Genomic DNA, 57,671 nt, shown 5'->3' with positions numbered 1-57,671 from the left:
TGATGGCGCTGCCGAACGAGGGATGGTCGACGTACGCATCGCCCGACACGTACACGAAATCGACCGCGTCCCATCCGCGATCGAGCATATCGCGGTGGCTTACCGGTAAAAACCCGTGATCCATACGACTCCTCGCTGCCGCCTTCGCACCCGCATCTGCATCTGCATGCGTCAGCGAGTATACCATGCGCGCAGAGCGGCCCGGCACGGCTCGATTCGCCCGATGGAAAGAGAATTGGACAAGATTCCAACGATATTTGCCGGGAGGGCGCAAGCGCGTCTGGAATAATAGGGGCAGCACGAAACAGCGAGAAAGGACCGCACGCATGGTAGGCGAGAAGCTCATGAAGCTGCGCAGGAAAAGCGGGATGAGCCAGCAGGATGTGGCGAACGCGCTTTCGGTTTCGCGGCAAACCATCTCGAACTGGGAAAGCGGGTCGAGCGCACCCGACATAGGCAAGGCGATAGAGCTCGCAGCCCTCTACCGCATCAGCCTCGACGATCTGGTCGACGACGAAATCGACGTGACGGTCGCCGCGGGCAGCAAAGACGATGGCGGGATCGACACCCACGTGCTGAAATCGCTCGAGGGCTCGCAGTGCCGAATAGCGCTCACCTCCGGCTTGCTGATGGCGAGCGCCGGCTTCGACGGCGTCGTGCGGGTGCTCGAAGCGGATACCGATTGGGTGCGCGTCGAGTACGAGCGCCCCCGCAAGGGCCGCGCAGTCGAGCTCGTCGACATGGGTTCGGTTGCCGGATTCCAAATCGTTGTGCCCCCGAGCGCCGAAGAGCCCCAAAAGCAGAAAGGAGGTGCGTTCGATGGATGCGAGTAGTTGGACGAATCTCTGGCTTTTCCTGATCGTTGTCGCGCTGTTCTGCATGTACGGAAAGATCCGGAGCCTCGCCCGCAGCGTCGGCTCGCCGAAGAGCACCTCCACCGACAGCCTGCGCGACGCGGTGGGCTCCTGCGTCAAGATGACGTTCACCACGGGCAGCAAGGACACGGTTCGCATCCTCGACATCGACGACTACTGCGTGCTGGCCGAAAGCGTGTACGCCTCGTTCACTGTGCCGGAAGGCACGCGCTGGGTGCTCCCGATCAAAAACATCGTCTCGATCGAGCCCCTGCGGTAGCCGCCGAACCGCTTTCGGCGCATCGCAACCCGTACCGCGATGCGCTTTGCGGCGCCGCGAGGAAACGGCGGGCGCAACGGATCGACGCGTCGCCAAAAAGAACAAACGACCTGCATACCAACGTGCATCATATCCCGTATAATTTGCCAAGAACATCATCGGATACGAGAAGGAGCACGAATGGACCCGAACAAGCGTCCCGACGACATGGAACGAATCGCCACCCCTGAGCAGGCGCAGGCATTCATCGACGAGCAGGTTGCAGCGATCCAGGATCAGGTAGGCGATAAGAAAGTGCTTCTGGCCCTCTCGGGCGGCGTGGATTCGTCGGTCGTGGCTGCGCTCCTCATCAAGGCCATCGGCAAGCAGCTCATCTGCGTGCACGTGAACCACGGCCTTATGCGTGCCGGCGAGAGCGAGCAGGTCGTCGACGTGTTCCAAAACCAGCTCGATGCGAACCTCGTGTACGTGGACGCCGTCGACCGCTTCCTCGGACTGCTCGAAGGCGTGGCCGAGCCCGAGGCCAAGCGCAAGATCATCGGCGCCGAGTTCATCCGCGTGTTCGAAGAAGAGGCACGCAAAGTGGGTGACGAGGTGAGCTTTCTCGCCCAGGGCACTATCTATCCCGACATCATCGAATCCGACGGCGTGAAGGCCCACCACAACGTAGGCGGCCTGCCCGACGATCTGCAGTTCGAGCTGTGCGAGCCGGTCAAGCTTTTGTACAAGGACGAAGTCCGCGTGGTCGGCAAAGAACTCGGCCTTCCCGACGAGATGGTGTACCGCCAGCCCTTCCCCGGCCCCGGCCTCGGCGTGCGCTGCCTTGGCGCCATCACCCGCGACCGCCTTGAGGCGCTGCGCGAAGCCGACGCCATCCTGCGCGAAGAGTTCGACAACGCCGGCCTCACCCAGAGCGTCTGGCAGTTCTTCACCGTCGTCCCCGACTTCCGCGCCACCGGCGTACGCGACGGTAAGCGCGCCTTCGACTGGCCCGTCATCATCCGCGCGGTCAACACCGTCGACGCCATGACCGCCGAGGTCCCCGAGATCGACTGGGCCGTGCTCAAGAAGATCACCGATCGCATCCTGGCCGAGGTCCCCGGCGTTTGCCGCGTGTGCTACGACCTCACGCCTAAGCCGATCGGGACGATCGAGTGGGAATAAATAGCTACCTTTTCGTGCTTTTAACTGCAATTCCTTAAACAACTCGAGAGGCCTGCTGGATTCAAACCCCGAACTCTTGAGAAAAGAGATATCAAAACCCCTTCCAGGCAATCCTAGAAGGGGTTTTGCGCTCTTAGCCCATCGACAAAAAGGGCGGCACTCTATCCTTCCGTACCCGCAAAACCCCCTGCGTCTTTGCGCGCTTCGGCAGACAACCTGGCGCGCTTGTCCTTTTCGTAGCGATAGAGGCGCATGATCACGTATGCTGCAAATACGATCGAATACAGCGCCACGTTCACGATCGCCTGCTCGCTGCCGAGAAGGGCTGCGGGTGCGATCATCAGCATCAGGTGAACGTACGTCAGAAGGAAGAACGGGTAGGCGAACCATTGGATGCGCTTCCAGCTAACGCCTTTCATCCGCCTCTTCATGGCATTGCCCGACGTAACCCCCAACACGATCAGCAGCACGAACAAAACCAGAGCGATGCAGATGGACGCCCCCGTCTGCAGATCAAGCGATCCCGCAATCGCACGCGATACGTACGCGACAAGGTACTGGCATACGTGGCCCACGCAGAGGATGCATGCGACGATAGAAAGCTCGGATCGAATCGAGCGGAGCCGAACGCCGAGCCACGACTCTCTCGACAACGCCCCGGTGAACATAACGATCGTGAAGAGCGAGAGCGCCAGCATGCAACGCTTCACCAGCAGAATGAGCGGCTTCCACCAACCGCCGTCGATATATCCTTCCACCCCGGCGAACAGCACCACGACCGCCACGATAGAGAGACCGTAGAACAACCACGGCACCCCCTTTATGAAACCCGCAAGCGCAACGACGACAACGGATGTGACAACAAAGATCAGGGCAAAGCTCACGTCTCTGCCACCCCCTTACAACAAAAAACCAGATGAAAGCCTACGCGCTTCGCATCGGAGCGAAAAGCTCGAGCACCTGCCCGAGAAACAAAGCCATCGCCTTATAAAACGGACATCTTGCCTGCTCGAAAACCTGATCGGAGAACCAACGCGCATAGGGGGAAACATGTTCGCAAACGAACGTCTCGCAGTCGCCTTCTTCGATGACAACGCCCTGTGGAGCCTGGATCGCCTTCGCGTTCGCCAAACAAAGGTACTTCATGAATTCGAAAACCGTACCGATATGGTCCACGGGGTCGTTGACCTGGCCGGCTTCGAGGTTTTTCGCAACGCCGCGATCGCGCATGAAGTGCTCGATCTCAACCGACTCCTTGCTCACGAAAAGCAAGCCCTTCTGCCCGCGTTCTTGCGCAGCCCACACGCCGACGAAAGGAGTGACCCGCGGCTCCCGCTCCCCCACGAACAGGTAGGTGTATTCCGTGCGCAAAGCATGGAAAACCTCTTCGGCATCTTTACCGTCATAATCCCCCAGAAAGGATGCAATATCGCCCACCGCGGGCGAATCGCACCCAAACGCCTCCAAAACCTCTTCGCACGCGTCCGCAAACTCGCCCGCAACCAACGCTTCCGCGGTATTTTTCGTGGGCAGCAGAAAAGCAAGGGACAGCAACTCGAACGCCGTCGCCCCGCACATCCACTCCTCAGGTGCTTTGCCTTCCCCCATCCTGATTCCCTCCCTCATCTTCCTCGACGGGATCGGAAACGCATCGCCCCGATCCCGTCGCACGTCATATGCGCTCGAAGCGCAAGCCTTCTACCGCAGGAAATACACGTTGGGGCCGGTACCCTGGTCGGTCAAAAGCTGATCGTACTCGCGCTGCTGCAAGACCTTCGAGATCTCCGATTCGGGATCGTCGAGATCTCCGAAGTACCGGGCAACGGCAGGGCACAGATCGATGCACAAAGGCCTCTCACCGCTGTCTATCCTCTCAACGCAGAAGGTGCATTTTTCCATAGTGTTCGGTTTATGCTCCTGAGCCCGGTAATCGCCGATCTGGAAATCGAGGGGATAGGTCGGCTCGGACGACAGCAGGGTGCGTACGCCCTCGTACGGGCATGCGGCGACGCAGCTCTTGCATCCGATGCACTTCTCGTTGTCGATGAGCACGATGCCGTCCTCTTCGCGTTTATACGCCGCGCCCGTGGGACACACCTCGACGCACGAGGGATTGTCGCAATGCTGACACGCCATCGTGTAGAACGTCATCGTCAGATCGTTCGGATACGTTCCCGTCGGCACGCGGAAGTACTCGCTCCCGTCGGTGACTGCTTTGCTGTAAAGCACGTCGTTCGGTAGGTTATGGTCAACCCTGCAAGACATCGAACACATATTGCAGCCCGTGCAGCGGTTCGTGTCGATAGCCATTCCATACTTAGTCATAATCGATGCCCCCTTATACCTTCTCGACCTGACAGATCCAGTCATTGAAATTATTGTTGCTCGTTACATCGTCGGGGCACCAACGCGTGAGCGATTGGGCGTAGCCTTCCTCGAACTCGTCCCACGTAAAGCCGTGCGGCAGCCAGAGTGAATCGTTGCGGATTCCCTCGGTGACAAGGGCGTTCAAGACGCACGAACCATGATCGTTGAACACGCGCACCTTATCGCCCGTCTTGATGCCGCGCGCTTCTGCCACCTCGGGATGCATGCGGCAGAACGGCTTCCCCTCGATGGTTCTGAAGGTGTTGAGCCATTCGTTATGGACCCAGAGCGTTTGGCCGTGGTAGAGGTCGTGGTTGCTGAAGCCGTAGAGCGGATACTTCTCGCGATCCGGATTATCCGCGTACGCCTCGATGGACGGCTTATAGAACGGCAAGCGGTCCTGAAGGCCGAACACCTGCCCCCAAGCGTCGCGCGGCATCAGGTACTCCATGTAGAACTGGGTGCGGCCATAGGGGTTGTACTCCGGCACAACGGTAGCCGGCATCGAATAATCGCCCACCACGACACCGTTTTCGTACAGCGCATCGAAGCCGACGCCTGCCTCGATGTTCTCCGGCGTATCGAGATACGAGCGTAAAAAGTCGAGCCCTTCGCCCTCGATCAGATCGTCGTAGCCCATTTTCACCGCAACGGATTTGATGATATCGAAATCCGACTTCGCATCGCCAGCCGGCTCGATGGCCTTCTGCTCGAAGATGCCCCCGTCTATGTACTCGTAGGTCTCCCAGGGCATGCAGGTAGGAAGAACCAGGTCGGAGTAATGGGCCGTGGTGGTCATGATGCTGTCTATGGTGATGATGTAATCGATCTTGTCGTACGCCTTCAAAAGAGCGGACGACCCGGAGAAGTTGTCGAGCGGATTGGCACACATGTTGACGAGCGTGCCCATATGGAAATCCTTGCCCGCCCACTGGCCGGTCTCCGCAATCTGGACGATCCAGTCGCCCGTGAAATGGTTGCCGGGAACCGCGTCCTCGACGACGAAGCCGTCCGCGTTGAACGTTTTCGGCTGCTTGATCGTGGTGGCGGATTCGTGGCCGAGGCCGATGCTGCCCACGTGAGACCCGCCGGGGATGCCCACGCTGTGGGTCAGGGAGGCAAGCAGCCCGATAAGGAAGTAGATGCGCCACGATTCGTACGTATGCTCAAGTCCGTAGTTGATATAGAAGCTCGTCGGGCCCTCGGTAGCGCAGGTACGGGCGAGATTCTCTATCTGCTCGACGGAGATGCCGCATTCCTCGGCGGCGAATTCAACCGTGAAGGGCGCGATGTTCTCCATGGCGGCGTCGAACACCGTACGAACGCTTGTTCCCTCGGCATCGAAGGTGCCGCGAATCGCAGGATTGACGGCTTCCGTATGCGCCACGAATTCCCCGGCGTCTTCGTCCCATACAACTGGAACGTCATCGTCTGCACCGGCTTCGGCCTTACCGAAGTTCGAGAGCCGCAGATAGGCCCCCGTCTCGTCGATGAGGAACGGAGCGACGGAGCCGTTCTTGACGTAATCCCAGTCAGCGAGGTCGTTGTCCACGATGTAGTGGATCATGCCGCACATGAGCGCCGCATCCGTACCGGTGCGAACGGGAAGCCATTCGTCGGAATGGGCCGCAGTCGACGTGAACAGCGGGTCGATGGTAATGAGCTTCGCACCGTTCTCCCTGCCTTTGCAGACCCAGTTCCATGCAGCGCGGCAGAAGGAGGCCTCGGCGGGGTTGGCACCCCAAGAAACGATGGTCTTGGCGTTTGCGAGGTCCTCTACCGCACTCCGCGGCTGGGTCAGATGCACGAAGGCGAACACGATGCCGGCCATGTCGTGGCCAACCGACAGCACGGTGCCACCGGTCTTTTGGATAAGGCGCGAGTTAGCATAGCCCTTGCTGAAGCCATCGAGCGGCTTGATTTCGCCAGTCGGCAACAGGGCGCTGTTGATGATGCCCGTCGGCGTACCGTTGAGAACGCCGTTCATGTTGCCGGCACCGCCCTGCCACATGTTAGCCTCGCCGCCATAGGTTTCCATGGTGGTCTTCAGCTGATTGGCGAACAGCTCGATAGCCTCGTCCCAAGAAATCTGCTCCCACTCCCCGCTACCGCGTTCGCCGGCGCGCTTCATGGGATACAGAAGGCGCGAAGGGCCGTAGATGCGCAGCGGATTGGACACGCCTTTGACGCACCCGACACGCAGGCCTTCGTTCTCTTTCGTGTAATCCATCGGCAGCGTGCTGACGACCTTGCCGTCACGTACCGTCGCCTTCAAAGCGCATCGCCCACCGCAGTTGCCATGGCACGTGCCGACGAAGTACGATTCTTCCGGAGCAGCCGTATCGGTTTCGGCGCTCGTGGCACCGGCTCCCGATTCGTCCACGCTGCTGCAGCCAGCTGCCGTTGCCGTCGCTAGCGCGCCGGCAGCCAAAGCTGTAGTAGCCAAAAACGACCTTCTAGTTAGTTTTTTACTGGATTTGTCCATATATCCTCCCCCTACCGAACGGAGGACACCACATAGTTTTGCGGCAGACTGTGCAGCGAAACAATCGGCGTCCTTTATCCCACGCAAAAATAAAGCGTTTACACGTCTTCTTGCTTGTTTCTGAAAACCGATCGATTTTCTCAAATCATAGCATGCTAATCCTAGGATTGCTATACTAATCTTAGGATTGCTCGCTTCTTCTTTGAGGATAATTCTTCTGGAACGCTTCCCTATTTCAACTTCTTCGCGATCGTTTTCTTCGCCTCATCGGGCAATACATCGCCGAACCCCTCGCTGAAGCTGCTGGGGACCACCAACGTGCTACCAGCTTCACGCACGCTTTCGTTCAGCAAGTGCATCGAGCGCAGTTTCAGGGCAGCGTCTTCCCCACCGTAAACCTCGCTTACCGCGCTTACCATGGTGGCTATGTCCTCCTCGGCCTCCATGAGGATCACGCGAGCTTTGCGGCGCTGCTCCGCTTGGGCTTCCATGCTCATTACGCCCTGCAGCTCGAAGGGGAGCAGAATATCGCGAACCTTTACCGAAAGCACCGAAAGGCCCCATTGCTCGGCTTCCGCCTCCAAAGCCTCCTTGATGTCGATGTCCAACTGCTCTCTCCGGATAGCCACTTCTGCGGCGGTTAAGCGTCCGATGGCATCGCGCAGGGCGGCTTGCGCGCTCAGCTCGACCGTGCGGCTGAAATCGCTGCACTCGGTACAGGCCGCCTTGGCGTCGTAGACCATCCACAGCAAGACCGCGTTCACATCCAAAGGAACCAGATCGGCCGTAAGCGTCTCCTTTGCATCGAGCGTGGTAGCGCGTACGCGGCAGTCAACGCGCATGGCGTTCTGCTCGAAGAACGGAATGGTCCAAAACAAGCCCGGGCCCGATACGCGGTTAAATCCGCCCAGACGGAGAACCACCACGCGTTCCCATTGCTGAGCGATGTGTATCGACATCGACGCGAGCACGGCGGCTGCAAACGAGAGCAGCGCCACAAGCGGCAACGCAAGACCGAGAAGCACGTAGCAAAGCGCGAACACCGCTACGAAAACGACGCAGAATACGAACATCGAAAACAAGATGATGCCCGCGCCCGTCGTGCGTTCTCCTTGGGGCTGGGCGTTGTCTTTGGGAACGAATTGGTAGGCACCGAGCCTTTCGGTTCGCCCCGTTTCTTCCTTCGGAAACCGCATCGGCGAACCGCTTTTGTCTTTGGCCATGTGTCTTACGCCTCCCTCTTCGTTGACGCATCCGGCGCCTTGAGCTCGATCACGTTGCTCCCCGGCTCAATGTGCGCTTGAGCCTCCCGCATCTTCAACCGACGGACGTAGAGCGTCATTTGCGCTACCGTCTCGTCATAGCTCAGTCCAAGGTTTTTGCAGGCCTGGAGGCAGTCGTCCAGCAAGGCTTCCAGTTCTCCTTGCTCCGCTTCGTCAACCGACTTTGCCACGTTGCAGACGAAAACGCCCTTCCCTCGGATCGATTCCACGTAGCCGTCGGAAGACAAACTCAAGTACGACTTATTCACCGTATTGAAGTTTATCGACAAAGCCGCCGCCAGCTCGCGGATCTTGGGAAGCTGGTCGCCCGGCTTCAAATAGCCGGAGCTTATCAAGAACACGATGCGTTTTCGCAGCTGGACCCACAGAGGGGAGGTCGAATCCGAATCGGCTTCGAAAGGGAAGCCGTCGGCCGAAACAGTCGCCATACGATCACGCTCCTAAAAGACTCGCGACAGGATGCTCCCCTGCCATCACCATGCAAAACCTCAATGCGAAAGCACCCGCGAACACGCATACCCCCGGTACCAAAGAATAGCAGGGACGACCGGGCAGAATCTGTCCGGCCCGCATAACGGTCGCATCGACAACGAATGCGGCAACGAGGCCGAGCGCCACCGATACCGACCAGAAAACCCACGCGTATTCCCCGAAGAGAAGAGCGGACGCCGAAGCGCTCGCCGCAGCGGAAGCGGAGTCGGAGCCCCCCGCGAACAGCGAACCCAGAACGAGACCGAGCAGGCAAACGGCCTCGAGAACGATGACGGCGGCATCGATGGCCGCCATCCGTGCAAAGTATTGCCCGAACTGCAGGGATACACCGCTCATGTGCCCCACTATCAAGGCGGCAACCAGACCGCAAGAAACCGACGAGAGCAGAAACAGCGCCGGCAGCCAGAGCGTATTCCAAAACGGAACCGCCTGCATGCTCGCCAGAAAGAGCCCGGTATACAAGGCAACCGCAAGGCCGACCAACGCGGCGGCGATCTGCAATGCCCTGAAAGTCCTCACCCTGCGTACGGACGATCGTACGGCCCAAAGATAAGCGAAGACCGCGCTGAGCGCCACACCGCCCACGAGCAGGTAAGACCCCACCGAAAGATAGGTGATTCGCCCCGAAAAGAACAGGTAGGCAAGGGCCCCATGGTTTCCAGAGTCGACAAGCAGGCACAGGGCGGCGGCGATAAGCGAGCAAGCCGAGACGGCATACCCGTACCGGAAGAAGCTGCGATACGGCGCGGTTATCCTCCGGCCAAGCTCTTCGCGCGGAACGGTGAGCCCCACGAGAGAAAGAACCAAACACAATCCCCCGCCAAGCCCGCCCAAGAACAGGTAGCACACGATCAAAACACCGAACATGATCGACCTCCTGCTCCCTCATCCGAAAAACGCATCGCTTCAATCCTAGGATAGAATGATAGCCCATTCAGGTACTGCGGAACAATAGCTTGTCGTGATCGGAGACTGGCACTTCTTGAAATCGCCTAACCACGCGTATGCCACAATAGAGCTCAACACCCATCGTCTCTTTTTACGGTATGCTGTCCAAGGTGATGCAACATGAAACTCGATCGAATGCTCGGCATACTGACCATACTCCTGCAGAAGGATCGCGTGACCGCGCCCGAACTGGCTGAGAAGTTCGAGGTCAGCCGCCGTACAATCGGACGCGACATCGATGCGATGTGCAGGGCGGGAATCCCCCTCGTAACCCAGCAAGGAAGCGGAGGCGGCATCTCGATCATCGAGGGGTTCAAGCTGGACAAGAGCGTCTTGACCGCAGACGAGCTGTCGAGCATCATCGCTGCGCTGAAGGGGATCGGCAGCGTATCCGGGCAGCCGAATGTCGAGTGCGTCCTCGACAAGCTCCACGCGCATGCCGATGCGGTCGTCTCGATGCGCGAGCCCGTCGTCATCGACCTCGCCTCCCATGACGGAAAGCATCTTGCAGAGAAAATCGAGCTGATCAAGCGCGCCGTGCTGGAGAACCGGATCATCGAGTTCGACTACGTCTACGAGAGGGGCGAATCCCATCGTCGCGTCGAACCGCACTTCGTTATCTTCCAATGGGAAGCATGGTACGTGTTCGGATTCTGCTTGGATCGATCGGATTTTCGGCTGTTCAAACTCCAACGCCTGTGGAACCTGCATCTGTGCGACGAGACGTTTTCGCCACGGGACGTTCCCCTGGAAAAGCGAGATTTCGAGGCATGGGCTGCCAAAGACGGGGAGCATGCGCTTATCGCCTTGTTCGACCCATCCGTAAAGCATCGGCTGATCGACGCCTACGGGCCCCACTGCTACCAAGAGACCGGCGAGGGGCTGCGGTTTGAAACCTCGTTCACGAAACGCGACTACATCCTCACCTGGCTGCTCGGCTTCGGCGACAAGGTGACCGTCGTAGAGCCGCGCTTCATTGCAGATGATCTGAAAACCGTTGCCGGAAATATTTTGTCACGATATTCCTAAACAGGACATACTGCTGTCGTGTTCCTCTTGTTAGTATGGCTGCAACGTCAATCGTCCTATCCGCTTTCCATGATCGGCGCGGATCGGAAACCAAGGGAACAGAGGAAATCAATGCACACGATCTATGTCTACGTCCTCGATACGCTGGCCGACTGGGAGCTGGGATATGCTCTGGCGGAACTCAATTCGAAGCGATTCTTCAAGAGGGACGCACCCCAGCTAGCGATCAAGACGGTCAGCTATTCCAAGGAGTCGATCAGCACCATGGGCGGAGTGGCGATAACGCCCGATTGCCTAGTCGACGATGTCGTTGCGAGCAAGACAAGCATGCTACTGCTACCGGGCGCCAACACCTGGAACGACCCGCACCATGCCGCCATTATCGAAAAGGCGGGCGAGCTCCTCTCTGCGGGCGCCACGGTATGCGCAATCTGCGGAGCCACGGCCGCCCTTGCGGATTTCGGCCTTCTGGATGCGCGCCCGCACACCAGCAACGGACCGGGCTTTCTCGCAATGGTTTCCCCTGGCTATAAGGGTAGCGCGCTGTACCGAGACGAGCCGTCGGTATCGGATGGCGGGCTCATCACCGCAAGCTCCACTGGTGCCCTGCTGTGGACGAAGCACATCATCGAGAGCCTCGGTGTGTTTCAGGCAGATACGCTGGAGTCGTGGTACGAGTACTTCAGAACGGGCGAGTCGGAGCACTTCTTCGCCCTCATGCAAACGCTGCCGTCGGGCGATGGGTGCTGATCGGCCCTCGCCGCAAAAGGGCCAGGTGCGCAAGAGCATCGCATGCAAAAAGGACATCGATGACGCGCGAGCTCGCTCATGCGAGAATCGAGCTTCAAAGGGTATAATGCGGGTGCGATAGCAACCTACAGATGAGGACCCCGGCATGCATACCTTCACCGAATCCCTGATAAGCGAAACCCGAAGCGACGAGCTGCCCGAGGAATACGATTACTTCGGACGGCTCGTCGGCAGCTGGGACTTCGACTACATCGATCACAACATGTCACGCTCGCTCAAAGGAGAATGGTACTTCGCGCGGGTTCTCGAAGGCATGGCCATCCAGGATGTGATCATCCTTCCCTCGCGCGACACGCGAACCGACATCCCCCACCCCGACGAGGAGTACGGAACGACGCTTCGCATCTACAATCCCAGCACGCACGCCTGGGACATCGCCTACTGCTACACGGGCAGGATCATGCGGCTCGAAGCGAGGAAGCAGGACGGCATGATAGTGCTCACAAACATCGCCGACGAGCGACAGAAGTGGGTTTTCGCCACCATAGAAGACGATACCTTCCATTGGCAGAACGTCACGGTCGCCGACGACGGCACGTGGCACATCAACGTAGACCTCTACGCCACCCGGGCATAGCCTCGTCAATGCATGCCGNTGCGCGCCAGATTCCCAGGTTCGTGGCAGAAAAGCGGAGATATTCGTCGTCTGAACCCCTTGAGGATGGCAAGGCACGCAGCCAGCGCATAAAGCCGTCCTATCGCGCCTGATCAGGGACGGTCGGGGAGCCGACACCGAGGGGGAGGTATCCTACGGAGACGAATAACTCCGCTTTTCTGCCACGAGTTCGCCTTTTTGCCGTCGCGCTGCAATCGACGCCCCGCGCAGGCCGCCCGGCGCCCATCTGACGCTTTGGGGTTCCGGGCATAGCCTCGTCAATGAGGGCTTGCCAGCGGAGGGGAAGCTAGACGCCAAAACCAATGGGTTCGCTGTATTCAACTATACGACAATCATCATATTGACTTAAATTAGATATCCATCTAATTTAAGCTCAACAAGCACTCGCCCGCCCGAAAAAGGAGCAGCCCATGCTCAAGCTCTTCCGAAACCACAAAGCCCTCTTCGCCGTCGTCATGGTCATAAGCACCGCAAGCGCCGCGCTCACCATTGCTGCGGCCGTTATCCTGGAAAACATCCTCAATGCTGTCACCAGCGGAAACTGGGAGCTCTTCACCACCATGATAGGAGTCGTCGCAGCCTACATCGTCGTGCTCCTCGTCGTCGCCGTATGCGGCGCCCTTGTCGAGAAGAAGCTCATCGTCAATACCATCCGAGATCTGCGGACCGATGTCCAGAGCGGCATCATCTCCCGCGACACCGAGAACTACCGAAAAACCAACACCGCCGACTACCTTTCGGCGCTCACCAACGACATGACGATAGTCGAAGAGAATGCCGTCGTGCCGTTTCTCAACACGATTCAATACGCCATCATCTTCGTCATGGCAGCCGTCACCCTGTTCGTCTACAGCCCTCTCATCGGCGGGATCATGCTCGTCAGCCTCGTCCTCATGTACCTTCTGCCGGCGAGTCTCGGCAAGCCTATCGGCAAGCGCCAAGAGGCCTATTCGACGGGGCTCTCCCTGTTCACCATGAAGCTGAAAGACCAGTTCTCAGGCTACGACGTCATCCGCTCGTACCGCCTTACCAACCGTGTCAAAAAAGACTTTTCCAGCCAAAACGACGAGCTCGCACGCAAGAAGTTCGCCGTCTCCAAGCTGTTGTCGTTCAGCGAGGGCATCGCCGCCGTGGTGGGCGCGGCATCTCAGATCGGCACCATGCTGGTCGCCGGCTTCCTCGTGTTGAACGGGCAGATGACCGCCGGTGCGCTCCTGGCCATTCTTCAGCTCGCAGGCGCATTCGTGCAGCCGGTTGCGGTCATCATGCAATGCGTTCCCCAGATCCAGGGGGCAATGCCCGTACTCGAAAGGCTCAAAGACCTGAGCCGCCCCGCGCCATCCGCCTTCACCGGCACAGACGAGCCGAAATTCGAGAAGGACATCCGGTTCGAGAACCTTACCTTCGCCTATTCAGAGGATCAGCCGGTAATATCCCAGCTCGATCTGACCCTGGAAAAGGGCGGGAAGTACGCGCTCGTAGGCGAAAGCGGCTGCGGAAAAAGCACACTCATGAGCCTGCTCGGGGGCGAGCACAGCGCTTACAGCGGCGCGATTCGCATCGATGGAACCGAGCTTCGCGAACTCGCCATCGACCAGCTTCTCGGCAAAATGTCCACCATCCATCAGGGCGTGTACCTGTTCGACGACACCATCGAGTACAACATCGGCCTCGGCAGGACCTACCGCGAAGAGCAATGGCAAGCAGCCCTCAAGACGAGCGGCGTCGCGAAGTTTCTCGATCAGACCGACAGCGGGCTTGCCACACGCGCCGGGGAAATGGGCTCCAAGCTCTCCGGGGGCCAACGGCAGCGAATCGCCGTCGCCCGCGCCCTTATCGAGCAGAAGCCTCTGCTCATCCTCGACGAGGGAACAAGCGCAGTGGACGTCCAAACCGCCTACGACATCGAGAGCGCCCTTCTGGAGCTCGACGATCTGACCATGGTGACCATCACGCATAACCTGAGGCCCGATCTCTTGAGCCGCTACGATGCTATACTCTTCATGCGAGAGGGACGCATTCAAGAGATCGGAACCTTCGATTCGCTCGTCGAACAACAAGGTGCCTTCGCTTCGTTCCAGCGCTTAGAAAACAGCAGTCAGGCTCCAGAACAGGTTGAGGTCCAACAGCATGAAATACCAACTGAATCCCGCCATTGAGACGTTTCTTCTGCTGACCCTCCCCCGCTGGGGCAAGAAGCAGAAAAAGGAAGCGATCAAAGCGCTCGACGACTTCGGCATCAACGGAACGGCATTTTACGCAGCGAACTACTCGATACTCGAGGGATTCTTCGCCGCCTTCGCCAGCCGCAAGGTGGATACCGAGGGAGGCGAGTTCATAGAGAACCTGTCCGACGAGCTCGCGCTGTCGTTGATCGACCTCATCTTCCTGCATCCGGAATGGCTCGAGGATTTCAGCGCCGTTCCGGACGAAAAAGTGCATGAGACAATCCTCAAAGCGTTCAGCGACCTTCTGGAAACCAGCGACGATGTTGTTGACGCCCTTCAGGCAAGCGGATTGCCGGACAAGGCGAAATGGCAGATCACTGCCCTGCTCCAACAGCCTCGGCAGAGGATCGGGGTGGTGGTCGATGCAATCAACGCGAACCTGCCCGCTTTCGAACACGCATACGCGAAGCTCGAGCCCGAAATACGCCTGCTCCTCGAACAGCTTGAGGAGCAGGTGCGCAAAGGCAACCTGCCCGACGTTGTCGAGCAAGCCCTCAAGATAAACCCCGACGCCCGCATCGTGCCTTCGCTGGTCTCGGCTCTGGGCGTCATCGTCTTTGACGGTCTCTGCGTTGTCGGCCTGCTTATCAGCAAGGTCTTCGCGGGGCAAGACGAGGGCTTCTCCAAAACCGAGGCCATCCTGGCCGCAAAAGCGCTCAACGACGCGCACCGGCTGGAAATCCTCGCGGCACTCAAAACCGAGGAGCTGTACAACCTGGAGATCGCCCGCATGCTCGACCTCACCCCCGCAACGACGTCGCATCACATGAGCGCGCTGCTTTCCGCCGGCTTCGTCGAGGGATCGCTCAAGGATGGCAAGACGTACTACCGTCTCTGTCCCGAAGGCATACAACGCTACCGCGCCTGGCTGGAAAGCAGCTTTCTCTAGCCAGCGAGAGCACACCGCCGAAGCACACGAACCAACGCGATAATGCATGCGCCCGCAATGATGCGCGGTGCCAAGAGCGGCTATCCGCGCTGCTTCTGCCGTACGCAACCATCCGAGACGGCCGCTTTCGCCAGCACGTCCTCGCGCAGGATGCGGCACATCTTCTCGGGCTCCTCGAAACAGGGGCTGTGGGCCGACTCCTCGAAGGAGCAGAAGCCCTTCACGGGGGCCTCGAGCACCTGCAGGTACTCCTTGGCGATCGCGTATGACACCTGGTAATCGAACACGCCGTGGAAAACATAGACGGGAACCTCCAAGCGAGGCACCCGCTCGAACAGATCGATGCCCAGAACCTCGTCCCACAGGCAGTTGAGCGAGAAGGCGTTCCCCCTCGGGTAGTTCATCTTCTCCCGCATGGTGTAGCCCTTGAAGCGCAGCACGGCCAGCACCGGCTTGACCATGGATCGCCAACGGTGCACCATGCCGATACCGAGCTTCGTCATTCCCGAGCTTCGCACCGAAAGGTATTCGAAGTCGATTGCGGCCCCCTGATCGATGGGGTGTTTCTCAAGCCTGCGAAGCATCCTCTTGTCTCCTGCTTCGCGGAACCGATCGAGCATGTACGCGTATGCAAGCCGCTCCGACTCATCCTGTCGAGCCAGCTGGCCGATGCCGATATAGGCATGTAGAAGCTCCGGAGCCCTCTGCGCAACCAGGACGCCGAGCAACGATCCCCAGGAATGCCCCATCACGTACAGCTTCTCCTTCCCGAAGCGCTCGCGCAAATACCCGATCATCGCCAGGGCATCGTCGACCATCTGCTCGATCGTCATGGTGTCGGGCGGGGTGTCCTTCCGGTACGTCATGCCGCTTCCCCGCTGCTCCCACCAGCATACGGTGAACAGCTCTCCCAACCCGGTGGGAAGGCTTTGGGTAAAGGGAGCCTCGGGAGACCCGGGGCCACCGTGCAAAAACAACAGCACCGGCTTTTCGGCGCTTTCGCCTTGGATGAACATGCCCTGACGCATGCCGTTGATCTCGATGAAGGTCTTCTCGTTCATGCGCATGCGCTCCTTGCCGTTGTGCCTGATCCGTGTGCGGTAGATCCGATTATAGGCGAGCGGCGTGCAAGCGCTAGGTATTCTGGTTGGCATCTGAGCAAGAATCGGTTGCGCCCGACCCGCCTGCCAGCTCCCGATACACGAAGCACCCGGTAACGTGATCGTTCACCATGCCGATGGACTGCATGTAGGCGTACACGATGGTGGAGCCGACGAACTTGAAGCCCCGTTTCTTCAGATCCTTGCTGATCCTATCGGAAAGCGGCGTACTCGCCGGGATCTCGTCCTCGCTGCACCACCGATTCACGATAGGGCTTCCATCCACGTAGCCCCACAGGAACGCGTCGAAGCTCCCAAACTCCTCGACCACGTCCAAAAACAGCTTCGCGTTGGTTATTGCCGCGTTGACCTTAAGGCGGTTGCGGACGATCCCCGCGTTTTGCATGAGCTCTTCCACCTTCGCCTCGTCGTAGAGCGCCACCTTGGCCGGATCGAACCCGTCGAATGCCTCACGGTACGCTTCCCGCTTTTTGAGGATCGTTATCCACGAAAGGCCCGCCTGCGCGCCCTCGAGAACCAAAAGCTCGAACAGCTCGCGGTCGTCATGGGTGGGCCGACCCCACTCGTTGTCGTGATAGTCCACGTACAGCGGCATATCGCCCGGCCACGAGCATCTGCACTTCTCATCCATAGCGGCGAACCCCTTCTTCGAGCGTCGTCGAGTACGCATCCATCATACAGGATCGCACCGCAAGCGGCGCATCACGCGCGCATCGCAGCAAGCTCGATCAGAACCCGCATGCCGCCCGCAGGCAGTCGGCCCCGATAGCAGGGCGTGCTCTGTGACGAAAGTGTAGTTGAGCGGCGCCGTCCGCCGCGCGCGCTCGCCCTGCTATACTATTTGCTTTAGCTCCCTTTGACCTGGAACAGATGTGAGGACAGATTATCCGTGAGCTCATTCTTCGCGTTTCTTGACGATATTGCCGTACTGGCCAAAGCGGCCGCAGCCAGCATCGACGATATTGCCGCAGGCGCAGGCAAAGCCGCCTCGAAGTGCGCAGCCGTCGTCATAGACGATGCCGCGGTTACGCCCCAGTACGTGCAAGGCATCTCCCCCGCACGCGAACTGCCCGTCGTCGGCGCAATAGCAAAGCGCTCGCTCATCAACAAAGGCATTATCATCGTTGCGATAATGATCCTCTCGGCCATCGCACCGTGGGTTTTCCCTTGGGCCCTCATCGTCGGCGGATGCTACCTCGCATACGAAGGCGCCGAGAAGATCATCCATCGGCTTCGGCATCGCAGCGAAGCCGCTGCGGCGCAGGACGTCGTCGAGAGATCCCCCAAAGACGAACGATCGATCGTTCAGGGCGCCGCGACGACCGACTTCGTGCTCTCGGCCGAGATCATGCTCATTTCGGTCGACGCACTGGAATCGGGCGATTGGTGGATGCGCCTCGCCATGCTCATCGTCGTCGCCGTGCTGATGACGCTTCTGGTCTACGGATCGGTAGGCCTTCTCATCAAGATCGACGATGCCGGGCGCTGGATTGCAGAACGGGGCGTCGAGAGGACGAGCTCGTTTCTGCAGGCATTCGGAATCGGCCTCGTCAAACTCATGCCGAAGGTGTTTGCGCTCTTGACGGTGGTGGGCGTTGCCGCCATGCTGTGGGTCGGCGGACATCTCCTCATCGTGAACCTCGCGGATGTCGGCCTGCCACTGTTCGCCACCATCGTCCACGACCTCACGGGCCCGATCGACAACGGCGTTCTGCTCTGGTGTGCCGACTCCCTGATCTCAGCGTGCTTCGGCATCGTTGTCGGCGCGGCGCTCACGGGAATCGTTCAGCTCGCCAAGAAAGCCAGGGGCACCGCCGCGCGAGAAAGCGAGGGCGCATGATGCTGGAAACGGAGCGTCTCATCCTCAGGCCGCTCACCCTTGCCGACGCCGAGACCGCCTTCTACGGCTGGACCGGCGACGAGGAGGTTGCGAGGTACGTGAGCTGGCTTCCGCATCGTACCATCGACGATACGATGGCGTGGCTGAAAGAAATCGAGTGGAAGCACGAAGGCGATGCACGCGTACCGCGCGACAACTACATTTGGGGTTTCGCTCTCGAGGAGACGGGCGAGCTGTTCGGCTCCGGTGGGTTGATCTGGGAAGAGGACTACCAGCTCTATCAGGTCGGCTACAACATCAAGAAGTCCCACTGGAATCGCGGGTATACGACCGAGGCGATGAAAGCCATTCTCGATTTCGCCGCTACCGATCTCGGGATACGAAAGGTCGCCGGCAGCCATGCCAAGGAGAACCTCGCATCGGCAAAGGTGCTCGAGAAGCTCGGATTCACCTACGACCGCGACGACGTCACCGCCCATGTCGACGGAGTTCGGTTTTTCGAGAGCCGAGAGTACTTTTTGAACCTGGACGCATGACGAAAGCGCTCCCGTAACCGCCTCCGCCAGTCCTTCCGCGCGCCGCCCGGCGCTGCTCTTGCCGCCTGCTACTGCCTGAAAACCCTGCGAGCCCTACTCCCACGTCTTCCATATCTCGGGGGCATAGCCCACCGTTGCCTGCTTGCCGTTGCGCACCACGGGCTCCATGATGACGTGCTGGTTCTCAAGAACCTTGTCGAACTTCTGCTCGGGAGCCAAATACGCGAGCAGGGCAACCGTATCCCCGTCCTTCGCTTGGGGATCGATCAGCTTGTCGATGCCGCCCACCGCGCGACAGACCGATTCCAGCTCGCCTTTGCTCATTCCCTTTTCCTTCAAGTCGATGAGCTGGAACTTCACGCGCCGCTCCTTGAAATAGCGCTGGGCCTTCTTCGTATCGAAGCTCTTCTTGGTTCCGAACACCTGAATATTCATCGTGCTCCCGCTTCCTCTGCCGTTTTGCCGACTATGCACTTTACTATCATTCGGGATCGAAAGCGAGCAGTCCGCCGTCGAGCCTGAGGCCAGCGTGAAACTTGCAGCATCGACCGCCTTCGCTCACCGAACAAGCAGCTTTCCGTAATATCCCAAGACGAGTAGGCGACCTTCGCCGAAACCCCTTGTAGCATCCACGGGCATTTCAGTATAAAATAGAAACATATTACTTAATTGCCGGAGCTGTCACGGGGCCGATGAGCTCAAGGCCCCTTTCGCTGAATCGACGAAGGGACGCTCATGAAGAAGCTTCTCAGCAGCATTGCGCTGCTCACGTTCGCACTGCTCGCATTCGCAGGATGCACCTCCCCCCAGCAGGAAGACGGCGACATACCCGTCCCGCCCCAGCGCGGCGACGTCATCGAGCCGTCGGACTACACCGATGAAGGCAACTGGCTGAGCATAGCCGACGAACCGGATAAACCCGTCGATGTCTTCTACCTCTACCCCACCGCATGGACGAGACAGTCAGACGAGCCCTACGTTTCCGCCATCGACAACGAGAGCATGCGCGAGGGGGCACCCGGCAACCTTGCCTCGCAAGCCTCCGCGTACGAGGATGCCGGCAACGTGTTCGCACCCTACTACCGCCAGCTCGATGCGATGTATCTGCTTCCCCTTTCTCTCGAAGAGCAGGAATCGTACGTGTACGGCGTGCCCTACACCGATGTGGTTGCCGCCTTCGTGTACTACCTCGAGCACTTCAACGACGGACGCCCCTTCATCCTCGCCGGCCACTCCCAGGGTTCCGAAATGGTCAAGTGCCTGCTCATCGACTACATGAAAGATCACCCCGACGTCTACGAGCGCATGGTTGCCGCCTACATCATCGGCTACTCGGTCACCCAGCAGGAGCTCGACGACAACCCGCACCTGAAGTTCGCCGAAGGATCCAACGATACGGGCGTCGTCGTCTCCTTCAACACCGAAGCGCCGGAAATCGAGGGCGCAAGCCCTGTGGCGCCGCCCGGATCGGTTGCCATCAACCCCCTGACGTGGACGCGCACCGACGAGCCCGCCCAGGCGAGCGAGAACCTCGGATCGCGCTTCTACGACGAGACAGGGGGATACGAGGACGTCGCGGGATTCGCCGATGCGACCGTCAACCTCGAGCGGGGCACCGTCGTCTGCTCCACGGTCGACGTCGACGAGTTCAGCTTCCCCGAAGAGATGGCGGCCGTGTTCCCGCGGGGCGTGTTCCATGCGAGCGACTACCCCTTCTACTACCACAACATCCGCGAAAACGCGGTCAAGCGAGCGCAGAGCTACCTGTACGAGCACAGCGGCAGCGAGCACGTCGTCGACACCGCATACGGCCAGGTGAAAGGCGTCGCGTGGGATGGCGTAGTCAGCTACAAGAGCATCCCCTTCGCCGAACCGCCGATAGGCGACAAGCGCTTTTCTCCCCCGCAGGACCTGCAAGCCTGGGACGGCGTCCTCGACTGCCGCGAGTACGCGCCCATGGCCATCCAGACAGCCGACGAGCCGGGTCTGGAGAAGAACGAGGACTGCCTGTACCTCAACATCTGGAAACCCGAGGAGCAAACCGAAGAGCTCGCACCCGTCCTGGTGTTCATCCACGGGGGCGCCTTCACGCAAGGATCGGCCTCGAAATCCATGTACGACGGCACCCGCTTTGCGCAGGGCGGCGTGGTGCAGGTGAATATCTCCTACCGTCTGAACGGGCTCGGATTCCTCACCTCAGAGGAACTCGAAGACGAAACCGGGTACATCGGCAACGCCGGCATGCTCGATCAGATCGCGGGGCTTCGCTGGGTGCAGGAGAACATCGAGCGCTTCGGAGGCGATCCGAACAACGTGACGATCAGCGGGGAATCGGCCGGATCGTTCAGCGTCTCGAACCTCATCCTCAGCCCGCTTGCAGAAGGCCTGTTCCACAAGGCGATCATGGAGAGCGGCAACGTTCTCGGACAGCCGCTCGTCGCGCCGTTGAGCAGCGGCGACAAAAGCCAGGCGCTCGGCAATGCCGAAAGGCTCATGGAAAGCCTCGAAGCCACATCGCTCAGCGACATGAGGAAAGCCGATGCGCTTGCGATCGCCGAGAACAGCAACTTCGTCATGGATATCATCCATCCCTCCGACACGGCGTTCTTCCCCGTGTTCGACGGCGTGGTCCTCCCCGAAAACCCCTATCAGGCGCTCGCGGACGGCGCGTACAACAGCGTTGACATCCTCGGCGGATACAACACCGACGAGGGAACGCTGTTCGTTGATGAGGGCATCAGCGAGCAGGACTACGTCGATTTGGTCGAAGCGATATTCGGCGAGAATGCGCCGGCCGTACTGGAGCGATACCCCGTCGATGAAGCGAACAGCGCAACGGATCGGGCCCGCTTCATGATGAAGATGGGCTTGAGGGCGGGAACCGACGTGTTCGCCGACAAGCTGAGCGCAGACGGGCGAAACGTGTATCTGTACCATTTCGATTACCGCGTAGCCGCCCTCGACGAGGCGGGCTTGGGCACCATGCATGCGCTGGAGCTCCCCTTCGTATTCGACACGTTCTCGCCGACGACCAGGCTCAGCGAAGACGACCGGGCGTTTGCGGACGACGTGCACAATCGATGGTTGAACTTCGTGAGAAGCGGCAATCCCAACGAGGGTGCCCCTGTCGGGGCAGAGTGGGAGGCGTACAGCCAAAGCGAAAAGCAGACGATGACGCTCAGCCAGAATTCGCGCCTTTCCGCCGCGGAGGGAACCGAGGATGTCGCGTTTCTCATGTCGCTTATATGGGGTGAATAGCAAGAGCCCGCACGAAGCCCCCGCTGACGCAGAGCGGGGGCTTCGCATTCGCCGACTGGCGCGAAGCGGGGCATCGCGAACGGACGCGAGCGGGGTGCGTATCCGCTACGACGCGCCCGCCCATATCGCCCATGCCGCCCTACGCCAATACCCGTGTCCACCCCCACCCCATACCCATCCGCCATCCGCCATCCGCTCATGCACGCTTTTGACAAGTAATTATCGTGATTATCAAGCGCATTGCTTGTCAAAAGCGTGCATGAGCATAGGCGCATAATCAGCAACCGTCAGCATGCGAACGAGAAGCCGCGAAGCCCTCTTTCGCGGCTGCCAGCTGCAGCCATGCACCATGCATCGCGCACCGAATACGCAACATCGCAGGAGTCGGGCACAAGCCTTGATCGGAATGCCCGGCAACCACGGCATGCGCACTGCGAAAAGCGCCGAGCAGTCGCCCGGGCATCGCCACATCGGGTAGAATACTCTGAAAACGAGGAAACGAGACCCCATGCCCAGCATCAAAAACCTGCTCGCCGACCAGTTCAAGCTCGCGCCCGCCCAAGTCGACGCCGTTATCGGCCTCATCGACGACGGCAATACGATCCCGTTCATCGCCCGCTACCGCAAAGAGGCGACGGGCGGCATCGACGATGTGACCCTGCGCGAGTTCGACGAGCGATTTACATACCTCAAGAACCTCGAAGCACGCAAGGCCGAGGTCCTGCGCTCCATCGAAGAGCAGGGCGGTCTCACCGACGAGCTGCAGAAGAAGATCGAGGCGGCAACGGTGCTGCAACGCGTCGAGGACCTCTACAAGCCCTTCAAGAAGAAGCGCGCCACCCGCGCTTCCAAGGCACGCGATGCTGGGCTGGAGCCGCTCGCGCTGCTCATGCTTGCGCAGAACCGCTCGAACGGCGATCCTTACGCGATCGCCGCCGAGCACCTCAACGCCGAAGCAGGCTACGGCACGCCCGAAGCAGCCCTGCAGGGCGCTGCCGACATCATCGCCGAGCACGTTGCCGACGATGCGGAGCACACCGCGCTTCTGCGCGATTTCACGAGAAAGCGCGGCGCCCTCACATGCGAGGCAACCGATAAAAACGAGAAGACCGTCTACGAGATGTACTACGAGTTCTCGGAGCCAATCTCCAAAATACCCAACCATCGGATCCTCGCCGTCAACCGCGGCGAGAAGGAAGGCAAGCTCAAGGTCAGGGTGCGCGCAGACGAAGCCTTCGCGATCGAACAGCTGGAAAAGCGGGTGATTCGTCGCCCGAGCATCTTCACCGACACCTTGAAGGCATGCCTCGCCGACTGCTACAAGCGCCTGATGGCGCCCTCGCTCGAACGTGAGATGCGCGCCGAGCTCACCGAGCGGGCCGAGACCGACGCCATCAGGGTGTTCGCCAAAAACACCGAGAACCTCCTGCAGCAGCGCCCTGTTCGAAACGCGCGCGTGATCGCCATCGACCCGGGATACCGCACGGGCTGCAAGGTCGCCGTGCTCGATGAATACGGCAAGCTCCTCGACTATACGACCGTCTACCCCACCCCGCCGAGATCGGAAACGGCCAAGACGCAGAGCAAGCTCGCCGAGTACGTGCGGCGCTACGACATCAACGTCATCGTCATCGGCAACGGCACGGGGAGCAGCGAAACCGAGGAGGTTGTCGCCGATTTCATCGCGAAGAGCACGGCACCGCTTCGCTACACGATCGTCAACGAAGCGGGCGCTTCGGTCTACTCGGCCTCGAAGCTCGCAAGCGAGGAATATCCCGACCTCGACGTAACCACGCGCGGAGCCATGAGCCTCGGCCGCAGGCTGCAAGACCCGCTGGCCGAGCTCGTGAAGATACCGCCCCAGTCCATCGGCGTCGGCCAGTACCAGCACGACCTCAACCAGGCAGAACTCGGACGTGCACTCGCCGATGTGGTGGAAAACGTCGTCAACCGCGTGGGGGTGGATCTCAACACCGCGAGCGCCAGCCTGCTCGGCTACGTGGCGGGCATCAACGCAACGGTTGCGAAGAACATCGTCGCCTATCGCGAGGAGCACGGCAGGTTCACCGACCGCCGCGAGCTCAAAAAGGTCCCCAAGCTGGGCGCGAAGGCGTTCGAGAACAGCGCCGGGTTCCTGCGCATCTCGGGCGGAAGAAACCCGCTCGACGCTACGAGCGTCCACCCCGAAAGCTATCCGGTCGCGCGCGAGGTCGTCAAGCGGGCCGGTGCGAAACTCGAGGATCTGGGGCACGGAATCCCCAACGCCGGCGAGCGCATCGAAGACGTGCCGGCACTGGCTTCCGAGCTCGGCGTGGGGCTTCCTACCCTGCGCGACATCATAGCCGAGCTGGAAAAGCCGGGGCGCGATCCGCGCGACGACGCACCCGAAGTCGTATTCAGCGAAGGCATCCGCTCTTTCGACGACCTCGTCTTGGGCATGGAGCTTACGGGCACCGTCCGCAACGTCGTGGATTTCGGCGCATTCGTCGACATCGGCGTGAAGCAGGACGGCCTTGTGCACGTGTCTAAGATGGCCGACCGCTTCGTCAAGCACCCGAGCGAAGTCGTCTCCGTGGGCGATACCGTAACCGTATGGGTTGCCGGCATCGACAAGGAAAGGGGAAAGATCTCGCTTTCCATGGTGAAGAACAAGTGACGGACGCAAAAGATCCGCGCGTGCTCCACCGACATGCTTGCCAAACCCCGCGTGGCAGAGAAAGGACCAAACCATGAGCAGGCCCGAATCGTTTGCAGCACCTGTCGAGTTATTCGATCGGCCGGGCGGCTGGTACTACGCAGCCGTTCCCGCCAGCCTATGCGAACCGTACTACGATCTGCAGGATCGCGGTCTCATCGCGGTAACGGCCACCGCACGGGCGAACGCCGCCAGCTTCACATGGCCCACATCGCTCTTGCCCCTGGGGGACGGCTCCCATTTTCTCGCTTTGCCCGCCAAGGCGAGAAAGCGGCTGCACGTCGATGTGGGCGACACCGTGGAGATAACGTTCTCCATCCGGCAGCGCTGAGCGGGCAACGTGCCCATCGCGTTACAATTGCCCCGCGGCAAGCGCAGATCGCCTATCATCGTATCGCGCTCCGACGGCATCAGACGGCACCCGGCAGTACTCGGGCGCACACTGCAACAACCAACTCGCGAAGAGGCATTATGACCAGCTCGAACGCACCCGCAGACGAACACGAGAACCGTCCCCAAGAACCCGATCGCATCCAGGTGCGCGGGGCACGCGTCCACAACCTGAAGAACATCGATGTCGACATCCCCTNGTGCCACGCTCTCCACGGGCGAGCGCCAGCGCGTGCAGCTGGCCCGCGCCGTGCGCAACCGCACAACCGGGGTGCTTTACGTGCTCGACGAGCCCTCCATCGGCCTGCATCCCTCGAACATCGATGGGCTCCTCGACGTCATGTGCGATCTGCTGGCAGACGGGAACTCGGTTGTCATGGTGGATCACGACACGCATATCCTGGCGCACGCCGACCATCTCATCGAGATGGGCCCCGGCGCGGGCGCAAGCGGCGGTCGGGTGATCGCCGAGGGGCCGCTTGCCGAAGTGGAGGCAAATCCCGCCTCACGGATCGGCTCGTTTCTTTCGGGAACGGAATCGGTGCGGGTACGCACGCGCATCGGCGCAGGAGACGTGTTCGCCATCGGGGACATCCATCTCGAAACCGAGGGCCTCCATACCGTCAAGCCGCTTATCGTCGACATCCCGCGTGGGCGGCTGACCGCCGTCACCGGCGTATCGGGATCGGGGAAAACCACCCTCGTGCTGGAAAGCCTCGTTGTCGCCCTCGCGGCAAGCGCGGCCGGCACCGAGCCGCCGTCCCACGTCAAGGCCATCGAGGCGGACGGCATAAAGCGGGCGAACCTCATCGACGCCACGCCCATCGGTACCAACGTTCGCTCCACCGTGGCCACCTACGCGAACGTGCACGACGAGCTGCGCCGCGCCTACGCACGCACCGCCGACGCGAAGGCAGCCGGCTGCAAGGCGGGAGATTTCTCCTACAACACGGGCAAGCTCCGCTGCCCCGTATGCGACGGCACGGGTTCGATCAGCCTCGACGTCCAGTTCCTCCCCGACGTGGACATCACCTGCCCCGCCTGCCGCGGCTCGCGCTACGGCGACGAAGCGAATCTGATCCATCGCCCCCGCAAGGGCGAGAGCGGCCCGGGCCTCACGCTTCCCCAGCTCATGGCGATGAGCGTTGACGAAGCGCTGCCGGCGACCGACGACCTCAAGAAGGTGCATGCCCGCCTGCAAACGCTCCACGGCCTGGGACTGGGCTACCTCACGCTCGGCGAGGCAACGCCCGCGCTGTCGGGCGGCGAGGCCCAGCGCCTCAAGCTCGCAAGCGAGATGGGCCGAGTGCAGAAGGATGCGGTGTTCGTGTTCGACGAGCCCACCATCGGGCTGCACCCCTTGGACGTGCGCACCCTGCTCGAGGTGTTCCAGAGCCTCGTCGAGCAGGGCGGTACCGTCGTGGTCATCGAGCACGACCTCGATGTGATAGCTAACGCCGATTACGTGATCGACATGGGACCGGGAGGCGGCGAGGCGGGCGGGCTCATCGTCGCTGCAGGCACGCCCGCCGAGATCGCCGCCGACGACGCCAGCGTAACGGGACGCTACCTCAAGCAGCACATATAGCCACGGGGGCTACGCATCTGCGGCCGAGCAGCCGTCGACCCGGATTCGCAGGAAAACATGCGTTGTGTTGCATTTCGGACCGCTTCGAGGGCGTTTTCAGGCAACCGGACCGAAGCCGGGAGGGAGCCTTCTGCGTTGGCGCAGGTCGAAACACCAGTCATCAGGAAGGTTTAGCCCGAACGTAACACAACGAGGAAAAACACGCAGAAAAGACCCCCCCGATCTCGGCACGAGCCCGCCCGAAGCCGCGAAGCACCGGTTCGGCGCCGAGGCGCTGCGCGAGAACGCGTCGATTCTAACTTTGCGACGAAAACGGCCGCCTGATGGCGGCGAAGGCTTGTTTTGCGAAAACCTTGCATCGATTCGCACCGAAGTTTGCCGTTGCTGATTTTCCGACCTGCGATTTCGTAGAGCGATTTAACCCGAAGCGCCTTCGAGCGATTCGGAGCGACCTCAAATCGGCGCAAAACGACGATTGGCCGCCATCAGGAAGCCGTTTTTCGACAAAACCCCGTGGAAGCACGGCAGCAGCAACCCATCCGCAACGATTGCACCCGAAGGCGGCTCCCGGCAGCGGCAACCGCATACCAGCCGCAACAGCTGCACCAGAAGCCGGCTCCGAGCGGTAACGGCAGCAACCCGGCCAGCAGCCGCAGCAGCNCGCGCCGCCGTCGACGAGGTGCTCCACGTACCCGCAGCGCTCGCGCTCCATCAGCGTCCGAGTGTACCGGGCGTTCGCAGCACGTTCGGCACGTCCACCGAGCTGCTGAACAGCCTGCGCCTGCTGTTCTCGCGCACGGGCAGCCACGTATGCCCCAACGGCCACCGTAATCCCCCGACGCTCGCCGTTGCCGCCGAGCAGCCCATCACGTGCTCAACCTGCGGCATCGAGTTCTTCGGCCCGGGAGCAGAACAGCTCGCCTTCAACAGCGAGGGGGCCTGCCCCGAATGCGACGGCACGGGCATCGTGCGCACGGTCGACGTCGACTCCCTCGTGCCCGACGAAACGCTTTCCATCGACGAGGGCGCCGTCGTGCCGTGGAGCACGCTCATGTGGGATCTCATGAAGCAGGTTGCCCGCGAGATGGGCGTCCGCACCGATGTCNAACGGCGGCGGCCGAAACAACGCCGCCCCAGCGCGATGCGGGCGCGCAGCCCTAGGCTGCGCGCCCGATCCGCTTTCGTGTTACAGACGCCCGGCGATCGCCAGGATGAAATCGCGCGTGCTGAGCGTCTTCGGGTTCTCGAGCGACGTGATGCGCGCCAGATCCCCCGTCATCTCCCCCGCTTCGATGGTATCGAGCGTGGCCTTTTCCAGCCGGTCGGCGAAATCGACCAGATCGGCCAGACCGTCGAGCTCGCCGCGCTTGCGCAGCGCCCCCGACCACGCGAAGATGGTGGCCACCGAGTTCGTGGACGTCTCCTCACCGGCAAGGTGCTTGTAGTAGTGGCGCTGCACCGTGCCGTGCGCCGCCTCGTACTCGTAGTAGCCCTGCGGGCTGACGAGCACCGAGGTCATCATCGCAAGCGAGCCGAACGCAGACGACACCATGTCGCTCATCACGTCGCCGTCGTAGTTCTTGCACGCCCAGATGAAGCCTCCGTCGGCCTTCATCACGCGCGCCACGGCGTCGTCTATGAGCGTGTAGAAGTACTCGATTCCCGCCTCCTCGAAACGCGCGGCGTACTCGGCGTCATAGATCTCCTGGAAGATGTCCTTGAAGCGGTGGTCGTATTTCTTGGAAATGGTGTCCTTGGTGGCAAACCAGATGTCCTGCCCCAGATCGAGCGCATACTCGAAGCAGCTGCGCGCGAAGCTTTCGATGGAGGCGTCGAGGTTGTGCATGCCCTGCGCCACGCCGGGGCCGTCGAACCGGTGCACGAGCTCGCGCATCTCGGTTCCGTCGGCTGCGGTGTAGACAAGCTCCACCGTACCGGGGCCGGGAATGACCATCTCGGTGTTCTTGTACACGTCGCCGTACGCATGACGGGCGATCGTGATGGGCTTCACCCAATTGCGCACGCACGGCTCGATGCCCTTGACCGTGATGGGCGTGCGGAACACCGTGCCGTCGAGCATGGCGCGGATCGTGCCGTTGGGGCTCTTCCACATGCTCTTGAGATCGTACTCGTCCATGCGCGCGGCGTTCGGCGTGATGGTGGCGCACTTCACGGCTACGCCCAAACGCTTGGTAGCCTCGGCCGAGTCGACGGTCACCTGATCGTCGGTGGCGTTGCGGTGCTCCAAGCCCAGATCGTAGTATTCGGTCTTCAGGTCGATATGCGGATAAAGCAGCTCGTCCTTGATCATCTGCCAGATGATGCGCGTCATCTCGTCGCCGTCCATCTCCACCAAGGGCGTGGTCATCTCTATCTTCGTCATAGTCAACCTTTCGTATTCGCGTGGGCGCAGCCCGTTGCGGGGGGCGCACCGATATGCCGAACTTTGCATCGACTCCATGATACCGCAGCACCGCGCCGCCGGGGCCCGATGCGCCCGCGAATCCGAAACAAGTCAACAAGGGCGCTCCCGGCATAAAGCCGCCGCACAGAAAAGGCTCCCGAAATCGCCCATCGGCGAAATCGGGAGCCCCGGTGTTCAGCAGGTGCCGAGCCGTTTACGCGATCGGAGGCGTGCCTTCGGCATTCGCCACGATAGCGTCGATCTGGATCAGGGCATCCAGGGGCAACGCGGATACGCCGACCGTCCTGCGCGCGGGAACGCCGCCAGGGAAAAACGCCGCATACGCCTCGTCGACGGCCTCCGCATCGTCGAGATCGCGCAAGAACACGTTCACCTTGACCACGTCGCCGAGCGAATGGCCGACGCTCTCGACGATCGCCTTGATGTTCTGCAGGCATTGCGCAGCCTGCTCCTTGGCGCCGCCCGCCACGAGCTCGCCCGTCGCGGGATCGAGGGGAAGCTGAGCGGAGATGTTGTTGTAGTGGGAGAACGCGACCGTCTGGGTTGACAGCGGATTGCGCGGTGCGGCGTCGGTGTTGTTCGCCTCCACGATAAGCCCGTGCCTGTCCTCAACGGCCTGCGGAGGCGTACCGTCGCCGTGCGAAACCACTGCTTCGATCTGCACGAGAGCGTGCATGGGCAACGCCGCCGCCTCGACCACCGTACGCGCAGGAACATAGCCTACCGCTCGCGCGATCGCCGAATCGGGGAAGAACATCGAGTAGACCTCGTTTACAACCTCGATGTCGGAAAGGTCTTTGAGGAAGATGGTGATCTTGACGATGTCGTCGAAGGGAACGTCGATGCTCGCAAGAATCGCCTTCACGTTTTTCAGGCACTGCGCGGTCTGCTCCCTCACGCCGCCGACGATCAGTTGACCCGATTTCGGATCGACGGGCAGCTGCGCCGACAGGTTGTTGTAGTGGGAGAAGGCCACCGTCTGGGAATGCAGCGCGCTCAGGGGAGCTTCTGCCGTGTTGTTGACGTACTTGATGAGGTCGCCCGCCTGCGGCTCGTTCGGGATGGTGCCCTCGCCGTTCGAGAGCAAAGCTTCGATCTGCACCGAAGCACCAAGGGGAAGATCCGCGACGGCAACCGAAGTGCGCGTGGGAACGTACGTCGGGAAATACGTCCGATAAACCTCGTCGACGACATCGATGTCTTCGATGTTTCGAACGAACACCGTGATGCGCACCACGTCGCTCAGGGAATGGCCGATGCTGTCCACGATCGCCTTGATGTTCTCGAAGCACTGCGTCGCCTGCTCCCGCACACCGCCATCGACCAGGCTTCCCGTCTTCGGATCGACGGGCAGCTGCGCCGACAGGTTGTTGTAGTGGGAGAAGGCCACCGTCTGGGAATGCAGAGGACTCTTGGGCGCATCTTCAGTGTTTCGTGCCAGTACCGCGTTGTCACCGCTCATAAGTATGTACCTCCCTTTCGGAATGCGCCGTTTCGCGGCGCCTGCAACAGGGCCGCTTGAAGGCCCCACCCGCGCCGTGCTCCACGGGCTTCCGCTGTGCGGAAGGCTGCATTATACCGACTTTGAGCAGGTGCACAATTCCGAAACGAAGGTTTTTCTGATCAGTGGAAAACCGCGTTTTCGACCGTTTGCCGGGAAAAATGGAAGCGCACGGAGACGCCATGCAGAAAACCGATGACGCGCCTGCGTTTCATGCAGGAATACCGTACCTACCACTCACCGATTAGTCCGCCGCAGAAAACGACTCTACTCTAAATATGCACCGGTCTGACGGCTCCACAGGTGAGCGTACTCGCCGCCCGCCTCGATCAAGCGCTCATGAGGTCCGTCCTCCACTACCTTGCCGCCCTCGAGCACGACGATGCGGTCGAGGCTCGCCACCGTGGAAAGACGATGCGCCACCACAATGGAGGTGCGCCCGCGCATGAGCGTGGAAAGGGCGTCCTGCACGAGCTGCTCGCTTTCGGAATCGAGCGCGCTCGTCGCTTCGTCGAGCACGAGCACCGGGCAATCGGCCAAAAGCGCCCGCGCGATCGCGATACGCTGACGCTGCCCGCCCGAGAGCTTCACGCCCCGCTCACCGGTGATCGTTTCGAACCCCTGGGGCAACCGCTCGATGAACTCGAGCGCGTTCGCCTGCCGCGCCGCCTCGCGGATCTCGTCCATCGTAGCCTCGGGACGCCCATAGGCGATGTTCTCCGCGATCGTGCGGTGGAACAGGAGCGCCTCCTGGGGAACGTAGGCGATCTGGCGGCGCAGCGATTGCTGCGTGGTGTCGGCGATGTTCTGCCCGTCCACGAGGATGCGCCCCTCCTGGATGTCGGACAAACGCAGCAAAAGCTTCGTGAGCGTGGTTTTTCCCGCACCGCTCATACCCACGAGCCCCACGCGCTGGCCTGCGGGAATATGCAGATCGAATTTGTCGAATACCTGCGTGCGCGCATTGCCGTCGGTGTACCAAAAATCGATATCCTCGAAATCGATGGCCCCCTCGCGCACCGCAAGCGGCAGCGCATCGGGCTTGTCGGCAACAAGGCGCGGTTCGTCAAGAATGACGGTCATGCCGCTCGCATCGCCGAAGGCGCGGTTGAACCGCTGCAAGCCGTTGTTGATGAAATTGAACTGGTTCGTCACGGTGTAGGTGTAGGTGAACATCACCACGAGCGTACCGGGCGTGATACCGTACCAGGCGTTTCCCCCTGCGATGAACACCGCAACCACGCTCATGATGGCGATGGTGATGCATGCCGTTACGATGCCGCGCGTGAGAGAAGCCCACATGCGCTTCGAATCGCGCGCGACCACTTCTCGGTTGGCCTCGTCGAACAGACCCCGCTCGTAATCCTCGCGTCCGTAGGTTTTCACGGCGAGGATGTTCGCCACCGAGTCGGACAGCTCGCCGGAGAGCTGGTTCTGCGCGCTCGCCGCCTGCTCGTTCAAATGCAGGATGCGCTTGTACATGTAGTACGAAACCCCCGCATACACCGCCAAAAGCACCATGAGGATGGCAACGTAGACGGGCACACGGGGAGCAAGGATGGCGCAGGTGAACACAACCGAGCAGATAACCGGCAGAAACGGGAACGTGATGGTTTCGAGCAGCAGCTGATAGGAGCTCATGAACTTGGTGGTTTGGCTTACGAGCGTGCCGCCGAACCGGTTGGAGTGAAACGACATGGACTGGTTGCACAGCGCGTCGAACGACATGGTGGCAAGATCGTAGGCGGCGGCGATCTCGAGCCGGTACATGGTGTAGTCTTGCAGCTTGCTCGCCACCTGCCCGAACACGTTGATGCCGATGAGCGCGAGGATGTAGGGACCGAATACGGCGAACACCTCATCGGCCGCAACGGGGCCCGCACTCACGCGGTCGACCACAAGGCTCATCACATAGGGGTTGCCGTACGAAAGCAGCGCCACGAAAGCGATCGTGGACGCCATGAGAGCCGCGAACAGCCCTACGTGCTTCCTCGTAACCAACCAGAAATAGTGAAGCGTGCGCCGCGTCGTCGATGGAGCGCTCGTCCGTGCCATGCTGCATTCCCTTCTCTCATGCTCGCCTAGATTATGACACAAGAAGGCGCAGGGAGCAGCCCGCCGCGCAGACTCCAGGCAACCACCCGGCTCATTCGCTGAAACCCCAAAACAAAAGAGGCGCGAAGAAGCCGCATCCACCGAACTCAGAGCACGGTACCTACAGCTCCTCGAAGAACCCCACGCGGTAGTTCTTGAACACGGCCTCGCTCTCGGCTTGCGTTGCATCGAGGTCCACGTCGGCCGCGATGCCGAAATCGCGATCGCCGTCCGAATCGCTGAATATCTGATGCACGTGCCATACGCGCTCGGTCTTTTCGTCGGACTCGTCGATAACGAGATAGGCTGCCGAGCGCGCATCCGCATCGATGAGCACCTCATCGTGCACGTCGTAGTATGCGTCGAGCGCCCGCTGCCAACGAGCCTCGCCGCAGCCCCATTCCTGATCGAGCTTGCCGAGATCGGCCGCTTTGCCCCGCGCAGCTAACCGCACGCGCGAGAAAAGGGCGTTGCGCACCAGAACGGCAACCCCGCGACGATCGCGCACCACTTCGTCGGTTGCGGCCGGAGGAGCGGCATCGAGCATCGAGCCGGTGCTCTCCCACTCGTCCACCAAACTCGAATCGACCGAACGCACGACGAAGCCCAGCCAGGCTATGACGTCTTTCAGCCGCTCGTCGCGCTTGTCTTCGGGGATCGTACGGTCGAGCACGCGAAACGCATCGGAAAGATAGCGCAGCAGCGTGCCCTCCGATCGGGCAATGCCGTAGCGGCCCACATAGCCCTTGAAATCCGATGCGGTTTCCAGCATATCGCGAAGCACCGATTTGGGCGCGAGCTCGAAATCACGGGCCCAGGGAACCTCTTCGCAGTAGCGCTCGAACGCGCCGTCCAACAGGTCTTCCAGCGGCTTCGGGTACGTGATGTCGGCTATCCGTTCCAAACGCTCCTCGTACTCGATGCCCTCCGCCTTCATATCCGCCATAGCGCGATCCCTCGCCTGGCGCTCCTGCGCGCGCAGGACCTGCCGGGGATCCTCGAGCGTAGCCTCCGCCATGGAGATGACGTCGAGCGCATACGTCTCATCTTCCGGATCCAAAAGCTCGAGCGCTGCCAGCAAAAACGGAGAAAGAGGCTGGTCGAGCGCAAAATCTTCGGGAAGATCGACGGTGGTGACGTACTCGACGCCTCCCCCCGCGCCGTCTTCGACGAGCTCGATAACATCGGCGCCGATGAGCGTCTCGAACACCTCGTCCGCCCGCAAGGCGAGCGCCGCCTTCTCGTCGGCGGTCTGGGCGGAGTCGTCGATGAGTCGCCGCACCCGCCCGTAGGCGTCGCCTCCTTGCACGACCTCCGACAGCACCATGGAATGGGTGATGCGCATGCGCGGTTTGAGCGTTTCGGGAACGGCTTCGATGAGCCGCCGATACGTCTGCTCGTTCCAGGTGACGAATCCCTCGGGAGCCTGTTTCTTCTTGATCTTGCGGATCTTCTTCGGATCTCCCCCGGCCTTCAGAACCAGGCGCGCGTTCTCGATGTCGTGTTCGGGCGCTTCGGCTATCACCATGCCCTCGGTGTCGAAGCCCGACCTTCCCGCCCGTCCCGCGATCTGATGGAATTCGCGGGCGCGCAGCCGCCGCATGCGGTGCCCGTCGAACTTGGCGAGCGCGGTGAGCACCACCGTATGGATGGGGACGTTGATACCCACGCCCAGCGTGTCGGTGCCGCAAATGACGGGCAGAAGCCCCTGTTGGGCAAGCTTTTCCACCAGCAGCCGATAGCGCGGCAGCATGCCGGCGTGGTGCACGCCCACGCCGGAAGCGAGAAGCCGTTTGAGCGTCTTGCCGAACGCGGTGGTGAACCGCGTGCCCGACATGGCCTCTTTGATGCCCTCGCGCTGCTCTTTGGTGGCCACGCCGAAACTCGAAAGCGATTGAGCGGTGGAAAGCGCCGCATCCTGCGAGAAGTGCACGAGATACAGGGGCGCCTCGCCCTTTCGAAGAGCAAGCTCCACCGTGCCCTCGAGCGGCATCTCGACGTACTCGTAGGAGAGCGGAACGGGGCGCGGCGCGTCGGCAACGACGTCCACATCGGTCCCCGTCTGCTCCTTGAGCGATTCGGCGATGGCGCTCACGTCGCCGAGCGTTGCGCTCATCAGCAAGAATTGGGTTTTCGGCAGCGTGAGCAACGGCACCTGCCACGCCCATCCGCGATCGGCGTCGCCGTAGTAGTGGAACTCGTCCATAGCCACGCAGCCCACATCGGCGCCCTCGCCTTCGCGCAGTGCGAGGTTCGCGAGTATCTCTGCCGTGCAGCAGATGACCGGGGCCTGGGTGTTGATGTGGGTATCACCTGTGATCATGCCCACGTTCTCGCGTCCCAGCACATCCACCAGATCGAAGAACTTCTCGCTGACGAGCGCCTTGATGGGAGCGGTGTAGTATGCGCGGCGCCCTGTCGCAAGCGCCATGAAGTGCAAGCCGAGGGCCACAAGCGACTTGCCCGACCCCGTCGGCGTACCGAGGATCACATGGTCGCCGACCATGAGGTCCATAAGGGCCTCTTCCTGATGAGACCACAGTTCGATGCCGCGCGAGGCGGCCCAATCGAGGAAGCGGTCGAGAGCCTCGTCGGCGGTAAGCCACGGCTCCGGCTCCGCGTCGTCATCGTCGGGCTCCCACCAGCTCGGCGCAAGCCGTCCCAAAGATGCGGAAGCGGACGCGTCCGTGCCGCCGTGATCCGCTGCCGTATCCGCTGTTTGTTCGATCAAGAAAGACTACCTCCGATATCGCTGGATCCTGCCGACCCGCACTGGCCGAGCCCGATGCGGACCGCACCGGCGCGCGAATGCACGTCCGCTCTGACAAGTCTAGGGGATCGTCCGCCGAGAAGCCAGAGCGAAGCACGCCCGTCTTATGGGGAACGCGTGATACGCCTGTGGTATGACGGTGTGATAGGTTTGTGACGAAGGCCTGTTTCTCAAAATAGTATTACTTTATTACTATATTTTTGAATCACTCGCGTTCGACGAACGGGCTTCGGCAAGCAGCTCCGAGCATCGGATTTCGGGTTTTACGACAGCAGCGCCTCGCCGAGAGCGAGCTCGCGCGGAAAGGAACGAGCAGCCGATGACGCCCAACGAATTCCGTCGCGAGTTCATGTCCACCACCCGCGCCATGCAGAACAGCGTCCACAAAACCATGCTTCCGATCTGCCAGGACCACGGCCTCACCATCCAGCAGCTCATCGTCTTGACCGAGCTGGCGGACGGTGCCGGGCAAACGGCAGGCCAGATCAGCGATCGCGTGGGCATCCTGCGCACCAACCTCGCCCCGGTATGCCGCAAGCTCGAAGAAAAGGGACTCGTTGAAAAGATGCGGCACAGCGAAGACGGGCGCGCCGTGGCCATCCACATCACCGGTCGGGGAAGCGCGCTGCTCGCCTCGATCGACGATACCGTCGATGCCCGCTTCACCGAAGCGTTTGCGGCAGAACCGAAAGAAACGTTCGACGACATCATCCGCGGATTGCACCTTCTCCGCTCGTTCACCGAAAAGCTCGCATGATGAACGTCCTCCACCGCCCTGCGGGCGCATCGATCAAAAGAGCTCCGATACCGACACCGACGAGGAGGCCAGCATGTTCGGCATCATGACCGTCAACGCCGCCGACCTGAGCGACGCCGAAAAATCCCGCTACCGCGAGCTGTACTGCGGACTCTGCCGATCGCTTAAGCAACGCGGCGGCGAGCGCAGCCGCGCCTGCCTCACTTACGACCTGACGTTCCTCGTCATGCTCTACCACTCCCTTTACGAACCCGCAGAAGAGCACGGCGAAACGCGTTGCCCCCAGCATCCGATCGAAGCCCACCGCTTCGCTGCCAGCACCTACACCGATTACGCAGCCGACCTTTCCATTGCGCTCGCCTACCATAAACTCGAAGACGACTGGCACGACGATCACGCGACGATCGCCCGTGCGGGAACGAAACTGCTCGCAAAACCCTATCGGGAGGCCAAAGGGCGCATTCCCGAGCAATGCGAGCTGATCGAGCGCGCCTGCACCGAGATGAGATCCCTCGAGCAATCGCCGAACGCCTCGCCCGATGCGGTCGGCAACCGCTTCGGCGAACTTCTCGGCGAGCTGTTCGTATGCAGGCAGGATCCCTGGGGAAGCGCGCTTCGCCGCATGGGGGCGTCGATCGGAAAGTTCGTCTACCTCATGGATGCGGTCGTCGACTACGAAGACGACGTGAAGTCGGGCAGCTACAACCCACTCGTCGCGGGCGGCATCGATCCGAACGTCGCCCGCGAACCGCTGCTCGCCTTCATCGGCGAAGCGGTTCAGGCATTCGAGCGTTTGCCGCTCGAACAGGATATCCACATACTGCGCAGCGTTTTGTACGCAGGCGTATGGGGCACGTACAACGAGCGATTCGCCCCGGAAGACAAAGCAACGGCAACCCCCGAACAGCACGGAGCAGACGATGGCGATGGACCCCTATAGCGTGCTCGGCGTCGAGCGCGGCGCATCCCAGGACGACGTGAAGAAAGCGTACCGGAAAAAGGCTCGCGAGAACCACCCCGACCTCAACCCCGACGACGAGGCCGCCGCGCGTCGCATGAACGAGGTCAACGAAGCGTACGACCGCATCATGAACCCCGAGAAGTACGCTCGGGAACGGCCGGTCGGCTCGGCATCGTCGACGGGCGGGCCGTATGGGGGAGCAAACCCCTACACGGGCGGGCCGTATGCGGGCGGCGGAACGCAAGGGGGAGCCGGATCGGGCAATCCCTACGACTGGATCGATCTCGACGATCTGTTCGGATTCGGGCAAAGCGCCCAGAGCGCGCCCGTCCATCCCGAAGCCTCGGCCTCCGATTCGCCCGAGGTTCGCCGTATCATCGACGACATCAACGCGGGGCGCTACGACCGGGCAGTCGAAGCTGCAAGCTCGATACCGAGCACAGGCAGAAACGCGCGCTGGTACTACCTTTCGGCTCTCGCGAACAAGGGCGCGGGCAACACCGTGCTCGCGTTCGACCATATACGCAAAGCGGTGCAGATGGATCCCGGCAACGCCGACTATGCACGCGTCGAACGAACGTTTCGCCAAACGGGGCAAACCTACCAGCAGGAAAGCCAGGAACGAGGGTTCACGAGGGGCGGCATCGATCCCGCCACCATCTGCTGCGGCCTGCTCGCTGCGCAGATGTTCTGCCGACCCTACTGCCTCGGATTCTAAAGCTCCCTTACGAAAGGATTGCGCATGACCACCACCATAGGAATCGATCTCGGTACCACCAACAGCTGCGTCGCCCTCGTCGAGGGCGGGCGTGCAAGCGTCATCGCCAACGCCGAAGGCGAGCGCACCACCCCGAGCGTCGTCGCGTTCGGCAAAGACGGCCAGCGCCTCGTCGGCACCGTCGCCATGCGCCAAGCCGCCACCAACCCGCACCGCACCTTCGCATCGGTGAAGCGGCATATGGGTACCGACTGGCGCGCTGCGCTCGACGACAAGCGCTATACCGCCCAGGAGCTGTCGGCGATGATCCTGCGCAAGCTCCGGCAGGATGCGGAAGCCTATGTGGGACACGATATCGTCGATGCCGTGATCACCGTACCCGCCTACTTCAACGACATGCAACGGCAAGCCACGAAGGATGCCGGGCGCATCGCGGGGCTCAACGTGCTGCGCATCATCAACGAGCCGACCGCAGCAGCGCTCGCCTACGGGCTCGACAACGGAGGCGCGCAGAAGGTCATGGTGTACGACTTGGGCGGCGGTACGTTCGACGTATCGGTCATCGAGATCGGCGACGGGGTTATCGAGGTGCTCGCCACGGCGGGCGACAACCATCTCGGCGGCGATGATTTCGACGAACGCATCGTCGATTACCTCGCCGACGGGTTCCTGCGCGAGCACGGCGTCGACGTGCGCCGCGACCCCGCCGCGCACGAACGCATCCGCGAAGCTGCAGCTACCGCGAAAAAGGAGCTCTCCTCCATCGAATCGACAACGGTGAACCTCCCGTTTCTCGCCCAGGGGAGCACCGGTCCGCTCCATATGGAAACGGTGCTCACGCGCAGCGCGTTCGAGAACATGACGCGCGACCTCGTCGAGCGCACGACAGGTCCGGTGCACCAAGCGTTGAGCGATGCGGGGATCGCCGCTTCGGAGCTCGGCCAAGTGCTGCTCGTGGGCGGCTCCACCCGCATCCCCGCCGTACAGGCGCACGTGCGCTCTCTCACGGGCAAGGAACCGTCGTCGTCGATCAACCCCGACGAATGCGTGGCGCAGGGAGCCGCCATCCAAGGCGATACGCTTTCGGGCGCAAAGGCGGGGCTCGCTACGCGCGGCGGCGAGATACTGCTGCTCGACGTGACGCCGCTCAGCCTCTCCATCGAAACGATCGGCGGCGTAGCCACGCGCATCATCGAGCGCAACACCACCCTGCCGGCCCGTCATTCCCAGGTGTTCACCACCGCGGCGGCGTTTCAGACCAAGGTCGAAGTCCACGTGCTCCAGGGCGAGCGTCCCATGGCAGCCGATAATAAAACCATCGGGAACTTCCAGCTCAAGGGCATCAAACGCGCACCTGCCGGTACACCGCAGATCGAAGTGACGTTCGATATCGATGCCAACGGCATCCTCAAAGTGTCGGCCAAGGACCTCGGCACGAACAACGAGCAATCCATCACCATCACCGATTCGGAGCGCATGTCGGACGACGAGATCGAGCAGGCTATCCGCGATGCCGAAACCTACGCTGCAGCCGATGAGGCGCGACGCGATTCGTTCGTCGTTCGCGAAGACGCCCAGCGTTTGCTGAACGATGCCGAAAGCGCCCTGAACTCGGTCGGCAAGCAGCTCGACAAAGAGGAGAAGAAAGCGATCAAGGCAGATGCTGCCGCCGTGCGCAAGTTGCTGGCGAAAAAGCCCGAGAAGATGGACGACGCCGACCGCAACGCCCTCAAAGCCGCCGCCGAAGCGCTCGAGCAATCGAGTGCCCACGCTCGAAAAACCGCCTCGTCGCAGAAATAACCAGGAATAACTTCAACCGTTTATCCAAATCCTAACTTAATTGGTTATATTTCATTGTCTTTTCTTATCGCCTGACGGAAAATAAGCCAATTACGCCACACCCCGCGGCGTCGGCTTATTTTCCGTTCAAGGTAGTGAGTGTGAAACTGGATCGCCTCAAACTGCATGCTACTCGTCTCGCGATCATCGCCTTGGCCGCGGTTCTGCTCGGCGCCGTCGTCGCCCTCATGACGCACGTGCAAACGCTCCTGAGCTCCGATTCCAAGATCAACCTCACCGAAATCGTCACGCAGAACAAAGACGTGATCACCAGCAAGATCGGTCTCGAGGTCAACAACCTCGAGACCGCCGCCAACCAGCTCGCCGACATCGCAAGTTCCCATACCGCCGAAAGCGACCCCCTCACCGCCTCCTTCGAAGAGTACTGCGGTCGCGAGAACGGCGAGAGCATGTCGGTTGCGAACACCGACGGCACCGCATTGTTCTCCGACGGTACGCTGCTCGACATTTCGGGACGGGGCTACTTCAAACTCGCCCTCGAAGGCACCCCGAACATCTCGGGGCGCGTCATCTCGCGCATCACCGGCGACGAGATGTTCGTCATCAGCGTACCCGTGTACTCCCAGGATCAGATCATCGGAACGCTCCAGAAGCAGTACACCCCCGAAGAGATGTACGACATCTGCTCGCTCTCCCTTTTCTCGTCCCAGGGCTCGATGAGCATCATCAACAGCGACGGGTACATCGTCATCAGCTCGCAGGGCGGCGACTACAGCCAAGAGACGGAGAACTATTACCGGGCGCTGTACGCGAGGGGGAACCAAGACGCTGCAAAACAGCTTGAAGGCGATATCGGCAACGGAACAGCGGGCTTCATGGAAACGAGGGAGAACGGCGAGGTGCGCTTCTCGGCCTACACGCCGATCGAGACGATCCACGATTGGTATCTCATCACAAGTGTTTCAACCACCGCCGTCTCCCCCAATGCAGCCGTTGTCGTGCAGTTGTTCTACGTCATCTTGTTCCTCGTGGTTGCGGTCTTTGCCATCTGCATGCTCCTCTTCCTTTCGTACAAGCGCCGCCAGCAGAAAAACCTCGAGCGCGTTGCGTTCGTCGACCCGGTTACCGGAGGAAGCACGTTCAGCCGTTTCGGTCTCGACGTCAAAGAAGCCATCGAGAAAAACGACGGCAGGCAATGCTCCCTCGTGGCGTTCGACATCGATAACTTCAAGTACATCAACAGCTACTACGGCTTCGATTTCGGCGACCGCGTCCTCAGAACCATGCATGATGCGGTAAAGGAGAACCTGCAGCCAGGCGAAGCCCTTGCACGCGTATCCGGGGATCACTTCATCGCCCTGGTCTTCGACGCGGACGACGCGAGACTCGAAGGCATACTCGCTTGCGCCACGGCGCAAAAGGACGCAACGATATACGTCTCCGCAGGAGTCTACGACGTTCCCGATCCACCCGAAACCGTAAACCTCATGGCGGACAAGGCGAGTACGGCCGCGCTCGGTGCCAAAAGCACCCTGCATCGGCGCATAGAGCACTACTCGCGAGAACACGACGAACGGCTTGCGCGCAACGAGCAGATGAAGCGGGCCGTCGAGCGCGCACTCGAGCAAAACGAGTTCGTGGCTTTCTACCAGCCCAAGGTCAACGTCGAAACCAACTCGCTCGTCGGAGCGGAGGCGCTCGTCAGGTGGCTCAAAGAGGACGGGTCGCTCGTCCCGCCGCTCGAATTCATTTCCATGTGCGAGAAAACCGGCTTGGTCATCGAGCTCGATATGGCCGTGCTCGAAAAGGTTCTTCGGTTCCTGAAGAAAAACCTCGACGACGGCATCGAATGCGTTCCCGTTTCGGTCAACTTCTCTCGCCTGCACCTGCTCGACGATGGTTTCATCGATCGCGTGGCCGATACGATCCGGCGATACGGCGTCCCCGCCCGCCTCATCGAAATGGAGTTAACGGAGAGCGCCATGTTCGATAGCCAGGAAGCCATCGCATCGTTTGTCGAAAGCGTCCACGAAAAGGGGCTCTGTGTCGCGATGGACGATTTCGGCTCGGGGTATTCCTCCCTGAATATGCTCAAGGACATCCCGATCGACGTGCTGAAAATCGACCAGGGCTTCCTGCGCAACACCGAAGACAGCGACCGTCTGGCGGTCATCTTCGCCTCCGTCGCCCAGATGGCTCAAAACCTCGATATCGACGTCGTGGTCGAAGGCGTCGAAACCGCCGACAACGTCGACCTCATGAAGCGCAACGGATGCTTCGTCGCCCAAGGGTACTTCTACGCTCGCCCCATGAGCGAAGACGAATTCGAACCCATCTTGAGAAAAGGAACGCTATGACACGAACGATCTTGCGCGGCATCCTCGCCGCAGCGCTTGCCATCCCGATACTGCTCGTAGGCGCAGGATGCAGCACGGAAAGCCAAGCGCCCTCGCCCGACAAGGCGCAGAACGGCGATCCGGTGAAGATAGGCGTCTCGTTCGGCGTCGGCGATGCTTCGCGCTGGGTAAGCGAGCAGCAGTACATGGAGAACCGGGCTGCGGAACTCGACGTCGAGATCGAGGTACGCCTCAACAAGACCGACGAGCCGAAAACGCAGACCGAAGACTGCATCGAGATGATCGACGGCGGCATCGACGTGCTCATTCTCACGCCCCGCGACGTCAACAACGTGCAGGACATACTCGCTTACGCGAAACAGCACAACGTCCCCGTCGTCGACTACGCCCGCGCCATCACCAACGAGGACGTCGATCTGTTCGTCGGCTACGACAGCGGCCGCATCGGCCAGACGCTCGGCCAGTACCTCACCGAGCTCGTAGACGAGGGCGATTACATCATCCTCAGCGGCGATCCGGGCGACTACAACGCGGAGCTGCTCAACGAGGGAGCACTTCGCTACATCGATCCCATAAGAAGCGACATCAACGTCATCCTCGAAACAAGCGTACCCGGCTGGTCGCCGGACGCGGCCAAGCAGCTTGTATACGACGCAGTGTCCGCCAACGACAATTCGGTCGATGCGATTCTTGCCCCGAATGATAAGATCGCGGGAGCCTGCCGCGAAGCGCTCGACGAGCTCGGCATCACCGACCCGGTAATCATCACGGGCATGGACGCCGAACTCGATGCCGCAAAGCGCGTCGTCGACGGAAAGCAGAGCGTCACGGTGTACATGGACCTCGAGGAACTCGCCACCACAGCGGTCGACGAGGCATGCCACCTCGCACGGGGCGAGGCCGTCAACGCGAACGCCGATTTCGATAACGGAACCGAAAACGGCATCACCGCAAACCTCATCACCGGGAAACTCGTCACGAAAGAAAACCTCGATAAGATCCTCATCGACAGCGGATACTTCACCCGCGAGGATGTATACGGAGAATAGCCGAAGCCTCTCACCGATGCGAAACGGCCTGCCGAAAGCACGTTGGCAGGCCGTTTCGCATCGTTTCCCGTTTTATCAGGTAAGACATTGCAAGCTTACGGTAGTATCGATACACGGGTCAACCGTCGAGCGCACCAACCGGCAGATCCGCGTTCCGCTTTTCGGGCGACAGTCGACCGCAGCGGCAACGATAGCCGATAACGCCTAGCCAGGCTGCCGAGCGCTCGACTGCGAAAGGGGGTCTAATGCACGATTCGCTGCTGCTCTCCTCAGGGGAGTTCGCTCAGATGTGCAACGTCAGCAGAGAACTGCTCATCCACTACGACAAGATCGGCCTCCTCAAGCCGAAAGAAGTGCGCGAAAACGGATACCGGTACTATTCGCTCAAGCAGCTCTACATGTTCGACGTCATCCGCTTCTTCCTCGACACCGGCATGTCCATGAAGGAGATCAAGGAATACCTCGACAATCGATCGACCGAGCTGTTCCTCGAAAATGCTCAGGAGAGCATCCAGAAGATGGAACGGCAGCGCGACATCATCGATGCCCGCATAGGCATGATGGAGAAGATGCGCTACATCACCCAGAGAGCGCTTCTCTTCCCCAAAGACAAACCGCGTCTGTCCTACTGGGACGAGATCTGGTTCATCACAACCGAGGTCGAACGCGAGCGAACCCAGCAATCCTTCGCTAAAGCGATGAGCGAGCATTCCGATTTCTGCCGCTCGGCAGCCGGCGTATCCAAATTCCCCCTCGGACGCGTAATCGACATCCCCGATCCGAGCAAACCCGAAGAATACTACTACACCAAGCTCATCACCTGGGTCTCGCCTCCGGAAAACCGCATGCACCTCGGCAATCGCCTCGAATGCAAGCCGCGGGGCAACTATGCGGTCATCTTGCACCAAGGGGGCACGAGCACGGTCGAGCGATCCTACGAGAAGCTTTTCCGCTATGTCAAGAAAGAGGGTTTCGACATGCTCGGACCGATCTACGAGCTCGACATGAGCTCGTATCTCATGTCGGATTCCTCCGAGGATTACCTGATTCACATTTCGGTGCTGGTGAACGCCTAAACGCCGCCAACCATACGGAGCCCCGCATGCTAGCGATCGCATGCGGGGCTCCGTGCTTTTCCAACCGCCGGTCCGTTTTCGGTAATCCTCCCGAAAACGGCTACCGCCCGCGACAGCGTTTCGCATGCCGCGGGCGGTATCGATGAACAGTGCGCGTCGGCTTGCGCCTAAGCGCTCATGCGCTTGGTTTCTTGAATCAGGTCGTTGACCACCGACGGTTCGGAAAGCGTCGAGATGTCGCACAGGTTCTCGGTGTCCTGAGCGGCGATCTTGCGCAGGATGCGCCGCATGATCTTGCCGCTTCTGGTCTTGGGCAGCGCGCTTGCGAAATGGATCACATCGGGGGTCGCGATGGGTCCGATGTTCGCCCTCACGTGGTTGCACAGCTCGGCGCGCAGGTCGTCGTTGATAACCGTGCCCTCTTTGACCGTCACATACGCGTAGATGCCCTCGCCCTTGACCGGATGCGGATAGCCCACAACCGCCGCCTCGGCAACCTGCAGTACCGACACGAGTGCGCTTTCGACTTCGGCGGTGCCGATACGGTGACCCGAAACGTTCATGACGTCGTCGATGCGGCCCGTGATCCAGAAGTAGCCGTCCTCGTCGCGGTAGGCGCCGTCACCCGTCAGATAGAATCCGGGCATCGGGAAGTACACGTTCTTGAAGGCTTCGGGGTTGTTGTATACACCGAGCATCATGCCGGGCCACGGCCTCGATATCACGAGGCTCCCACCTTCGTTGGGCGCTGTATCGTCGCCATCCGAGCCGATCACCCGCGGGGAGATGCCGAAGAACGGCAGGGCGGCAGAGCCGGGCTTCATATCGACAGCGCCGGGGATCGTCGTGATCATGACGCCGCCCGTCTCGGTCTGCCACCACGTATCGGCAATGGGGCAGCGCCCCTGGCCGACGGCCGAGTAATACCACAGCCACGCCTTCGAGGTGATGGGCTCCCCTACCGAACCGAGCAGGCGCAGGGTGCTGATGTCGTGGTTGTTCACCCACTGTTCGCCGTCTTTCATCATCGAGCGAACCGCAGTCGGTGCGGTGTAGAGGATGTTCACGCCGAACTTCTCGACAACATCCCAGTAGCGGTCCGGCTTCGGGTAGTTCGGAACGCCCTCGAACATGAGCGATGTTGCACCGTTGGACAGAGGCCCGTACACCAAATAGGAGTGCCCGGTAATCCAACCTGCGTCGGCGGTGCACCAGTAGATGTCGGTTTCCTTGAGATCGAACACGTACTTCATCGTAAGCGTCGCATACAGCAGATAGCCGCCGGTGCCGTGGAGAATGCCCTTGGGCTTGGCGGTCGAACCGCTCGTGTAGAGGATGAACAGGGGATCGTTCGACTCCATGTTCTCGGGCTCGCAATGAGGTGATTCCGCCGCCATCTGATCGTCCCACCATACGTCGCGGTCCACCTTCATATCGGTGCGCTTCTCGATGCGGCGGACGACGACGCACGCCTCGACCCCGGGGCTCATATCGAGCGCCTTGTCGCAGATATCCTTGAGGTGGAGGATCTTGCCCGAACGGTAGCCGTAATTCGAGGTAATGACGACCTTTGCGCCCGAATCCACGATACGGTCTTTGAGAGCCTCCGCCGAAAGGCCGCTGAACACGACGCAGTGGATCGCGCCGATACGGGCGCAGGCGAGCATGCTGATGGCGAGCTGCGGAACCATCGGGAGGTAGAGCACCACGCGGTCGCCCCTCTTCACACCCAGACGCTTGAGCATGTTCGCCGCCTTGCACACTTCGCGATGGAGACGCTGATACGTGTAGACGTCGACCTCTTCGTTCGGTTCGCCCTGCCAGATGAGGGCGGCCTTGTTCCTGCGCGGCCCGTCAAGATGGCGATCGAGGCAGTTATAGGACACGTTGAGCTCGCCGCCGCGGAAGTACCTGACGTAAGGGTTGTCGGATTCGAAGTCGAATTCCTCGACGGCATCCCATGGCTTGAACCAGTCGATATGGGTTTCGGCCATCTGCGCCCAGAACGCTTCGGGCTCTTCGATCGAGCGATGGTACATCTCGTCGTAATCCTGCCGGCTCTTGATGAGCGCCTTATAGCTGAACTCCGGAGACGGTTCGATGGATCGCTCGTTTTCGAGCATATGTCTGATGAATGCGGTACGCGTGTTCTTTTTCATGAGGGGGTCCCTTCTGCTCTCGTCTTCAGATTCGGCTATGCAACGTTGTCTACGGGGTAGCGGTCCAGATACATGACGGTCGGCGTCGTCGGCGCGTACGTATCTTCCGTGAGGAACTTGTCGGGGCTGCAGGCACGCAGGCTCTTGTTGAGGTCCGGGCGCGCATGGCTCAGATGGGCGAACGTATCCTCCAAGAGCACCGATTCGTGCATGCTCTGGCATTCGTACATCGCGGCGCACAGCGCGTCGACGGTATGCTCGCCGCAGTGAGCGCACCAATCGTAGTCGGACATATCCATGAGCACGACTGCATAGGCAATGAGCTCTTTGAACTCGAGGCAGGGAGCGAGACGCTCGACATCGGCTTGCGGAAGCGGCGTGCTGTCGCAGAGTTCGTCGATGCGCAGAAGGGCGTCCCTTCGGGCGAAAATCTCAACGTCGGCCGCCGCCAGGGCGATCAGAAGATCGACATCGTTGAGCTTCGCAATGGTCGAAATCTTGGAGGCGCGAGTAACATCGGGGTCGGCGATGAAGGCGATCAGCTCGGGCTCGCGGAGCTTCTTGACGACCGACCAGAGCATATCGCCGTGAAGCTCGCTGATAGGCGCCGCCATCGTCTGCCGCTGGGCGTTGAGTGCGGCCACATCGAGCTTTTCCGTAATCATCTGGGGTTTCCGCAGATCCATCTCTCGTTTCGTCGCTTTCATGACGTGCCTCCTTTGCTTCCTTACATTCGGGCTTCCTTTTCGTCTCTTACAAAATTTCGTATCGGATCGTCTGTGAGGCCATCATGGGGGTTGCAACGATTACAAGGTCAACGAACAACGGGATTTTTTGCCTACGACTGGCGAATAATCGTCCGCGAACGGAAAAGAGCGGCCCCGGGAACCAGGGCCGCTCGTTGGGTGCAAAGCTCGAATATCGGTAGGCGCGCTACTGCGAAAAGTCGGATCCTTCCGGTTTATCAGGGTTGGCGGGCGTGGCACCGCCCTGCCCCGGCGCAGGCGCGAATCCGCTCGAAGCAGACGGGGAACCTTGAGGATAGGGGCAGGCGTCGGGTCGGCCGTAGCCGTGCTGCTGCGGAGCCTGACCGCACTGTCCAACGGGCTGGCCGTACATGCCGGCAGACTGGCCTTGGGGCGGGTACGGCTGGCCGTACCCTTGAGACCCCATGGGCTGCCCAGGGTGCTGGTAGGGCGGCTGAGCCTGACGCGCCGCGGCCGCGTGCAGCTCGAAGGGCATCGGATCGTCCTGTCCGCGCCAAGCCGGCACATCGAACTGACGCGTCCAGTAACCGAGGGCGCGAACTACGAGCGTAGCGATGAACATGCTCGCGGCTATCGTTATATAGCCCACGAGAAGCGAGCCTACGATTGCCAGGCCGCCGAACGCGATGATCCAGCCGATGACGGTTCCATCGAAATGATCGGCCCTCAAGTTGCCGCCCGTTACGGCGATGCCGATGAGCACCGTAACGAATATCACGATCGTGAACAACACGGAGATGACGACCGACACGATGACGGACAGAAGGATGCACATGCCGAAGATGCGCATGAGGCCGCCGAAGTCATGGCGGATCATCGCCCACATCTTGCTGAATTGGAACCCGGCGGAAAGCCTCCCGTAGATGCTCATGCGCATCGAACCGACCCACTGGAACAGCATGGCCGCAAAGGCGGTTGCCACCGTCAGCGCCGTAAACACCAGCGTCATGAGACCGCCGAACAGAAACGTTCCGCCGCTGTAGCCGCCGTAGCTGTAGCCGAACGTCAGCGAGCCGAAGCCCATCACGAAGGCCCAAACAAGCTCGATGGCCCACGGAAGCAATGCAAAGACGAAGCCTATTACCAATACGAAGAAGCCTCGGCTGTACAGCTTGCCGTCCTCGTTGCCGAAGATGCGCTTGGGCATGGGGCCGTGGATGCCCCATGCGATATCGCGAGCCCATCCGTACAGGTATCCTGCGATAGCGATGGCACCGAAGACGGGAATGAAGGCGACAAGGGAAAGCAGCAGGATCTTGCCGAACCATCCCCCCGAATTCTTGACGTCGCTCCATGCGGTTTTGAAGTAACCAGCTTGCATGAGTGTCCTTTCTACCATGAAATTGGAACACACTATACACAACGGGGGGAGCGCAAGGCTCCCCCCGTTGGTTTCGTTTCCAAGGTGTTAGGTTCATGAAGAACCGGCAACACCAAGCGTTTTACCGCAGCATCGGCGCTGCGGCGAGGCGCACGGCTTCGTTACTTGAGGGTAACGGCAGCGCCGGCATCCTCGAGCTGCTTCTTGAGCTCTTCGGCCTTGTCCTTGGCAACGCCCTCCTGGATCGGCTTCGGAGCGCTCTCGACGAGCTCCTTGGCCTCTTTGAGGCCGAGGCCGGTGATCTCACGGACGACCTTGATAACGGCGATCTTGTTGTCGCCGAAGCCCTCGAGCACAACGTCGAAGTCGGTCTTCTCCTCAGCAGCGGCAGCACCGTCGCCTGCGGCAGGGGCGGCAGCAACGGCAACCGGAGCGGCAGCGGAAACGCCGAAGACCTCTTCGAGTTCCTTCACGAGTTCGGACAGCTCCAGGGCGGGCATTTCCTTCAATGCCTCGACGATCTCTTCACGGGTCACAGCCATGATGGTTCTCCTTTTTTTCTTTTATCCGCAGCATAGGCGGATACACGTTTTCGTTTTCAAACGCCGGCCTCGTTTCACGCTGCCGGCTTCAATACAGCGCTTAAGCTGCAGGTTTCTGCTCTGCAATCTGGTTGACGCAGCGAGCGAACGCCTCCATCGGAGCGTTGAGCACGCGAACCGTCTGGACCAGCGGGTTGCTGATCGTGCCGAGCAGCATAGCGATAAGACCCTCGCGAGACGGCAGAGAAGCAATAGCTTCGACCTGCGCCGCATCGACGAACTTACCGTCCATCATGCCGCCCTTGATCTCGAGAACCTTGTTCGCCTTCGCGAAATCCTTCAGGGCCTTCGCAGAAGCAACGGGATCCTCGCCGGCGAACACGAAGGCCGAAGGGCCTTCCAGAATCTCGTCCATGTTGGGAAGCTCGAGCTCGTCTAGGGCGAGATGCATGAGCGTGTTCTTGTACACCTTCATGCTTGCACCCGCCTCGCGCACGTTGCCACGCAACTCCTGGATCTGCTTCACCGTCAAGCCGCGATAATCGACGACCCACATGGCGTTGACATCCTTGAGCTCTTCCTTGATCAGGGCGAGCGTTTCGACGTTATGTACGTTGGGCATTAATTACACCTCCTTTTCCATGCAAACTCGCGTTCCGTCCCTCATCGTGGGTGAATCTTGAGCTTTCATGCAAAAGAAACGACCCCTGGTGCACAATGACAGCAGGGGTCGTAAAACTCATATTTACAGACCACCTCGGCGGGCCGCTTTCGCGATTAAACCTTTCGGTACCTGCTGTCTTGGNCGCTCCGGCGGCACCTTGCGCCTCCTCGTCCGACGACGAGGAGTTAGCCGCCTTCGCAGCCGCCGCAGCAGCCTCCGAAGACACCCGCTCCCCGATGATCTCCTCGGCCACGCACACGCCGTCCGAATCGAGGTAGTTGAACGTGATCTCGTCGCCCTCGGCGTACGCCACGATTCCCATGAGGCGCGGCAGCGCAAAGTCGTAGAGGTTCGTATCGTCCACGAGTTTCACGTAGAAGTGCGAGTTGCCGTCGACAACCGCCGTCACGATGCGCTCGATCGTACCGCTCGTTTCCGTAACGATGCTCGTATCGCCCTCATCCGAAAGCTCCACGCCGTTGGTGGCCAAGAGCGTCTTGTAGGCCTGTTGCGTCTCTTCGACCGTATTGCCGACTGCAACGTTTTGATAGCGCTGGATATCGAGCATCGCGAACATCTTCACGAGACCGGCGTTGTCCTTGAGCGCCATGAAGTACGTGGGCTGGCCGCTGATGTTGATGAGCAACGGGAACGTCGCGTTGTAGCCGAGATGCTGAACCTGGCCCTCGGCCGAGCGCATCGCCGAATCTTCCGTAGCGCCGGCCACTTCGTAGAAGTGCGATTCCGCAGTACGCTGGTTCACCAGCACGAAACCGACGATCGAGTTGTCGGCGGTCGCCGAGGTTACACCGGAGTACACCCATACGTCATCGTCTTTGGCGATGTAGTTGTAACCGAGCTGGCCGTTGGTGCCCGGCGTGGTCTGCACAACGCCCTGCTGGCCGAGCCACGAGTTGATCCAGCCGTCCTTGTACGCGCCGTACCAGTTGTACTGCTCGACCAAGAGGTCGGCAGGGTACACGCGGTCGACCCACTGCGGAACCTCATCGACCGAGAGGTCGGTGCATTCGCCCGTGGTGGCATCGCACATGACGACGCGCTGGATGGTCTTTCCGCCGAAGAGTCCGATCGTACGATCCTGCACCGGGCAGATCCACCACGGCTTGCCGTCGTCGTCGATCTCGAAAGCAAATTGATCGAACATGTAGAACGGGTACTTGAGCTGCACGTGACGATCGATGTTGCGCGCGAGCGGCTCCGACTGAGAATAGCGGATCGGGTTATCGCCCAGACGCACGATCTCGGCATCCTGCGTCGTCATGTTGACGAGCGCGTAGGCGGGGATGCCCTGTTCACGGTTTGCGAGCCACTTGAACAGGTCGGCGTAGCCGAGCGGACTCACGCGCACGGGGCTACCCTGGTAGTTGATCTGGCTGTAGAGCGGCGATATCTCGAACTGGCTCACGTACTCGGGGATCGAGCCCATGGTGCGGTTGCCGAGAAGCACCGCCGAATCGCGGTCGATGACCGGGATCTGGTTGTAGTCGACTTCCTTGATGTCCTCGGCGAACACGTCGTCGGTGGTCTTGAGGATGCTCGCGTACTTCTCGGCATTGCCGGGGAAGAACGAAAGCGAGGCGACCGCGCCGATCACGCCGACAAGCACCACGAGCACGGGAAGGTACGAAACGATCTTGAAGGTTTTCGCCTTCTTCTCGTTGTACTCGTATTTGCCGGTGCCCTTCTTGTACGCCATCGAGCGCATCCAGAAGAACAAGAACAGCGGAAGCAGGATGAATATGGCTACGAACATCCACGTATCGGTCGAATGGATGTTGATGGGCGGATGGAACCACCAGTACGCCACTGCTGCGATGACGACGATGGCAATGATCGCGATGATGATCGCCTTCTTGCCCCACGTTGCCATCTTGTCCCCGAACGAGACCTCGACCCGCGGCGGCTTGTTTCCCCCGCCTGACGACTCCCCATCCGAGCCGCCGTCGCCGGAGGAATTCCCCGAGAACGGATTGCCCCCGCTTCCCACGTCCACACCCGATTGGCGCAGGGCTTCCAACAAGGCATCTATACCTGATGTCTGTTTCACGAATAACTTCCCTTCTTAAAGTACAATGCAATGCAAATCGCTTACACGTTCTTAGTATTGTACCGTAAAGGGCCTTCCGCGCAGGGAAGGCCCGAGAAGTTTACCGAATGGTGATACGCATGCCGCGCAAAGCGGCTCGGTGGCGGCACCTTCTGCAGAGCGACCTGAACGGCGGACGCCTTTCCGCAGCGCGTCCGCCGACGCGTACGCGGCCGAGCCCTATTCTGCCAGGTTGCGGAGCACGTATTGCAGGATGCCCCCGTGGGCGAAGTAGCGCCCCTCCGTCGGCGTATCGACGCGCACGATCGCCTCGAAACCGACCGTGCTCCCATCGGCCTTTACGGCCGTCACCGACACGACGCCCGGATCGGGCAGACCGCTCGAAAAGTCGATGGCGCCGATGGTAACGGTTTCGGTGCCGTCGAGACCGAGCGATTCGGCGCTTTCGCCCTCGAGGAATTGCAGGGGCAGGATCCCCATGCCGACGAGGTTCGAACGGTGGATGCGCTCGAAGCTTTCCGCAAACGCCGCCCGAACGCCGAGCAGCATCGGACCCTTGGCCGCCCAGTCGCGCGAGGAGCCGCTTCCGTACATCTTGCCGGCGAATACCACGAGCGGGATCTCGGAGCTGCCGTAATCCATAGCCGCATCGAACACGCTCGTGAACTCGCCGCTCAGCTGGTTGAGCGTCCAACAGCCCTTCCTGCCTTCGGCAAGCTTGTTTTGCAACTTCACGTTGGCGAACGTGCCGCGCATCATGACCTCGTGGTTACCGCGACGAGCACCGTAGGTGTTGAAGAAGCTTTCGGAAACACCCCGCTCGCGCAGGTAGGCTGCCGCTGGCGAATCGAGCGCTATCGACCCTGCGGGGCTGATATGGTCGGTCGTGATGAAATCGCCGAGGTTCACGAGCACGCGGGCGCCGTCGATGGGCTCCACGGCACGAGGCTCCACGGCCATACCGTCGAAATACGGGGCGCGGCGAACGTAGGTCGACTTCTCGTCCCAGGCAAACGTTGCACTCGGATCGACCGAGATGGCCTGCCAGCGTGCATCGCCGTCCATGAGCCCCTCGCGTCCCTGTTCGTAAAGATCGGCGGTCACGTGCTCTGCGAGAGCGCGGGCGATCTCTTCGTCGCTCGGCCAGATATCGGCCAGAAACACCGCTTCGCCGTCGGATCCCACGCCGATCGGCTCGTTTGCGAAGTCGAAGTCCATCGTGCCGACGAGCGAATACGCGATGACCATCGCGGGAGAAGCCAAGTAGTTTTGGGAGACGTCGGGCGAAATGCGGCCCTCGAAGTTGCGGTTGCCCGACAGCACGCTCGCAAGCTCGACCTCGCCTGCCGCATCGTGCATCGCGGGCAGGATGGGGCCCGAGTTGCCGATGCAGCTCATGCATCCGAATCCGCAGTTGTAGAAGCCGAGCTTCTGCAGGCCCCCAACAAGCCCCGCACGCTCGAGCAAAAGCTCCGTCGCCCTGCTACCGGGAGCGAACACGCACTTGACCCAGGGCTTCGCAGAAAGGCCCGCTTCGGCCGCGCGTTTCGCAACGAGGCCCGAGGCGATCATCATGGCAGGATCGGTTGCCGTCGTGCAGCTCGTCACCGCAGCGATGGCAAGGGCTCCATGGGTGATCTCGCACCGCTCGCCGCGCACCTCGACGGCAATCCTCTTGTCGAGCGAGAGGCCGCGGTCGGCGCACACCGAGCGAAACGCCTCTTGCGCGTCGGCGGCAACGATGAGGTCGTGAGGTCGCGATGGGCCGGCAAGATTGCGCTTTACGGTGGACAGATCGAGTTCGATCACCTCGGCGTATACGCGCGGTTCGGCAGCGGGATCGTTCCAGAACCCCTGCGCCTTGGCGTACGCCTCGATGAGCGCGATCTGCTCGGCGCTGCGGCCGGTCACGCGCAGGTAGTCGAGCGTCTGCTGATCGACGGGAAACAGCGTGCAAGTGCATCCGTATTCGGGCGTCATGTTCGCCACGCAGGCGCGCTGCGTGGCCGTGAGGCTCTCGAGGCCCGGGCCGAAGCACTCGACGAAAGCCCCCACAACGCCGCGTGCGCGCAGCATATTCGCGAACACGAGCGCAAGGTCCATTGCGGAAACCCCCTCGGATAGAGCGCCCGTAAGTTCGACGCCCACCACGCGGGGCACGAGCGTGGTGATGGGCTGTCCGAGCGCTGCGGCTTCGGCTTCGATACCCCCCACGCCCCAGCTCAAGACCCCGATGCCGTTTGCCGTAGTCGTATGGCTATCGGTTCCGACGACCGTGTCGAAGTAGACGGTTTTTCCCCCGGCTTCCTCGCGGACCATCGCAACCCGGGAAAACTCCTCGACGTTGATCTGGTGGCAGATGCCTCGCCCCGGGGGCACGATGCGCACGTTCTGAAACGAGCTCTGCGCCCACTTGAGGAAGGTGTAGCGCTCGCCGTTGCGCTCGAATTCGAGCTCCATGTTCTTCTCGAGAGCGGAAGCGCACCCCGCTTCGTCTGCGATCACCGAATGGTCGATCACCAGATCGCAGGGTATCTGCGGGTTGACCTTTACGGGGTCGCCGCCGAGCGCGGCCATGGCCTCGCGCATAACCGCGAAGTCGACGAACACCGGAACGCCGGTGAAATCCTGCAGGAGCACGCGGGCGGGACTGTACGAGAGCTCTTCTCCTACCTCGCCCGCAAGGCCCGCCTCAACGATCCGCGCAGCCGCATCAAGCGCCTCTTCGTCGGTCTCCGAGCATCTCAGGACGTTTTCAAGCAGGACCGTCAAAGAGAACGGCAGCTTTTCCGCATCGGCGATCGGAGCCACCGGATAGTAGGTGTACGTCTCGTCGCCGACAGCAAGCTCGGCGGTGCGGGTGGACTGGTCTTGCGTCATAGGTTAGTATCCCCTCTCGTCTCAACTGTGCATGGTTTTGCTATGTCGACGCATGCCGTGAGGCATGCGCGATCGGCTATGCGGTCATCTCCGCGATCAGCGCGTCGGCGAACTCGCTGCAACCCGCTGCCGCACGCGTGGATCCGGTCGTTCGCCGAATGTCGGCTGTGAGCACCCTCCCGGCACCGTATACGGCACGCACGGCATCGCGGATGCGGGCGGCGCATGCAGGTTCGCCGAGGTGGTCGAGCATCATGGCGGCCGAAAGTATCTCCGCCGTGGGATTTGCGATGTTCTTGCCCGCGATGTCGGGGGCCGAGCCGTGCACGGCCTCGAATACCGCGCACTCCGAGCCGATGTTCGCGCCGGGCGCAATGCCCAGCCCGCCCACCAAACCGGCTCCGAGATCGCTCGCAATGTCGCCGTAGAGGTTCGGAAAAACGACCACGTCGAACTGCGTGGGATCGATGACCATGTTCATGCAGAACGCATCGATGATCCTGTCTTCGAAACCGATGCGGCCCGCATACTCCTCGGCAACCTCGCGCGCCACGCGGAGGAATAAACCGTCGGTGTGCTTCATGATGTTGGCCTTATGCACGGCGGTCACCTTCGAGCGACCGTGCTTGACCGCGTAATCGAAAGCGTAGCGTACGATATTGCGCGTTGCCGTCACCGAAACCGGCTTGATGGATATGCCCGAATCAGGGCGGATCGCGCCCGCCCCCGCGCGTTCGCAGAACGAGATCAGCTCGGCCGTTTCCGCGCTTCCCTCCTCGAATTCGATGCCCGCGTAAAGATCTTCGGAGTTCTCGCGCACGATCACCAGGTCAACGCCCTCGTAGCGCCCGCCCGCGCCCGGCAGCGAGAGCACGGGACGCAGGCACGCGTACAGATCGAGTCTCTGCCTGAGCGCCACGTTCACGCTTCTGAACCCCTTGCCCACAGGCGTAGACACCGGGCCCTTGATGGCGACCTTGTTTCGCCGAACGGCCTCGATCGTCGATTCGGGCAACGGCGTTCCGCACTCGTCGATCGTATGGGCACCCGCCTCGACGACCTCCCACTCGATATCGGCGCCGCTCGCTTCGACGACGCGCCGCATCGCCGTCGACGTTTCCAAACCGATGCCGTCGCCCGGAATGAGCGCGACCGTATGCTGTGCCATTGCTGCGATCCTCCTCGGATATGAGCCATACGAGAAGATGCCGCGAACGGCATCTTCAAAGTTTCGATTCAGTAGCTACGATACGTTCTCGATGATTTGAGAGGCCCGGCGCTTGAGGGCGCCCCGGCCGTTCTCGGCATCGAACTTCATGCGCTCGGCCAAATCGCTTTTCACGTCCGAGCTGAGCTTGCCGGCGGAGAAGTCGACGACCGCGGCGAGCATGTCCTGAAACTCGAGATCGCCATGATAGCACTGGATGGCCTCGTCAACCAAAGGCCATACCTTCTCGGAGCGGTTCTCGGTCGTAGCGCCGAGAGCGCACAGAAACCTCATCGCCGCGAGGCGCACCGGACCGCTGTCCTCATCGAACAGCGCCGTCTCGGCGCCGCCGACCGCCTTGTCGCATGCGCGGGTATCGCGATCGACGAGCGCGGTGAGAACGTCGAGGCACTCCCAGCGCGTTTGAGCCTCCGGGCGATTGAGGGCGTCGACGAGGGCTCCCGCGTGATCGACGAGCTTTTCGGGGGATTCCTTGGCAACGATCGCAAGCGATGACGCCGCAAGCTGCCGTGCTCTGCGAGAGGCTCCCGAAAGGTTGTCGACCAAACCGCCGAGTGCCACGTCGTCCACGCTTGCCTGTTCGGCCAGCTTCTTTGCGTCCAATGATTTTTCGCTCACGTGATGCCTCCATCTACCGCCCGGGTCTGTCGGAATCGAACGTACAGGCCCGAGGTCTACCGGGCACGCCAACGGGTATGCCAGAATGTTCGCTTTCATTATACCGTTTGGCCAGCACCGAGCATGTCCGTCGCGCAGAATCAACACGGCAGAAGCGGCGGGCGGCGGGCCTGCTATGCGGCGTGTTTGACAAAATCGTCGCGCGCGACGAGCGCCGTCGCATCGCCGACGAGCGGCGCGTCGTATGCGAGCTGATCGTCGAACACGCGCGCGAGGATACGGCGAGCCCGCGGCAGCGTATCGGCGGTGACCTTCGGAGCGACCTCGCATCTGAACTGAGCGTAGAAATGCTCCAGCACGCGATGGGCGAACAGGCCGAACTCACGACCCCCGAACCCGGCATCGAGCTCTTCGAGCCGAAGCCTGCGATGGGCGAACCACTTGTAGGGGCACTCGAGGTAGCTTTCGATTGCCGAAGGGGAGAGGCTGTAGCCCTCGCTTACCACCCCGCCCCATTGCTGGGGCAGAAGGATCTTGTCGCGCGCGTCGGACGTGACGAACCCGGTGGGCATGACGGGGATCTCAGCCGTCATCCTCTGCGGTTCTCCCTGAAACGAGAGATTCTCGTAGGCGCCCTGTTCGCCGAGGGTGCTCGCGTACGGGAGGAGCGCTGCGGTAAGGCCCGTCTTCTTGTCGGTCTCGCCAGGATTCTGCAGCTCGGAGCGGTAGCAGTCGATCACGTCCTCGAACACGACCGCAGGCCGCTCTTCGTCGCCCGCCGGGTTGTTGAGCGGCCGCGACAGCACGAGCAGCGACCTCGGCACTGAAAGCGCATCGGCGAACGTTGCGCGTACGGAAGAGAGCCCGTCGCACTCGACCGCCGCATCGAGCTTCTCGAGCAGCGATGAGACGGCACCGCCGTCATCGCGCACGGGATACGCCGCCGCCGTCAGATCGGTGACGAACAGGCAGTCGCAGGACGCGGCGCCCAAGGCCGCGGCGCCTTCGAGATCGACGATCAGAACGGGCGATGTACCGCAGCC

The 57,671-nt window shown here is 61.0% G+C and carries 44 protein-coding genes and 1 pseudogene (1 of these 45 running past the window's edge); 21 read left to right on the top strand and 24 right to left on the bottom strand.

Going from position 1 to position 57,671, the window contains the following annotated elements; translation table 11 throughout:
* Window positions 1–124 carry the beginning of a YgiQ family radical SAM protein gene (locus tag C1722_RS00245; RefSeq protein ID WP_102377480.1) on the bottom strand. It extends 1,697 nt beyond the left edge of the window, so only the first 124 of its 1,821 coding nucleotides appear in the window; its start codon is at window positions 122–124; its stop codon lies off the left edge, out of view.
* Between the two features lie 202 nt (window positions 125–326).
* On the opposite strand from C1722_RS00245, the gene C1722_RS00240 reads away from it, so the two are divergent.
* The 3 genes from C1722_RS00240 to guaA all read left to right on the top strand — a co-directional run bounded on the left by C1722_RS00240 (window position 327) and on the right by guaA (window position 2,298).
* On the top strand, window positions 327–833 hold the full coding sequence (locus C1722_RS00240) for a helix-turn-helix transcriptional regulator (RefSeq protein ID WP_102377479.1): 507 nt from the start codon (window positions 327–329) through the stop codon (window positions 831–833).
* Window positions 820–1,134, top strand: a complete 315-nt coding sequence (locus C1722_RS00235) for a hypothetical protein (RefSeq protein ID WP_102377478.1) — start codon at window positions 820–822, stop codon at window positions 1,132–1,134. Before C1722_RS00240 ends, C1722_RS00235 begins: the two co-directional genes overlap by 14 nt.
* 180 nt (window positions 1,135–1,314) lie before the next feature.
* Window positions 1,315–2,298, top strand: coding sequence for a glutamine-hydrolyzing GMP synthase (guaA, locus tag C1722_RS00230; protein WP_102377477.1), 984 nt, complete (start codon window positions 1,315–1,317; stop codon window positions 2,296–2,298).
* 161 nt (window positions 2,299–2,459) lie between these two features.
* Here the strand turns inward: guaA and C1722_RS00225 are convergent, their stop codons facing one another.
* The 7 genes from C1722_RS00225 to nrfD form a co-directional block, all read right to left on the bottom strand.
* Complete coding sequence (locus C1722_RS00225) at window positions 2,460–3,182, bottom strand: hypothetical protein (protein ID WP_102377476.1); 723 nt, start codon at window positions 3,180–3,182, stop codon at window positions 2,460–2,462.
* Between the two features lie 40 nt (window positions 3,183–3,222).
* Window positions 3,223–3,906 (bottom strand): TorD/DmsD family molecular chaperone, encoded by a 684-nt coding sequence (locus C1722_RS00220; RefSeq protein ID WP_180994953.1) that lies wholly within the window; start codon window positions 3,904–3,906, stop codon window positions 3,223–3,225.
* A gap of 90 nt (window positions 3,907–3,996) precedes the next feature.
* Entirely contained in the window at window positions 3,997–4,623 is a 627-nt protein-coding gene (locus C1722_RS00215; protein WP_102377474.1) for a 4Fe-4S dicluster domain-containing protein, read from the bottom strand.
* Between the two features lie 13 nt (window positions 4,624–4,636).
* Complete coding sequence (locus C1722_RS00210) at window positions 4,637–7,111, bottom strand: molybdopterin-containing oxidoreductase family protein (RefSeq protein ID WP_180994952.1); 2,475 nt, start codon at window positions 7,109–7,111, stop codon at window positions 4,637–4,639.
* A 269-nt stretch (window positions 7,112–7,380) separates the two neighbouring features.
* On the bottom strand, window positions 7,381–8,373 hold the full coding sequence (locus C1722_RS00205) for an SPFH domain-containing protein (protein ID WP_102377472.1): 993 nt from the start codon (window positions 8,371–8,373) through the stop codon (window positions 7,381–7,383).
* A 5-nt stretch (window positions 8,374–8,378) separates the two neighbouring features.
* Window positions 8,379–8,861 carry a GntR family transcriptional regulator gene (locus C1722_RS00200; RefSeq protein WP_102377471.1) on the bottom strand — a complete coding sequence of 161 codons (483 nt, stop codon included), beginning with the start codon at window positions 8,859–8,861 and terminating at the stop codon, window positions 8,379–8,381.
* A 4-nt stretch (window positions 8,862–8,865) separates the two neighbouring features.
* Complete coding sequence (nrfD, locus tag C1722_RS00195; protein WP_102377470.1) at window positions 8,866–9,792, bottom strand: NrfD/PsrC family molybdoenzyme membrane anchor subunit; 927 nt, start codon at window positions 9,790–9,792, stop codon at window positions 8,866–8,868.
* A gap of 201 nt (window positions 9,793–9,993) precedes the next feature.
* Here nrfD and C1722_RS00190 point away from each other — a divergent pair, with 201 nt between their 5' ends.
* The 5 genes from C1722_RS00190 (at window position 9,994) to C1722_RS00170 (ending at window position 15,445) form a co-directional block, all read left to right on the top strand.
* A complete protein-coding gene (locus C1722_RS00190; RefSeq protein ID WP_102377469.1) occupies window positions 9,994–10,902 on the top strand; it encodes a helix-turn-helix transcriptional regulator in 909 nt (302 codons plus the stop codon).
* A gap of 111 nt (window positions 10,903–11,013) precedes the next feature.
* Window positions 11,014–11,652 carry a DJ-1/PfpI family protein gene (locus C1722_RS00185; protein ID WP_102377468.1) on the top strand — a complete coding sequence of 213 codons (639 nt, stop codon included), beginning with the start codon at window positions 11,014–11,016 and terminating at the stop codon, window positions 11,650–11,652.
* A 145-nt stretch (window positions 11,653–11,797) separates the two neighbouring features.
* Complete coding sequence (locus tag C1722_RS00180) at window positions 11,798–12,289, top strand: hypothetical protein (protein ID WP_102377467.1); 492 nt, start codon at window positions 11,798–11,800, stop codon at window positions 12,287–12,289.
* 449 nt (window positions 12,290–12,738) lie between these two features.
* Window positions 12,739–14,487 (top strand): ABC transporter ATP-binding protein, encoded by a 1,749-nt coding sequence (locus C1722_RS00175; RefSeq protein ID WP_102377466.1) that lies wholly within the window; start codon window positions 12,739–12,741, stop codon window positions 14,485–14,487.
* Window positions 14,459–15,445: an ArsR family transcriptional regulator gene (locus tag C1722_RS00170; RefSeq protein ID WP_102377465.1), complete on the top strand. Its 987-nt coding sequence runs from the start codon at window positions 14,459–14,461 to the stop codon at window positions 15,443–15,445. Before C1722_RS00175 ends, C1722_RS00170 begins: the two co-directional genes overlap by 29 nt.
* 80 nt (window positions 15,446–15,525) lie before the next feature.
* On the opposite strand, the gene C1722_RS00165 is transcribed toward C1722_RS00170, so the two are convergent.
* Both C1722_RS00165 and C1722_RS00160 read right to left on the bottom strand, forming a co-directional pair.
* Window positions 15,526–16,506 (bottom strand): alpha/beta fold hydrolase, encoded by a 981-nt coding sequence (locus tag C1722_RS00165; RefSeq protein WP_219724258.1) that lies wholly within the window; start codon window positions 16,504–16,506, stop codon window positions 15,526–15,528.
* A 73-nt stretch (window positions 16,507–16,579) separates the two neighbouring features.
* Window positions 16,580–17,197, bottom strand: a complete 618-nt coding sequence (locus C1722_RS00160) for a DNA-3-methyladenine glycosylase I (RefSeq protein ID WP_102377463.1) — start codon at window positions 17,195–17,197, stop codon at window positions 16,580–16,582.
* A 258-nt stretch (window positions 17,198–17,455) separates the two neighbouring features.
* Between C1722_RS00160 and C1722_RS00155 the strand changes: the two genes are divergently transcribed.
* Together C1722_RS00155 and C1722_RS00150 are read left to right on the top strand one after the other, a co-directional pair.
* Window positions 17,456–18,406: a DUF808 family protein gene (locus C1722_RS00155; protein WP_102377462.1), complete on the top strand. Its 951-nt coding sequence runs from the start codon at window positions 17,456–17,458 to the stop codon at window positions 18,404–18,406.
* On the top strand, window positions 18,403–18,942 hold the full coding sequence (locus tag C1722_RS00150; protein ID WP_102377461.1) for a GNAT family N-acetyltransferase: 540 nt from the start codon (window positions 18,403–18,405) through the stop codon (window positions 18,940–18,942). The genes C1722_RS00155 and C1722_RS00150 overlap by 4 nt, the downstream gene beginning before the upstream one ends.
* Before the next feature lie 93 nt (window positions 18,943–19,035).
* On the opposite strand, the gene C1722_RS00145 is transcribed toward C1722_RS00150, so the two are convergent.
* Window positions 19,036–19,377, bottom strand: coding sequence for an arsenate reductase family protein (locus tag C1722_RS00145; protein WP_102377460.1), 342 nt, complete (start codon window positions 19,375–19,377; stop codon window positions 19,036–19,038).
* Window positions 19,378–19,677: 300 nt separating this feature from the next.
* Between C1722_RS00145 and C1722_RS00140 the strand changes: the two genes are divergently transcribed.
* From C1722_RS00140 to C1722_RS17640, 4 genes and pseudogenes are all read left to right on the top strand, one after another.
* Entirely contained in the window at window positions 19,678–22,200 is a 2,523-nt protein-coding gene (locus C1722_RS00140) for a carboxylesterase family protein (RefSeq protein WP_102377459.1), read from the top strand.
* Between the two features lie 508 nt (window positions 22,201–22,708).
* A complete protein-coding gene (locus C1722_RS00130) occupies window positions 22,709–24,856 on the top strand; it encodes a Tex family protein (protein ID WP_102377457.1) in 2,148 nt (715 codons plus the stop codon).
* Between the two features lie 73 nt (window positions 24,857–24,929).
* Entirely contained in the window at window positions 24,930–25,226 is a 297-nt protein-coding gene (locus tag C1722_RS00125; RefSeq protein WP_102377456.1) for a DUF1905 domain-containing protein, read from the top strand.
* A gap of 2,326 nt (window positions 25,227–27,552) precedes the next feature.
* Window positions 27,553–27,918: pseudogene (locus C1722_RS17640) on the top strand (excinuclease ABC subunit UvrA); the annotation flags it as partial.
* 141 nt (window positions 27,919–28,059) lie between these two features.
* Here C1722_RS17640 and C1722_RS00105 read toward each other — a convergent pair.
* The 4 genes from C1722_RS00105 to C1722_RS00090 all read right to left on the bottom strand — a co-directional run bounded on the left by C1722_RS00105 (window position 28,060) and on the right by C1722_RS00090 (window position 35,624).
* Complete coding sequence (locus C1722_RS00105; RefSeq protein ID WP_102377454.1) at window positions 28,060–29,256, bottom strand: NADP-dependent isocitrate dehydrogenase; 1,197 nt, start codon at window positions 29,254–29,256, stop codon at window positions 28,060–28,062.
* A gap of 235 nt (window positions 29,257–29,491) precedes the next feature.
* Complete coding sequence (locus C1722_RS00100) at window positions 29,492–30,760, bottom strand: RidA family protein (RefSeq protein WP_102377453.1); 1,269 nt, start codon at window positions 30,758–30,760, stop codon at window positions 29,492–29,494.
* Between the two features lie 306 nt (window positions 30,761–31,066).
* On the bottom strand, window positions 31,067–32,854 hold the full coding sequence (locus C1722_RS00095) for an ABC transporter ATP-binding protein (protein WP_102377452.1): 1,788 nt from the start codon (window positions 32,852–32,854) through the stop codon (window positions 31,067–31,069).
* A 160-nt stretch (window positions 32,855–33,014) separates the two neighbouring features.
* The gene (locus C1722_RS00090) at window positions 33,015–35,624 is read right to left on the bottom strand and encodes a DEAD/DEAH box helicase (RefSeq protein ID WP_180994951.1); all 2,610 of its coding nucleotides are present in this window, start codon (window positions 35,622–35,624) and stop codon (window positions 33,015–33,017) included.
* Window positions 35,625–35,982: 358 nt separating this feature from the next.
* Between C1722_RS00090 and C1722_RS00085 the strand changes: the two genes are divergently transcribed.
* The 7 genes from C1722_RS00085 (at window position 35,983) to C1722_RS00055 (ending at window position 44,381) form a co-directional block, all read left to right on the top strand.
* Complete coding sequence (locus C1722_RS00085; RefSeq protein WP_102377451.1) at window positions 35,983–36,420, top strand: MarR family winged helix-turn-helix transcriptional regulator; 438 nt, start codon at window positions 35,983–35,985, stop codon at window positions 36,418–36,420.
* Between the two features lie 73 nt (window positions 36,421–36,493).
* Window positions 36,494–37,360 (top strand): DUF5685 family protein, encoded by an 867-nt coding sequence (locus C1722_RS00080; RefSeq protein ID WP_180994950.1) that lies wholly within the window; start codon window positions 36,494–36,496, stop codon window positions 37,358–37,360.
* Entirely contained in the window at window positions 37,341–38,099 is a 759-nt protein-coding gene (locus tag C1722_RS00075; protein ID WP_102377450.1) for a J domain-containing protein, read from the top strand. Before C1722_RS00080 ends, C1722_RS00075 begins: the two co-directional genes overlap by 20 nt.
* Window positions 38,100–38,123: 24 nt before the next feature.
* On the top strand, window positions 38,124–39,899 hold the full coding sequence (gene dnaK / locus C1722_RS00070; protein ID WP_102377449.1) for a molecular chaperone DnaK: 1,776 nt from the start codon (window positions 38,124–38,126) through the stop codon (window positions 39,897–39,899).
* Window positions 39,900–40,039: 140 nt separating this feature from the next.
* Window positions 40,040–42,256, top strand: coding sequence for a bifunctional diguanylate cyclase/phosphodiesterase (locus tag C1722_RS00065; protein WP_219724257.1), 2,217 nt, complete (start codon window positions 40,040–40,042; stop codon window positions 42,254–42,256).
* On the top strand, window positions 42,253–43,305 hold the full coding sequence (locus tag C1722_RS00060; RefSeq protein WP_102377448.1) for a sugar ABC transporter substrate-binding protein: 1,053 nt from the start codon (window positions 42,253–42,255) through the stop codon (window positions 43,303–43,305). The genes C1722_RS00065 and C1722_RS00060 overlap by 4 nt, the downstream gene beginning before the upstream one ends.
* 245 nt (window positions 43,306–43,550) lie before the next feature.
* On the top strand, window positions 43,551–44,381 hold the full coding sequence (locus C1722_RS00055) for a MerR family transcriptional regulator (protein ID WP_102377447.1): 831 nt from the start codon (window positions 43,551–43,553) through the stop codon (window positions 44,379–44,381).
* Between the two features lie 167 nt (window positions 44,382–44,548).
* On the opposite strand, the gene acs is transcribed toward C1722_RS00055, so the two are convergent.
* The 9 genes from acs to C1722_RS00005 all read right to left on the bottom strand — a co-directional run.
* Entirely contained in the window at window positions 44,549–46,540 is a 1,992-nt protein-coding gene (gene acs / locus C1722_RS00050; RefSeq protein WP_102377446.1) for an acetate--CoA ligase, read from the bottom strand.
* A 35-nt stretch (window positions 46,541–46,575) separates the two neighbouring features.
* Complete coding sequence (locus tag C1722_RS00045; RefSeq protein ID WP_180994949.1) at window positions 46,576–47,247, bottom strand: hypothetical protein; 672 nt, start codon at window positions 47,245–47,247, stop codon at window positions 46,576–46,578.
* Between the two features lie 226 nt (window positions 47,248–47,473).
* Complete coding sequence (locus C1722_RS00040; RefSeq protein WP_219724256.1) at window positions 47,474–48,628, bottom strand: DUF4013 domain-containing protein; 1,155 nt, start codon at window positions 48,626–48,628, stop codon at window positions 47,474–47,476.
* Window positions 48,629–48,789: 161 nt separating this feature from the next.
* The gene (gene rplL, locus C1722_RS00035) at window positions 48,790–49,170 is read right to left on the bottom strand and encodes a 50S ribosomal protein L7/L12 (RefSeq protein ID WP_102377445.1); all 381 of its coding nucleotides are present in this window, start codon (window positions 49,168–49,170) and stop codon (window positions 48,790–48,792) included.
* Window positions 49,171–49,270: 100 nt separating this feature from the next.
* Window positions 49,271–49,792, bottom strand: a complete 522-nt coding sequence (gene rplJ, locus C1722_RS00030; RefSeq protein WP_102377444.1) for a 50S ribosomal protein L10 — start codon at window positions 49,790–49,792, stop codon at window positions 49,271–49,273.
* 2,329 nt (window positions 49,793–52,121) lie between these two features.
* The gene (acnA, locus tag C1722_RS00020) at window positions 52,122–54,782 is read right to left on the bottom strand and encodes an aconitate hydratase AcnA (RefSeq protein ID WP_102377443.1); all 2,661 of its coding nucleotides are present in this window, start codon (window positions 54,780–54,782) and stop codon (window positions 52,122–52,124) included.
* Window positions 54,783–54,858: 76 nt separating this feature from the next.
* The gene (locus C1722_RS00015; protein ID WP_102377442.1) at window positions 54,859–55,950 is read right to left on the bottom strand and encodes an isocitrate/isopropylmalate dehydrogenase family protein; all 1,092 of its coding nucleotides are present in this window, start codon (window positions 55,948–55,950) and stop codon (window positions 54,859–54,861) included.
* 75 nt (window positions 55,951–56,025) lie between these two features.
* Window positions 56,026–56,628 carry a hypothetical protein gene (locus tag C1722_RS00010; protein ID WP_102377441.1) on the bottom strand — a complete coding sequence of 201 codons (603 nt, stop codon included), beginning with the start codon at window positions 56,626–56,628 and terminating at the stop codon, window positions 56,026–56,028.
* A 173-nt stretch (window positions 56,629–56,801) separates the two neighbouring features.
* On the bottom strand, window positions 56,802–57,671 hold an 870-nt coding region (locus tag C1722_RS00005), incomplete at its 5' end, for a PD-(D/E)XK nuclease family protein (protein ID WP_180994948.1).

It is taken from the genome of Raoultibacter timonensis (assembly GCF_900240215.1).
Classification (GTDB): Bacteria; Actinomycetota; Coriobacteriia; order Coriobacteriales; family Eggerthellaceae; genus Raoultibacter; species Raoultibacter timonensis.
This window is presented reverse-complemented; position numbering and strand designations above follow the sequence as displayed.

Bases quoted from the DNA above. Each gene is read 5' to 3' on its own strand.
- C1722_RS00240 (WP_102377479.1), top strand. From the start codon at position 327: ATGGTAGGCGAGAAGCTCATGAAGCTGCGCAGGAAAAGCGGGATGAGC.
- C1722_RS00235 (WP_102377478.1), top strand. From the start codon at position 820: ATGGATGCGAGTAGTTGGACGAATCTCTGGCTTTTCCTGATCGTTGTC.
- guaA (WP_102377477.1), top strand. From the start codon at position 1,315: ATGGACCCGAACAAGCGTCCCGACGACATGGAACGAATCGCCACCCCT.
- C1722_RS00220 (WP_180994953.1), bottom strand. From the start codon at position 3,906: ATGGGGGAAGGCAAAGCACCTGAGGAGTGGATGTGCGGGGCGACGGCG.
- C1722_RS00215 (WP_102377474.1), bottom strand. From the start codon at position 4,623: ATGACTAAGTATGGAATGGCTATCGACACGAACCGCTGCACGGGCTGC.
- C1722_RS00205 (WP_102377472.1), bottom strand. From the start codon at position 8,373: ATGGCCAAAGACAAAAGCGGTTCGCCGATGCGGTTTCCGAAGGAAGAA.
- C1722_RS00200 (WP_102377471.1), bottom strand. From the start codon at position 8,861: ATGGCGACTGTTTCGGCCGACGGCTTCCCTTTCGAAGCCGATTCGGAT.
- nrfD (WP_102377470.1), bottom strand. From the start codon at position 9,792: ATGTTCGGTGTTTTGATCGTGTGCTACCTGTTCTTGGGCGGGCTTGGC.
- C1722_RS00190 (WP_102377469.1), top strand. From the start codon at position 9,994: ATGAAACTCGATCGAATGCTCGGCATACTGACCATACTCCTGCAGAAG.
- C1722_RS00185 (WP_102377468.1), top strand. From the start codon at position 11,014: ATGCACACGATCTATGTCTACGTCCTCGATACGCTGGCCGACTGGGAG.
- C1722_RS00180 (WP_102377467.1), top strand. From the start codon at position 11,798: ATGCATACCTTCACCGAATCCCTGATAAGCGAAACCCGAAGCGACGAG.
- C1722_RS00175 (WP_102377466.1), top strand. From the start codon at position 12,739: ATGCTCAAGCTCTTCCGAAACCACAAAGCCCTCTTCGCCGTCGTCATG.
- C1722_RS00170 (WP_102377465.1), top strand. From the start codon at position 14,459: ATGAAATACCAACTGAATCCCGCCATTGAGACGTTTCTTCTGCTGACC.
- C1722_RS00165 (WP_219724258.1), bottom strand. From the start codon at position 16,506: ATGAACGAGAAGACCTTCATCGAGATCAACGGCATGCGTCAGGGCATG.
- C1722_RS00160 (WP_102377463.1), bottom strand. From the start codon at position 17,197: ATGGATGAGAAGTGCAGATGCTCGTGGCCGGGCGATATGCCGCTGTAC.
- C1722_RS00150 (WP_102377461.1), top strand. From the start codon at position 18,403: ATGATGCTGGAAACGGAGCGTCTCATCCTCAGGCCGCTCACCCTTGCC.
- C1722_RS00145 (WP_102377460.1), bottom strand. From the start codon at position 19,377: ATGAATATTCAGGTGTTCGGAACCAAGAAGAGCTTCGATACGAAGAAG.
- C1722_RS00140 (WP_102377459.1), top strand. From the start codon at position 19,678: ATGAAGAAGCTTCTCAGCAGCATTGCGCTGCTCACGTTCGCACTGCTC.
- C1722_RS00130 (WP_102377457.1), top strand. From the start codon at position 22,709: ATGCCCAGCATCAAAAACCTGCTCGCCGACCAGTTCAAGCTCGCGCCC.
- C1722_RS00125 (WP_102377456.1), top strand. From the start codon at position 24,930: ATGAGCAGGCCCGAATCGTTTGCAGCACCTGTCGAGTTATTCGATCGG.
- C1722_RS00105 (WP_102377454.1), bottom strand. From the start codon at position 29,256: ATGACGAAGATAGAGATGACCACGCCCTTGGTGGAGATGGACGGCGAC.
- C1722_RS00100 (WP_102377453.1), bottom strand. From the start codon at position 30,760: ATGAGCGGTGACAACGCGGTACTGGCACGAAACACTGAAGATGCGCCC.
- C1722_RS00095 (WP_102377452.1), bottom strand. From the start codon at position 32,854: ATGGCACGGACGAGCGCTCCATCGACGACGCGGCGCACGCTTCACTAT.
- C1722_RS00085 (WP_102377451.1), top strand. From the start codon at position 35,983: ATGACGCCCAACGAATTCCGTCGCGAGTTCATGTCCACCACCCGCGCC.
- C1722_RS00080 (WP_180994950.1), top strand. From the start codon at position 36,494: ATGTTCGGCATCATGACCGTCAACGCCGCCGACCTGAGCGACGCCGAA.
- C1722_RS00075 (WP_102377450.1), top strand. From the start codon at position 37,341: ATGGCGATGGACCCCTATAGCGTGCTCGGCGTCGAGCGCGGCGCATCC.
- dnaK (WP_102377449.1), top strand. From the start codon at position 38,124: ATGACCACCACCATAGGAATCGATCTCGGTACCACCAACAGCTGCGTC.
- C1722_RS00060 (WP_102377448.1), top strand. From the start codon at position 42,253: ATGACACGAACGATCTTGCGCGGCATCCTCGCCGCAGCGCTTGCCATC.
- C1722_RS00055 (WP_102377447.1), top strand. From the start codon at position 43,551: ATGCACGATTCGCTGCTGCTCTCCTCAGGGGAGTTCGCTCAGATGTGC.
- acs (WP_102377446.1), bottom strand. From the start codon at position 46,540: ATGAAAAAGAACACGCGTACCGCATTCATCAGACATATGCTCGAAAAC.
- C1722_RS00045 (WP_180994949.1), bottom strand. From the start codon at position 47,247: ATGAAAGCGACGAAACGAGAGATGGATCTGCGGAAACCCCAGATGATT.
- C1722_RS00040 (WP_219724256.1), bottom strand. From the start codon at position 48,628: ATGCAAGCTGGTTACTTCAAAACCGCATGGAGCGACGTCAAGAATTCG.
- rplL (WP_102377445.1), bottom strand. From the start codon at position 49,170: ATGGCTGTGACCCGTGAAGAGATCGTCGAGGCATTGAAGGAAATGCCC.
- rplJ (WP_102377444.1), bottom strand. From the start codon at position 49,792: ATGCCCAACGTACATAACGTCGAAACGCTCGCCCTGATCAAGGAAGAG.
- acnA (WP_102377443.1), bottom strand. From the start codon at position 54,782: ATGACGCAAGACCAGTCCACCCGCACCGCCGAGCTTGCTGTCGGCGAC.
- C1722_RS00015 (WP_102377442.1), bottom strand. From the start codon at position 55,950: ATGGCACAGCATACGGTCGCGCTCATTCCGGGCGACGGCATCGGTTTG.